46 protein-coding genes, 1 rRNA gene and 2 riboswitches (1 of these 49 running past the window's edge) are annotated in these 51582 nt (G+C 49.6%); of the genes, 43 read left to right on the top strand and 4 right to left on the bottom strand.

Annotated features, from left to right (window positions below):
- Window positions 1-10: 10 nt before the first annotated feature.
- From rrf to ligA, 21 genes are all read left to right on the top strand, one after another.
- A 5S ribosomal RNA gene (gene rrf, locus KNQ09_RS15690) occupies window positions 11-126 on the top strand.
- A gap of 99 nt (window positions 127-225) precedes the next feature.
- Complete coding sequence (locus tag KNQ09_RS15685; RefSeq protein ID WP_023467064.1) at window positions 226-423, top strand: NETI motif-containing protein; 198 nt, start codon at window positions 226-228, stop codon at window positions 421-423.
- A 209-nt stretch (window positions 424-632) separates the two neighbouring features.
- Window positions 633-734: riboswitch (purine riboswitch) on the top strand.
- Between the two features lie 89 nt (window positions 735-823).
- Entirely contained in the window at window positions 824-1315 is a 492-nt protein-coding gene (gene purE / locus KNQ09_RS15680) for a 5-(carboxyamino)imidazole ribonucleotide mutase (protein ID WP_050678980.1), read from the top strand.
- Window positions 1312-2415, top strand: coding sequence for a 5-(carboxyamino)imidazole ribonucleotide synthase (gene purK / locus KNQ09_RS15675; protein WP_214858960.1), 1104 nt, complete (start codon window positions 1312-1314; stop codon window positions 2413-2415). Before purE ends, purK begins: the two co-directional genes overlap by 4 nt.
- Entirely contained in the window at window positions 2412-3707 is a 1296-nt protein-coding gene (gene purB / locus KNQ09_RS15670; RefSeq protein WP_023467067.1) for an adenylosuccinate lyase, read from the top strand. The genes purK and purB overlap by 4 nt, the downstream gene beginning before the upstream one ends.
- Before the next feature lie 59 nt (window positions 3708-3766).
- The gene (gene purC / locus KNQ09_RS15665) at window positions 3767-4474 is read left to right on the top strand and encodes a phosphoribosylaminoimidazolesuccinocarboxamide synthase (RefSeq protein WP_214858959.1); all 708 of its coding nucleotides are present in this window, start codon (window positions 3767-3769) and stop codon (window positions 4472-4474) included.
- Complete coding sequence (purS, locus tag KNQ09_RS15660; protein WP_023467069.1) at window positions 4471-4719, top strand: phosphoribosylformylglycinamidine synthase subunit PurS; 249 nt, start codon at window positions 4471-4473, stop codon at window positions 4717-4719. The genes purC and purS overlap by 4 nt, the downstream gene beginning before the upstream one ends.
- Entirely contained in the window at window positions 4716-5399 is a 684-nt protein-coding gene (gene purQ / locus KNQ09_RS15655; protein WP_214858958.1) for a phosphoribosylformylglycinamidine synthase subunit PurQ, read from the top strand. The genes purS and purQ overlap by 4 nt, the downstream gene beginning before the upstream one ends.
- Entirely contained in the window at window positions 5380-7599 is a 2220-nt protein-coding gene (gene purL, locus KNQ09_RS15650) for a phosphoribosylformylglycinamidine synthase subunit PurL (RefSeq protein ID WP_214858957.1), read from the top strand. Before purQ ends, purL begins: the two co-directional genes overlap by 20 nt.
- Window positions 7575-8984 carry an amidophosphoribosyltransferase gene (purF, locus tag KNQ09_RS15645; RefSeq protein WP_035398966.1) on the top strand — a complete coding sequence of 470 codons (1410 nt, stop codon included), beginning with the start codon at window positions 7575-7577 and terminating at the stop codon, window positions 8982-8984. The genes purL and purF overlap by 25 nt, the downstream gene beginning before the upstream one ends.
- 16 nt (window positions 8985-9000) lie before the next feature.
- Window positions 9001-10035, top strand: a complete 1035-nt coding sequence (gene purM / locus KNQ09_RS15640; protein WP_058713878.1) for a phosphoribosylformylglycinamidine cyclo-ligase — start codon at window positions 9001-9003, stop codon at window positions 10033-10035.
- Window positions 10032-10607, top strand: coding sequence for a phosphoribosylglycinamide formyltransferase (gene purN, locus KNQ09_RS15635; protein ID WP_023467073.1), 576 nt, complete (start codon window positions 10032-10034; stop codon window positions 10605-10607). Before purM ends, purN begins: the two co-directional genes overlap by 4 nt.
- A complete protein-coding gene (purH, locus tag KNQ09_RS15630) occupies window positions 10604-12124 on the top strand; it encodes a bifunctional phosphoribosylaminoimidazolecarboxamide formyltransferase/IMP cyclohydrolase (RefSeq protein WP_029340747.1) in 1521 nt (506 codons plus the stop codon). The genes purN and purH overlap by 4 nt, the downstream gene beginning before the upstream one ends.
- A gap of 15 nt (window positions 12125-12139) precedes the next feature.
- A complete protein-coding gene (gene purD / locus KNQ09_RS15625; RefSeq protein WP_214858956.1) occupies window positions 12140-13402 on the top strand; it encodes a phosphoribosylamine--glycine ligase in 1263 nt (420 codons plus the stop codon).
- Between the two features lie 210 nt (window positions 13403-13612).
- Window positions 13613-15352: an adenine deaminase C-terminal domain-containing protein gene (locus KNQ09_RS15620; protein ID WP_214858955.1), complete on the top strand. Its 1740-nt coding sequence runs from the start codon at window positions 13613-13615 to the stop codon at window positions 15350-15352.
- Between the two features lie 68 nt (window positions 15353-15420).
- A complete protein-coding gene (locus KNQ09_RS15615; RefSeq protein WP_023467078.1) occupies window positions 15421-15735 on the top strand; it encodes a YerC/YecD family TrpR-related protein in 315 nt (104 codons plus the stop codon).
- 37 nt (window positions 15736-15772) lie between these two features.
- Window positions 15773-17152, top strand: coding sequence for a TrkH family potassium uptake protein (locus KNQ09_RS15610; protein WP_029340750.1), 1380 nt, complete (start codon window positions 15773-15775; stop codon window positions 17150-17152).
- Between the two features lie 12 nt (window positions 17153-17164).
- Window positions 17165-17389 carry a hypothetical protein gene (locus tag KNQ09_RS15605; RefSeq protein WP_064300874.1) on the top strand — a complete coding sequence of 75 codons (225 nt, stop codon included), beginning with the start codon at window positions 17165-17167 and terminating at the stop codon, window positions 17387-17389.
- Between the two features lie 62 nt (window positions 17390-17451).
- Window positions 17452-18147, top strand: a complete 696-nt coding sequence (gene pcrB / locus KNQ09_RS15600; RefSeq protein ID WP_023467081.1) for a heptaprenylglyceryl phosphate synthase — start codon at window positions 17452-17454, stop codon at window positions 18145-18147.
- 45 nt (window positions 18148-18192) lie between these two features.
- The gene (gene pcrA / locus KNQ09_RS15595) at window positions 18193-20418 is read left to right on the top strand and encodes a DNA helicase PcrA (protein ID WP_214858954.1); all 2226 of its coding nucleotides are present in this window, start codon (window positions 18193-18195) and stop codon (window positions 20416-20418) included.
- A gap of 14 nt (window positions 20419-20432) precedes the next feature.
- On the top strand, window positions 20433-22427 hold the full coding sequence (gene ligA, locus KNQ09_RS15590; RefSeq protein WP_214858953.1) for an NAD-dependent DNA ligase LigA: 1995 nt from the start codon (window positions 20433-20435) through the stop codon (window positions 22425-22427).
- 471 nt (window positions 22428-22898) lie between these two features.
- Here ligA and KNQ09_RS15585 read toward each other — a convergent pair whose 3' ends face one another.
- A complete protein-coding gene (locus KNQ09_RS15585) occupies window positions 22899-23480 on the bottom strand; it encodes a class D sortase (protein ID WP_050678992.1) in 582 nt (193 codons plus the stop codon).
- A 134-nt stretch (window positions 23481-23614) separates the two neighbouring features.
- On the opposite strand from KNQ09_RS15585, the gene KNQ09_RS15580 reads away from it, so the two are divergent.
- From KNQ09_RS15580 to KNQ09_RS15570, 3 genes are all read left to right on the top strand, one after another.
- Window positions 23615-24793 carry a CamS family sex pheromone protein gene (locus KNQ09_RS15580; protein WP_064300872.1) on the top strand — a complete coding sequence of 393 codons (1179 nt, stop codon included), beginning with the start codon at window positions 23615-23617 and terminating at the stop codon, window positions 24791-24793.
- 270 nt (window positions 24794-25063) lie between these two features.
- Window positions 25064-25918: a MurR/RpiR family transcriptional regulator gene (locus KNQ09_RS15575; protein WP_050678993.1), complete on the top strand. Its 855-nt coding sequence runs from the start codon at window positions 25064-25066 to the stop codon at window positions 25916-25918.
- Window positions 25919-25931: 13 nt separating this feature from the next.
- Window positions 25932-27107, top strand: coding sequence for a M20 metallopeptidase family protein (locus KNQ09_RS15570; RefSeq protein ID WP_214858952.1), 1176 nt, complete (start codon window positions 25932-25934; stop codon window positions 27105-27107).
- A 55-nt stretch (window positions 27108-27162) separates the two neighbouring features.
- On the opposite strand, the gene KNQ09_RS15565 is transcribed toward KNQ09_RS15570, so the two are convergent.
- Window positions 27163-27357, bottom strand: coding sequence for a YwbE family protein (locus tag KNQ09_RS15565; RefSeq protein ID WP_023467094.1), 195 nt, complete (start codon window positions 27355-27357; stop codon window positions 27163-27165).
- 195 nt (window positions 27358-27552) lie between these two features.
- Between KNQ09_RS15565 and KNQ09_RS15560 the strand changes: the two genes are divergently transcribed.
- The 3 genes from KNQ09_RS15560 (at window position 27553) to glsA (ending at window position 32053) form a co-directional block, all read left to right on the top strand.
- Complete coding sequence (locus KNQ09_RS15560) at window positions 27553-28410, top strand: DnaJ C-terminal domain-containing protein (RefSeq protein WP_050678995.1); 858 nt, start codon at window positions 27553-27555, stop codon at window positions 28408-28410.
- Window positions 28411-28416: 6 nt separating this feature from the next.
- A complete protein-coding gene (gene clpB, locus KNQ09_RS15555) occupies window positions 28417-30993 on the top strand; it encodes an ATP-dependent chaperone ClpB (protein ID WP_214858951.1) in 2577 nt (858 codons plus the stop codon).
- 127 nt (window positions 30994-31120) lie between these two features.
- A complete protein-coding gene (gene glsA / locus KNQ09_RS15550) occupies window positions 31121-32053 on the top strand; it encodes a glutaminase A (RefSeq protein ID WP_023467099.1) in 933 nt (310 codons plus the stop codon).
- Here glsA and KNQ09_RS15545 read toward each other — a convergent pair.
- Window positions 32044-32832, bottom strand: a complete 789-nt coding sequence (locus tag KNQ09_RS15545; RefSeq protein ID WP_023467100.1) for a CHAD domain-containing protein — start codon at window positions 32830-32832, stop codon at window positions 32044-32046. The genes glsA and KNQ09_RS15545 overlap by 10 nt on opposite strands.
- Before the next feature lie 92 nt (window positions 32833-32924).
- Between KNQ09_RS15545 and KNQ09_RS15540 the strand changes: the two genes are divergently transcribed.
- The 5 genes from KNQ09_RS15540 to KNQ09_RS15520 all read left to right on the top strand — a co-directional run bounded on the left by KNQ09_RS15540 (window position 32925) and on the right by KNQ09_RS15520 (window position 40346).
- Window positions 32925-34280, top strand: coding sequence for an MATE family efflux transporter (locus tag KNQ09_RS15540; protein WP_058265717.1), 1356 nt, complete (start codon window positions 32925-32927; stop codon window positions 34278-34280).
- A complete protein-coding gene (gene mprF, locus KNQ09_RS15535; RefSeq protein ID WP_133208502.1) occupies window positions 34277-36835 on the top strand; it encodes a bifunctional lysylphosphatidylglycerol flippase/synthetase MprF in 2559 nt (852 codons plus the stop codon). Before KNQ09_RS15540 ends, mprF begins: the two co-directional genes overlap by 4 nt.
- Window positions 36836-37018: 183 nt before the next feature.
- Window positions 37019-38176 carry an N-acetylglucosamine-6-phosphate deacetylase gene (gene nagA, locus KNQ09_RS15530; protein WP_064300867.1) on the top strand — a complete coding sequence of 386 codons (1158 nt, stop codon included), beginning with the start codon at window positions 37019-37021 and terminating at the stop codon, window positions 38174-38176.
- Window positions 38173-38934, top strand: a complete 762-nt coding sequence (nagB, locus tag KNQ09_RS15525; protein WP_050679000.1) for a glucosamine-6-phosphate deaminase — start codon at window positions 38173-38175, stop codon at window positions 38932-38934. The genes nagA and nagB overlap by 4 nt, the downstream gene beginning before the upstream one ends.
- A 299-nt stretch (window positions 38935-39233) precedes the next feature.
- Window positions 39234-40346, top strand: coding sequence for an LCP family protein (locus KNQ09_RS15520; RefSeq protein WP_231681811.1), 1113 nt, complete (start codon window positions 39234-39236; stop codon window positions 40344-40346).
- A gap of 56 nt (window positions 40347-40402) precedes the next feature.
- Here the strand turns inward: KNQ09_RS15520 and phnF are convergent, their stop codons facing one another.
- Window positions 40403-41137, bottom strand: coding sequence for a phosphonate metabolism transcriptional regulator PhnF (phnF, locus tag KNQ09_RS15515; RefSeq protein ID WP_029340766.1), 735 nt, complete (start codon window positions 41135-41137; stop codon window positions 40403-40405).
- 128 nt (window positions 41138-41265) lie between these two features.
- Here phnF and KNQ09_RS15510 point away from each other — a divergent pair, with 128 nt between their 5' ends.
- The 11 genes from KNQ09_RS15510 to alr all read left to right on the top strand — a co-directional run.
- Window positions 41266-42414, top strand: coding sequence for an alanyl-tRNA editing protein (locus KNQ09_RS15510; RefSeq protein WP_214858950.1), 1149 nt, complete (start codon window positions 41266-41268; stop codon window positions 42412-42414).
- On the top strand, window positions 42411-42839 hold the full coding sequence (locus tag KNQ09_RS15505; protein WP_023467111.1) for a GNAT family N-acetyltransferase: 429 nt from the start codon (window positions 42411-42413) through the stop codon (window positions 42837-42839). The genes KNQ09_RS15510 and KNQ09_RS15505 overlap by 4 nt, the downstream gene beginning before the upstream one ends.
- 118 nt (window positions 42840-42957) lie before the next feature.
- Entirely contained in the window at window positions 42958-44163 is a 1206-nt protein-coding gene (locus tag KNQ09_RS15500; protein ID WP_214858949.1) for an argininosuccinate synthase, read from the top strand.
- Window positions 44160-45530 (top strand): argininosuccinate lyase, encoded by a 1371-nt coding sequence (gene argH, locus KNQ09_RS15495; protein ID WP_047395002.1) that lies wholly within the window; start codon window positions 44160-44162, stop codon window positions 45528-45530. The genes KNQ09_RS15500 and argH overlap by 4 nt, the downstream gene beginning before the upstream one ends.
- Before the next feature lie 70 nt (window positions 45531-45600).
- Window positions 45601-45778: riboswitch (Lysine riboswitch) on the top strand.
- A 112-nt stretch (window positions 45779-45890) separates the two neighbouring features.
- The gene (locus KNQ09_RS15490) at window positions 45891-47090 is read left to right on the top strand and encodes an aspartate kinase (protein WP_047395005.1); all 1200 of its coding nucleotides are present in this window, start codon (window positions 45891-45893) and stop codon (window positions 47088-47090) included.
- 13 nt (window positions 47091-47103) lie between these two features.
- Window positions 47104-48096: an aspartate-semialdehyde dehydrogenase gene (locus tag KNQ09_RS15485; protein WP_055966597.1), complete on the top strand. Its 993-nt coding sequence runs from the start codon at window positions 47104-47106 to the stop codon at window positions 48094-48096.
- A gap of 17 nt (window positions 48097-48113) precedes the next feature.
- The gene (dapA, locus tag KNQ09_RS15480; protein ID WP_214858948.1) at window positions 48114-48995 is read left to right on the top strand and encodes a 4-hydroxy-tetrahydrodipicolinate synthase; all 882 of its coding nucleotides are present in this window, start codon (window positions 48114-48116) and stop codon (window positions 48993-48995) included.
- Window positions 48992-49738 carry a 4-hydroxy-tetrahydrodipicolinate reductase gene (dapB, locus tag KNQ09_RS15475; protein ID WP_023467121.1) on the top strand — a complete coding sequence of 249 codons (747 nt, stop codon included), beginning with the start codon at window positions 48992-48994 and terminating at the stop codon, window positions 49736-49738. Before dapA ends, dapB begins: the two co-directional genes overlap by 4 nt.
- Window positions 49725-50432, top strand: a complete 708-nt coding sequence (gene dapD / locus KNQ09_RS15470; protein WP_029340774.1) for a 2,3,4,5-tetrahydropyridine-2,6-dicarboxylate N-acetyltransferase — start codon at window positions 49725-49727, stop codon at window positions 50430-50432. Before dapB ends, dapD begins: the two co-directional genes overlap by 14 nt.
- Before the next feature lie 25 nt (window positions 50433-50457).
- The gene (locus tag KNQ09_RS15465; RefSeq protein WP_023467124.1) at window positions 50458-51390 is read left to right on the top strand and encodes a branched-chain amino acid transaminase; all 933 of its coding nucleotides are present in this window, start codon (window positions 50458-50460) and stop codon (window positions 51388-51390) included.
- Window positions 51387-51582, top strand: the start of a protein-coding gene (gene alr, locus KNQ09_RS15460; RefSeq protein ID WP_214858947.1) for an alanine racemase. The gene runs 863 nt beyond the window's last position; only the first 196 of its 1059 coding nucleotides appear in the window; its start codon is at window positions 51387-51389; its stop codon lies beyond the right edge, outside the window. Before KNQ09_RS15465 ends, alr begins: the two co-directional genes overlap by 4 nt.

Genomic DNA, 51582 nt, shown 5'->3' with positions numbered 1-51582 from the left:
AGCCCGATCGTCTGGTGACGATAGCCAAGTGGTCACACCCGTTCCCATGCCGAACACGGAAGTTAAGCACTTGAACGCCGAAAGTAGTTGGGGGCTTCCCCCTGTGAGGATAGGACGTTGCCAGGCAAACGGTGGTTCTGGAGCATACGCTCAAGGGCCGCCGCTTTTTTGTGTCTTTTTGTAGAAAGACATGTATCCATTTTAATGAAGGGACTGAACAGGGATATGGCGAAAAAAACGAAACTACGCGTAGCCGTCGAAGAGAACGAGACGATTGGTGCCTGTTTGGATCGTATCGATGCCATGGGATACCGCCCGACGGTCCGACGAGAAGAACCGATCTTTGGATTAGACGCTAATGGCGAACCGTATCCAATTCGTCAGCAAATCGTCTTCGATTGCAAAGTGAAAGAGAACGAATAACTGCCTAGAGCATCCTCCGAATCATGTGGAGGGTGCTTTTTTTAGTGCTTGATTCCATGTGATGCCTTTCAAGAAAATAAACTCCGAATGGACACTAGATGAAATCAGAAAAACTACTTTTAAAACCGAACGATAAATTTTCAGACAATTAAATTGTTCGCCTTTGGTTGACGCCTTGGGATGGACTTGTTAAGATGAAGTCGTGACAGGATGATTGAATATAAACACCTCGTATAATAGCAGGGATATGGCTTGCAAGTTTCTACCCAACGACCCTAAATCGTTGGACTATGGGGTATATGGATGTTCGTCGATATTTCTTTGGCGTACCTTTTTATACCCTAAGCCACCCTTTTAGCCGTGGTTTGGGCTTTTTTTATGCACAAAGGAGGAAACAGCGATGGGAAATGCAGAAGTCGGCGTCATCATGGGAAGTCAATCGGATTGGGAAACGATGAAACATACATGTGATGTGTTGGAGCAACTTGAGATTCCGTACGAAAAGAAAGTCGTTTCCGCACACCGGACACCGGATCTAATGTTTCGTTATGCTGAATCAGCACGTGAACGAGGACTGAAGGTCATCATTGCCGGTGCAGGCGGTGCTGCTCATCTACCGGGCATGGTCGCCGCTAAAACGACATTACCCGTCGTCGGTGTTCCTGTGAAAAGTAGAGCGCTCCAAGGAATTGATTCCTTGCTCTCGATCGTTCAAATGCCAGGTGGTGTACCGGTCGCAACGGTTGCCATCGGAGAAGCAGGCGCAAAAAACGCCGGATTGCTAGCTGCTCAAATTCTTTCGATTCAAGATGAACGACTTGCCCGCAAGCTCGATCATATGCGAGTCGAACTAGAAGGAGACGTCATTGCATCTGGAGGAAACTTGCTATGAAACGAATCGGGATATTAGGCGGCGGTCAACTTGGTCGAATGATGGCTTTGTCGGCGCGTGAGATGGGCTTTGAGATTTTGACACTCGATCCAACGGACAACGCACCATGTGCGCAAGTGGCGGATCAACATATTAAAGCTCCCTTTACGGATGTCGAGGCAGCGAGACAGCTCGCAGCTGAATCAGATGTCGTCACCTACGAATTCGAGAACATCTCGACGGAAGTCGCTGAAGCGATCGGGACGAAACTGATTCACGGAACGGATCTCCTCTTTCAAACGCAGCATCGGGTTCGGGAAAAAGAGATGATTGAACGCATTGGGCACTCTGTCGCTCCGTACCATCCGGTGACACATCCTTCTGACTTAGAGGAAGCAAAACAGCGACTCGGACTACCGTTCGTCTTGAAGACAGCACGATTCGGCTATGACGGAAAAGGACAGACCGTCATCCGGACGGAAGAACAGTTCCAAGCGGCAATCGAACGATTCGAACCGACTGAGTATGTCGCAGAACAATGGTTACCGTTTGATCAGGAAATTTCCGTCATCGTCACTCGAAGCGCAACAGAGACTCGTGTTTTCCCGGTCAGTGAGAACATTCATCAAGAGAACATTTTGCATCTATCGATCGTACCGGCACGCATTTCCGAGTCACTCGAACAAGAAGCAATTGCGCTCGCTGAATCGATCGCGGATGCCGTCGGGCTGATCGGTACACTAGCCATCGAGTTGTTCGTCGTTGGTTCTCGACTAATCGTCAATGAACTAGCACCCCGACCACACAATTCGGGTCACTATTCGATTGATGCTTGCGAAACATCCCAATTCGAGCAACATATCCGTGCCATCAGTGGTCTCCCACTCGGTGATACCCGTCTGACGACACCGGTCGTCATGGCGAACATCCTGGGTCAGCATGTCACAGCATTATACGAGGAACTACCGAGACTAAACGCTCGGACGAAAGTTCACTTATATGGAAAAGCAGAAGCCAAGACAGGACGCAAGATGGGCCATTTGAACATTCTTGCGGATACCGTCGACGATGCTTTGGCAGAAGTCGAACGCCTGTCGATATGGAAGGAGACAGTTCAATGATCGAACGGTATACACGTCCTGAGATGAAAGCAATCTGGACCGAACAAAATAAATTCGAGGCTTGGTTAAAAGTCGAGATTCTTGCATGTGAAGCATGGAGTGAACTAGGTGTCATTCCGAAAGAGGACGTCCAGTTGCTTTGGGACAATGCCTCCTTTGATGTCAACCGCATCCTTGAGATCGAACAAGAGACACGTCATGATGTCATCGCCTTTACGCGTGCCGTCTCTGAAACACTCGGAGAAGAACGCAAGTGGGTGCATTACGGACTCACGTCAACGGACGTCGTCGATACAGCACTCTCGTATTTGTTGAAGCAAGCAAACGACATTCTTGCTGCGGATCTTGATCGGTTCATCGAAATCTTAAAAGTCAAAGCGAACGAACATAAATATACGGTCATGATGGGACGCACACATGGCGTACATGCAGAACCGACGACGTTCGGTCTGAAACTAGCGCTTTGGTATGAAGAGATGAAGCGGAATAAAGTTCGTTTCGAAGCAGCGCGTGAGACGGTCGAATACGGCAAGATGTCGGGTGCCGTCGGAACATTCGCGAACATCGATCCGTTCATTGAAAAGTATGTCTGCGAAAAGTTAGGAACAAAACCAGCTCCGGTCTCCACGCAAACGTTACAACGCGATCGTCATGCACACTACATGTCGACACTGGCTTTGATCGCGACATCGATCGAAAAGATGGCAACGGAAATCCGAGGTCTGCAAAAAACGGAAACACGTGAAGTCGAAGAATTCTTCGCTAAAGGTCAAAAAGGATCATCGGCGATGCCGCACAAGCGAAATCCGATCGGTTCAGAGAACATGACAGGTCTTGCTCGAGTCATCCGTGGACACATGGTGACGGCATACGAGAACGTCTCACTCTGGCACGAACGTGACATCTCGCATTCTTCGGCAGAACGCATCATTCTTCCGGATGCGACAGGACTACTCAACTATATGTTGAACCGTTTCGGAAACATCGTGAAGAACTTGACGGTCTTCCCGGACAACATGAAGCGGAACATGGACCGGACGTTTGGTGTCATCTTCTCTGGACATGTCTTACTCGCTTTAATCGAAAAAGGCTGGTCGCGTGAAGCAGCGTATGATTTCGTTCAACCGCGTGCGATGCAGGCGTGGGAAGAACAAATCATGTTCCGTGACTTATTGTGGCAAGAACAGGACATTCAACAGCTTTTCACAGAAGAAGAGCTCGATGCGTGTTTCGATCCGACGTATCATACGAGTCGTGTCGATGAAATCTTTGAACGGTGTGGCTTGAACTAATCAACCTGAGACGGGGCACGTGCCCCGTCTACATCTTAGGATCATGGGGGACGAAAGCGATGCAACCACTTTATGAAGGAAAAGCAAAACGATTGTACACGACGCAGGAGCAGGATGTGCTCCGGATCGTCTATAAAGACGAGGCCACGGCATTCAACGGCGAGAAAAAAGAAGTCTTTGCTGGAAAAGGCGAATTGAACAACCGGTTGACGAGTCATTTCTTTGAAATCCTCGAACAAGCGGGCATTCCGACACATTTCATTGAACGTGTCTCGGAGCGCGAACAGCTCGTACGTCGTGTCACCATCATTCCACTCGAAGTCGTCGTCCGAAACGTCGTCGCGGGAAGCTTGAGTAAACGGCTCGGTATCGAAGAAGGTACGGTGCTCGAAACACCAATCGTTGAGTTCTACTATAAAGATGATACGTTAGGCGATCCACTCGTCACCTCATCACACATCAATTTACTGAAGATTGCGACTTCTGAAGAGTTGAAACAGTTGTCGGACAAGGCGCTTCGCGTAAACGAAGTATTGCAACCCTACTTCCGTCAAAACGGAATCAAGTTGATTGATTTTAAATTGGAGTACGGCAAGACGGCAGACGGAACGATTCTACTGGCAGATGAGATTTCACCTGATACATGCCGCCTGTGGGATCAGGCGACAGGAGAACATCTCGATAAAGATGTCTTCCGTCGCAATATCGGTTCACTGACAGAGACTTATCAAACATTATTCAATCGCCTAGGGGGAAACACACAATGAAAAAAGTCATCGTATCGATCGCATTACGGGAAAGCATTTTAGATCCACAAGGAGTTGCTGTAAAAGGCGGATTGCAACAGCTTGGTTTTACGGGTGTCGAGAGTGTTCGAATCGGAAAACAGATTGAACTGCTCGTTGAAACGGAAACGACAGAAGCGATGATTCATGAGATGTGTCAAAAATTACTCGTCAACACAGTGATGGAAGATTACCAGATTACGATCGAAGAGGTGACGCCAGCATGAAGTTCGCGGTCATCGTCTTTCCGGGATCGAACTGTGATTTAGATATGTACCATGCGGTCAAGGATGCTCTCGGAGAAGAAGCTGAATACGTCTTCCATACCGAAACATCACTTGAAGGCTATGACGGCGTCCTGTTACCGGGCGGATTCTCCTACGGAGATTACCTTCGTTGCGGCGCGATCACGCGCTTCTCACCGATCATGGAAGAAGTCAAACGTTTTGCGGCAGAAGGGAAAACGGTCCTCGGGGTATGTAACGGATTCCAGATCCTTGTCGAAGCCGGACTCTTACCAGGTGTCTTGCACCGCAACAACGGCTTGAAGTTCATGTGCCGGACGGTTGAACTGAAGGTTGAAAACACGAAGACACGTTTTACATCGGATTATCTGCCAGGCGAGACGATCTCGATTCCAATCGCGCACGGTGAAGGAAACTACTACTGTGACGATGCGACTTACGCGATGCTCCAAACGAACGGACAAATCGCCTTCACGTATGTCGATAATCCGAACGGCTCACGCGGTGATATCGCCGGGATTACGAACAAAGCCGGCAACGTTCTCGGGATGATGCCACACCCGGAACGAGCGGTCGAGTTATTGACTGGCGGAACAGATGGACTAAAACTCTTTACTTCACTCGTCAAACAGGGGGCACACCATGCTAAAACAACAGTCTGAACCAACACCAGAATTGATTCAAGAGCAACGCGTCTATACCACGATGGGCTTGAGTGATACAGAATACCAGATGGTCGTCGATTTACTCGGACGCCAACCGAACTATACGGAAACAGGATTGTTCTCAGTCATGTGGTCCGAGCATTGTTCATACAAGACATCTAAACCTGTCCTCCGTCAATTCCCGACGACTGGACCACGTGTCTTACAAGGACCAGGGGAAGGTGCAGGTGTCGTTGATATCGGCGATGAGCAGGCAGTCGTCTTTAAGATCGAAAGCCACAACCATCCATCCGCTGTTGAACCGTATCAAGGGGCTGCGACAGGCGTCGGCGGAATCATTCGTGACATCTTCTCGATGGGCGCACGACCGGTCGCACTCATGAACTCGCTCCGTTTCGGTCATCTCGGTACACCACGTGTCAATCAACTGTTCGAACAAGTCGTCGCCGGAATCGCGGGTTATGGCAACTGTGTCGGGATCCCAACGATCGGTGGCGAAATCGGATTTGATCGCTCGTATGAAGGCAATCCACTCGTCAACGCGATGTGTATCGGTTTAATCAACCATGCGGATATTCAAAAAGGTCAGGCAAAAGGTGTCGGGAACTCAGTCATGTACGTCGGTGCAGCTACTGGACGCGACGGAATTCATGGTGCGACGTTTGCCTCTGAGGATCTCGGAGAGGATACGGAAGCAAAACGTCCGGCTGTTCAAGTCGGTGATCCATTCATGGAGAAGTTATTGATTGAAGCTTGTCTTGAAATCGTCGGGCATCCGGCACTCGTCGGGATGCAGGACATGGGTGCTGCTGGACTGACATCGTCTTCAGCAGAGATGGCTTCAAAAGCCGGTATGGGCATCGAGATGCACCTCGATGACGTCCCGCAACGAGAGACAGGGATGACTGCCTACGAAATGATGCTCTCGGAATCACAAGAGCGGATGTTACTCGTCGTCAAGCGTGGTCGCGAAGCAGAGATCGAAGCAATCGTCAGCAAATGGGGACTCCATGCCGTTCACGTCGGAGAAGTCATTGAAGAGAAAGTCTTACGGTTGATTCATCATGGAGATATCGTGGCAGAAGTTCCGGTTGATGCGTTAGCGGAAGAAGCACCAGTCTACGAAAAACCATCCCGCGTTCCTGCGTATTATGAAGAATTCCAAGCGATGGAAGAGACGCTTCCAGTCGTTGAAGACGTCGTTGAGACATGGCGGGCGTTACTCCGTCAGCCGACGATCGCTTCAAAACGTTGGGTCTACGATCAGTACGATCATATGGTCCAGACATCGACCGTCGTCGCACCAGGATCAGATGCAGCCGTCATTCGTGTCCGCGGCACGAACAAAGCGCTCGCGATGACGACCGACTGTAACAGCCGCTTCGTTTACTTGGATCCATACGTCGGTGGACAGATTGCGGTTGCGGAAGCAGCACGTAATATCGTCGCGAGTGGGGCGACACCACTCGCCATCACGGATTGTCTGAACTTCGGAAATCCGGATAAACCAGAAGGCTTCTGGCAGTTGCAACAAGCAACAGCCGGTATGGCCGAAGCATGTCGTGTCCTTGAGACACCTGTCATCGGTGGAAACGTCTCACTCTACAACGAGTCAGCCGGTCAAGCGGTTCATCCGACACCGGTCGTCGGAATGGTTGGCTTACACGAGCAAACCGAATGGATCACGACGCAACACGTCAAACAAGCTGGTGACCAGATCTATCTATTAGGAGAAACAACAGCCGAGTTTGGTGGTAGTGAGCTTCAATATATGCAATTCGGTAAATCATTCGGTCGCGCACCACAGATTGATTTAGCCGTCGAACACGCACGCTTACAATTGTTACAGCAGGCAGTACAAGCAGGTGAAGTCAATGCGATGCATGATGTATCAGAAGGTGGTCTCGCAATCGCTCTCGCTGAGATGACGTTTGGGACGAACCTCGGGTTGACGGTTCAGTTTGACGGACCAACGTTACACCTGTTCAGCGAATCGCAATCACGCTTCATCGTCACTGTGCCACAAGCGCACGTCACAGCATTCGAACAACGGACTGGTGCTCAAGCGATCGGTGTCGTTACGAACGATGAGCTTCTCGTCATCGAAACGGCAGAGACACGGATCGAAGCAGACCGTTCGACCTTACAGGGAGACTGGGAAGGAGCAATCGCGTGTTATATGACATCAAAGGACTAAATGAGGAGTGTGGCGTCTTCGGGATTTTCGGACAACCGAATGCAGCGCAACTCGCCTATTACGGCTTGCATAGCTTGCAACATCGGGGACAGGAAGGGGCAGGCATCGTCACGAGTGACGGTGACGACCTCTTCCCGCACCGCGGGCAAGGACTCGTAACGGAAGTCTTTTCGGAAGAGACACTGACGAATCTGAAAGGACATCATGCAATCGGACATGTCCGGTATTCGACAGCAGGAGGAAACACGCTTGAGAACACTCAACCGCTGCATTTCAAATCGCGGACGGGAGATCTCGCCCTCGCACATAACGGAAACCTCGTCAACGCGGATTCACTGAAGCACCTGTTAGAAGCAGAAGGTGCCATTTTTCAGACGACGAGTGATACGGAAGTCGTCGCCCATCTCGTCAAACGCAGTAAGCTCGACACACTCGAAGACCGGATTGCTGACAGTCTCGCGCGTCTCGTCGGGGCATTCGCTTTTCTTTTCTTAACGGAAGACACGTTATTCGTGGCGGTCGATCCACACGGGTTGCGTCCACTGTCACTCGGGAAGACACCGGACGGCGGCATCGTATTCGCGTCAGAGACATGTGCCTTTGATATCGTCGGTGCGGAGTTCATTCGTGATATCGAGCCAGGGGAGCTCGTAACGATCACAGAACACGGCATGTCGTCTCGTCAATACATGGAACCACGTGAACGGGCGATGTGTTCGATGGAATACATCTACTTCTCACGTCCGGATTCAATCATTGATGGCGTCAACGTCCATACGGCTCGCAAAGCACTTGGGAAAAAGATGTATGAAGAAGCACCGGTCGAAGCAGACGTCGTTACCGGAGTGCCGGATTCAAGTATTTCGGCAGCGATCGGTTACGCGGAAGCGAGTGGAATTCCATATGAAATGGGATTGATCAAGAATCGGTATGTCGGACGGACGTTCATCCAGCCGTCACAGGAGTTACGGGAACGTGGGGTCAAAATGAAGTTGTCCGCGCTACGCGGCGTCGTACAAGGAAAGCGTGTCATCATGGTCGATGATTCAATCGTCCGGGGAACGACGAGTCGTCGCATCGTCGGTTTGTTACGTGAAGCGGGTGCGACGGAGGTGCACGTCCGTATCACGGCACCACCGATCACGAATCCATGTTATTACGGGATTGATACTTCGTCGAAGGAAGAACTGATCTCTGCTCGGTTGATGCCGGAAGAAATCCGTCAGGAAATCGGTGCGGATTCACTTGAATTCTTGACTGTACCGGGCATGGTCGATGCCATCGATCGCCCGTTCGATGGACCGTTAAAAGGACAATGTACCGCTTGCTTCACAGGAGAGTATCCGACACCGCTCGGTTCGCTCGAGTTAGAAGCTAAACTTTGATAGATGGGGGAAGAACATGAGCAAACATTACGAAGCAGCAGGTGTGAGTCTGACAGCAGGATATGAGTCAGTCACCCGAATGAAAAAACACGTCGCCCGTTCGATGCGCAAAGAAGTATTGACGGGACTCGGTAGCTTTGGTGCGATGTTCGACCTCAGCCAATTGCAGTTGAAAGAACCGGTCCTTGTCAGTGGGACAGACGGTGTCGGTACGAAGCTCAAGCTCGCCTTCGCACTGGAACAACACGATACGATTGGAATCGACTGTGTCGCGATGTGTGTGAACGATATCATCGTCCAAGGCGCGGAACCACTTTATTTCCTTGACTACATCGCGCTCGGTCAGGCAATTCCGGCGAAGATCGAACGGATCGTCGCAGGTGTCGCAGAAGGTTGCGTCCAGGCGGGATGTACGTTAATCGGCGGCGAGACAGCGGAAATGCCAGGGATGTATGCGGACGGCGAATATGATATCGCCGGGTTCGCCGTCGGTGCCGTCGAGAAACAAAAATTGATCACAGGTGATAAGGTCGCAGCAGGAGATGTCATTCTCGGTCTCGCTTCGTCCGGCGTCCATTCAAATGGGTTCTCACTTGTTCGTAAAATCGTCGCCGACAGTGGTCTCCGATACGAAGATGAAGTCATGATGCTCGGTCATACGCTCGGAAATGCGCTCCTCATGCCAACACGTATCTATGTCGAAGCGGTCAAAGCAGCCCTTGAGACGGAAAAGATCCAAGCGATGGTTCATATTACGGGTGGGGGATTCTACGAGAACGTACCACGCGTCTTGCCAGAAGGTCTCGGTGCATCGTTCGACCCGAAAAAGTGGCCGACGTTACCAGTCTTCGACTGGCTCGAGCAAGCGGGTGACCTTCCACGACATGACATGTATAATGTCTTCAACATGGGGATTGGTTTCATGTTGATCGTCAAACCAGAAGATGTCGCGGAAGTAACAGCACGCCTCGCTCGTGAAAATGAGACGGCGTACGTGATTGGTCACGTGACCGATCAAGAAGGTGTTCGAATTCAAGGAGTCGACGCATGAAGATTGCCTGTTTTGCATCAGGAAGCGGTAGTAATGTCGAAGCACTTTTTGAAGCAATCGAGGCAGGAACGTTACATGCCTCGATTGAACTGATCGTCTGCGATCAACCGGACGCAGCAGTCATTGAACGGGCGAAACGACGCGGATGTGACGTCTTCGTCTTTCGGGCGAAGGACTATCCGGATAAACCGAGTTTTGAGCGGGAAATCATTGCCCGTCTTGAAGCAAAAGGCGTTGAACGGATCATTCTCGCCGGCTATATGCGATTGATTGGGGAAGAGTTGCTCGGACGATACGCAGGGCGGATCGTCAACATCCACCCGTCGCTACTGCCGGCCTTCCCGGGAAAAGATGCGATCGGACAAGCATTTCGTGGCGGAGTTAAAATCACAGGTGTTACAATTCATATAGTCGATGAAGGCATGGACACAGGACCGATCATGGCCCAAGAAGCCGTCCGGATTACAGAAGAGATGACGCGTGAAACATTGCAACAAGCGATTCAGCGTGTCGAACATAGACTGTATCCGCAAGTCATCGAAGAGTGGATGAAAGAGGAGGCAAACGTATGAGAGCGTTAATTAGTGTGTCGGATAAAACAGGAATCGTCGAATTAGGACGAGCGTTCCATGAAGCAGGGATCGAGCTCGTCTCGACAGGCGGAACACATCAAGCATTAGAGGAAGCTGGGCTTCCGGTCATTGGTATCAGTGAAGTCACACAATTCCCAGAAATGCTCGATGGGCGTGTCAAGACGCTCCATCCAATGGTTCATGGTGGATTACTCGGTCGTCGTGATCTTGAATCCCATCGTGAGCAGATGGCTGCGCAACAGATTCAACCGATTGATTTCGTCGTCGTCAATCTGTATCCGTTCAAGCAGACGGTCTTACAAGAAGACGTCGCCTATGCCGATGCGATCGAGAACATCGATATCGGTGGACCAAGCATGTTGCGTTCAGCAGCGAAAAACCACGCAGCTGTCACGGTCGTCGTCGATCCAGCTGATTACGAAACGGTCGTTGCTGAGATTCGTGAAGGCGGTACGACGTTTGAGACACGTCAACGTCTTGCAGCGAAAGCCTTCCGGCATACAGCGGCGTACGACGCGTTGATAGCGGATTATTTCTTGACGCAAACAGGCGAGAAGTTCCCCGATCAGTTGACGATCACGCTTGAGAAAGTTCAGGATCTCCGTTACGGAGAAAATCCACACCAAGAAGCAGCCTTCTATAAAACACCGATTTACCGTGGGGCTTCCCTTGCTTCAGCGAAACAGTTACACGGTAAAGAGTTGTCGTATAACAACATTCAAGATGCGAACGCTGCACTTGAAATTCTCGACGAGTTCCGCGAAGCAGCAGCCGTCGTCGTCAAACACATGAACCCATGTGGTGTTGCCGTCGGTCCAACGATCGGAGAGGCATTCCGCCGCGCTCATGCAGCCGATCCAGTGTCGATCTTTGGTGGCATCGTCGCCTTGAACCGTGAAGTCGATTTAGAGACAGCAGAACAATTGAGCGGTATCTTCCTTGAGATCATCATCGCTCCATCCTTCACAGAAGAAGCATTCGCCTTGTTGTCAGCGAAAAAGAACATCCGTCTGCTTGAACTCGACGTCAAGCGTGTCCAAGCGATCCGTTATACGGCAGTCGCTGGCGGCATGCTCGTCCAAGACAGTGACGATGAGACGCTCGATGATGCAGCAGCACGTGTCGTGACAGACCGCAAACCGACAGCAGCGGAATGGGAGGACTTGAAACTCGCATGGCGCGCCGTCAAACACGTCAAGTCGAATGCCATCGTTCTCGCGAAGGACGAAGTGACGGTCGGTGTTGGTGCAGGACAGATGAACCGTGTTGGTTCAGCGAACATCGCGATTACGCAAGCCGGAGAAAAAGCAGTTGGCGCGTCCCTTGCTTCCGATGCTTTCTTCCCAATGGGTGATACGGTCGAAGCGGCAGCAGCAGCTGGCATTACAGCAATTATCCAACCAGGCGGCTCGATTCGCGACCAAGAGTCGATCGATGCGTGTAACAAACATGGCATTACGATGGTCTTTACAAACGTTCGACATTTCAAACACTAAGCGGAGGCGATTTGAATGAAGGTATTGGTGATTGGTAAAGGCGGGCGTGAACACGCGCTCGTCTGGAAGCTGGCACAGGATGAACGGATCGAGACCGTGTATGCTGCGCCTGGGAATGCCGGGATGACACAAGCCACATGTGTTCCGATCGCCGAAGATGCTATCGATGAACTCGTGGCGTTCGCACAAGACGAACAGATCGATTGGACGATTGTCGGACCAGAAGGACCACTCGTTCTCGGAGTCGTTAACGCCTTTCAGGCAGCGGGACTGCAAATCTTCGGACCAACACGGGAAGCGGCAGCGATCGAAGGAAGTAAGCAGTTCGCGAAAGAATTGATGGAGCGTGCCGGTATTCCGACCGCTGCTCACGCCGTCTTTACTTCAGCAGCAGATGCAGAGGCGTATGTTCGCAAAGCGGGTGCACCGATCGTCATCAAAGCCGATGGACTTGCTGCCGGAAAAGGAGTCACGGTCGCAGAAACCGTGGACCAGGCGCTTGTTGCAATCCACGATACGTTTGCCGGAGAATACGGTCAACAAAGCCGCGTCGTCATCGAAGAATGCCTGATCGGGGAAGAGTGTTCGTTGATGGCATTCGTGCACGAAGAGACGGTCATCCCGATGGTATTGTCGCAAGATCATAAACGGGCGTTTGACGGTGACTTAGGTCCGAACACAGGAGGCATGGGCGCGTATTCTCCGCTTCCTCAGTGGGACGAAGCAGCGTTGACGACAGAAGCTGTTGATCGCATCATTCAGCCGCTCGTCGATCAGATGGCAAGCGAAGGAATTCCGTTCACCGGCTTCCTCTATGCCGGTCTGATGCTGACGAAACAAGGACCATTCGTCATCGAGTTCAATGCCCGGTTCGGTGATCCGGAAACAGAGGTCATTCTTCCGCGCTTAGAGACGCCGTTGCTTGATGTCATCATGCCGCTGATGGACGGACAGATACCAGAAGTCGTTTGGACGGATCAAGCAGCTGTCGGTGTCGTCGTCGCAGCAGAAGGATATCCGGAAGCGCCAAAAACGGGACAAGCGATTCCACTTGATCAGATCGGGAACGGTCTTCTCGTCTTTCATGCCGGAACGGCAGAACGAGACGATCAACTTGTCTCAGCTGGTGGACGTGTCCTCGTATGTGTCAGCCGTGCCGAGACGATCGAGCAGGCTGTCGAACAGGTCTATGCGAACTTACCAGACGTGACGAATCAACCATTCTTTTACCGAACTGATATCGCTCAAAAAGCCTTTCGTGCCTCGCATGAATTATGATATCTGAACCAGACGTGCTCGAAGGAGCCGCGTCTGGTTTTTTGTTTCTTGGCGAAGTGCACGAAAAGATTTGTCTTCCATGGCGAATTTGTGTTATTTTGACCAAATGAATCCGGAACGGGGCAAAACTTCTTGAAACTTACTTAGCAACATTTTAGTATAAGAACTATAAGAAAGCGTTTTCAATAAAACAAAGGAGGTCGAGCTTTCGTGAAAAAAAATTGTGGAAGATCCCCTTGGACGAAATCTGAAGTACGAACACACCAAGCGGTCATCAGCGGAAAGCTTGCACCGACACTTGTCATACAGAATGCCACTTACCTGAATCATGGTGTCAAAGCATGGCGGACGGCGAACATCTGGATCAGTGGCGACCGGATCGTCTATGTCGGTCCAGAGATGCCGGAACAAGCCGATGCGTATCATGATGCGACAGGTCAATATATCGTACCTGGTTACATTGAACCCCATGCCCATCCGTTTCAACTTTACAATCCAGCGAGTCTTGCAAAATTCGCAGCAGAGCGGGGAACATCGACGCTCGTCAACGACAATATGTTGTTATTATTAGAGCCGACGGAGCAAGCGTTTGCTCAAGTTGAGGCGCTAGCAGACTTACCGACCTCGATGTACTGGTGGGCACGACTCGACGCACAAACCGAGCTTGATGCCGACAGTATCTCGATCGATAATCGCCGGATTCAAGCGTGGCTCAAGCATCCACAAGTCATCCAAGCAGGTGAGTTGACGGGATGGCCACGTCTCTCGCAAGGAGATGATGAACTGCTTCACTGGATGCAGGATGCGATTAAACTCGGAAAACCGATCGAAGGTCATTTTCCTGGTGCTTCAGCGAAGACGCTGACGAAGATGGCGCTTTATGGCGTGACGAGTGATCATGAAGCGATGACGGTTGAAGAAGCGATGACACGTCTTGAACTTGGCTACACGACGACGATTCGTTATTCATCGATTCGTCCAGATTTACCGGATATTTTTAAAGGTCTCGTCGAAGCAGGGTTGACGCAGTTTGATAAGGTACTCGTGACGACAGATGGTTCAACGCCGTCCTTTTATAAAGCAGGCATGATGGACGAGACGATTCGATTGATGATTGAGGCAGGCATCCCGGTCGAAGAAGCGTACCGGATCGCGTCGTACAATGCAGCGCGTCATTTTAATCTCGATCATCTACTCGGGAGTATCGCACCTGGACGAATCGCGCATCTCAATTTCCTTGAGGCAAAAGATGCACCGACACCTGTCGCCGTGCTTGCGCGCGGCACATGGGTCCGTCAAGCCGACATCCCCTGTTACCCGGCAGAAGCGCTTGATGCTGTCTATGCGCTCATGCCACGCTCGGAAGTCCAGGTTTCCTTAACGGAACAGGATTTTTCGTTTAGCATGCCGGTTGGTCTTGAGATGGTCAATTCCGTCATCATGAAGCTCTATCAAGTCGAACACGATACAAGTGTGCCTGTGCTACCGGCAGGATGTGATGAATCCTTCCTGATGTTACTCGACCGGGAAGGGAAGTGGCGACTGAATACCGTTCTGAAAAACTTTGCGACACAAGTCGGTGGTCTCGTCAGTTCGTACTCGATTAGCGGCGATATCTTGATGATTGGTAAATCGAAACGAGACATGCAAGTCGCGTTTGATCGCATGAAAGCGTTCGGCGGCGGAATCGTTCTCGTCGAGGACGGAGAAGTCATCGCTGAAGTTCCGTTGACCTTGATGGGGCAGACGTCCGACTTGCCACTCGAAGATTTGATCGTTCAGGAAACCGCTCTACGGGAAGCATTGTTCGAACGCGGTTATGCGTTTGAAGATCCTGTCTATACGTTGCTATTCCTAGCGTCAACTCACTTGCCATATGTGCGGATCACGCCGCAGGGAATATACGAAGTCCTTCGGAAAAAAGTCCTTTTCCCAGCGATTTTGCGATGATGCTTGAATTTTAAAACGTCGCGCTTTAAACTATTAAAGAGCAATTGAATGGGAAAGGGAGTCACAAGATGCAACTCGATAAATTGCGTGGAAAAGAATTGGATCAGTTATTTACAGCCATCATGAAGATGGATTCATTAGAAGATTGTTATACGTTGTTCGAAGACTTAGCGACCGTCAACGAAATCCAGGCGCTCGCCCAACGTCTTGAAGTCGCACGTCAATTACGTGAAGGCAATACGTATCACAAAATCGAAAAGGCGACCGGTGCTTCAACAGCAACGATTTCGCGTGTCAAACGTTGCTTGAACTACGGTTCGGGCGGTTATGATCTGGCGCTTGCCCGCCTAGGTCTTATCGAGCAAGAAGTAGCGGATAACTAATGTTATCCGCTACTTCTATGAAGGGGGGCGTGTCATATTGGATTTTGCGTTACAACATAAAATTCAGCATTTCATTCGAAGGCTGACGCCCATCCAGTCGCTCGTCATCATCTATTTCGTTGCAGTCATCATCGGAATCATCATGCTCGGTCTGCCGTGGTCGACCAAGGGAGACTACAACTGGGATTTCACGGACCTCGTCTTCATGGCGGTCAGTTGTGTCAGTGTCACTGGTTTGACGACGGTCTCGGTCTCAGAAACCTTCACGACGTTCGGCTACTTCATGATCATGATTTTAGTGCAAGTCAGCGGAATCGGTTTGATGTCGCTTCATATCGCGATGTGGGTCATTCTCGGAAAACGAATCGGCTTTCGGGAACGCCAACTCGTCGTCCGAGATCAGAACCAGACGACGATGCAAGGGGTCGTCAAATACATTCGCGAAGTCATCTTGATCATCGTCTCGATTGAATTGATCGGGGCATTGATTCTCGGGCTGTACTATACGAAATATTTTCCGACACTAGGTGAAGCGATGCTCCAAGGACTGTTCGGATCGGTCAGTGCGACGACGAATGCTGGTTTTGATATCACGGGTGAATCGTTACTACCGTTTCGTGGTGATTTGTTCGTCGTCTTCATGCAAATTTTGTTACTGACACTTGGTGCGATCGGCTTTCCGGTACTCGTCGAAGTCCGGCGCTACATCTCGTACCGGGCGACACGCCAAGCGACACGTCAACCGTATCATTTTTCACTGTTTACAAAATTGACGGCGTCAACGTTCTTCATTCTCGTCCTATTCGGAACGGTAGCATTGCTGCTATTTGAATGGAACCAATCCTTTAAAGGTTTACCGATCGATGAGAAGCTCGTCGACGCCTTGTTCCAATCCGTCACGACCCGAAACGGGGGATTGACGACGGTCGACATCACCTCCTTCTCACAAGCGTCGATTTTCGTCCTGTCGCTCTTGATGTTCATCGGGGCGTCACCGTCTTCCGTTGGTGGGGGGATTCGAACGACGACGTTCGCGGTCGCCGTCTTGAGTGTCATCGCCTTCATCCGAGGCGAATACGGCATCAAAATCTTTGGTCGTGAGATTGGTCAGTCGGACATCTGGAAAGCCTTCGTCGTCATCGTCGTCTCGACTGGTGTGACGATGGTCGGATTGATCGTCTTGTTGCTTGTCGAGGATGCCCCGTTCCTCGTGCTGTTTTTTGAAGCCTGTTCGGCGTTCGGAACGACCGGTCTATCGCTCGGCATCACGGATCAACTATCGGATATCGGAAAATGGACGTTGTCCGTGCTGATGTTCATCGGTCGAATCGGTGTCATCTCGTTCGTTCTTCTCTTGAAGGCGAACCAACCGAAACGTAACTATAACTATCCGAAGGAATCCGTCATCATCGGATAAGGAGGCTCTTTTATGAAACGTGCCTTTTGGATCAACTTCGCCTATATCTTTGCTGTTCCTGTCTTACCGTTTTTGGCGCTCGTCAACGGCCGAGCACTCTGTTCACCGGATTCACCGTTACTGGACGTCCCGATACTCGGCTTCTTTTTGGCAGAACCGTGGGCGTTCGTGCCGGTATATGCTGTCTTTGCGTTGTTACTGGCGTCACTCTTGACGAAACGACGGACACACGTCTGACCATCTCGCCCTGCGCGAGATGGTTTTTTGTTTTATACTGAATGTGGAATGAGAAAGAGAGGATGGGACGAACCGTGTTATTACCTTTTAATGAATGGCGACATGTCTTTAAACTAGATCCAGCAAAACCAATTGATGATGCTAGCCTGCAGGCGATTGCGACGTCCGGAACGGATGCGATTCTTGTCGGTGGAACAGATGACATCACACTCGATGCGACGCTTGATCTCTTGATGCGTTTGCGCCGGTATCCAGTCGCAGTGGCACTCGAGATTTCTGAACTCGAAGCCGCGACGATGGGATTTGATACGTATCTGACACCGACGGTCCTGAATGCCGGTACATTAGAGTACGTCGTCGAAAAACAAGTCGAGGCGTTAGAACAAGTCGGTCATATGCTGGCGCATGCTGATCTTGTCGGGGAAGGGTATATCGTCCTGAATCCTGATGCGAAGGTCGCGCGTGTGACACAAGCAAAACCGCTAACATTAGATGAGACCGTCGCTTATGCGCAGTTAGCGGATAGCGTCTTCCGTCTACCTGTCGTGTATCTCGAATACAGCGGCGTTTACGGAGAACCGGAACGAGTAGCAGCCGTTCGCGATGTCTTGAAACAGGCACGCCTGTTTTACGGTGGAGGAATCGACTCCGAGGAGCGAGCGCGTGAGATGCTGCAGTATGCGGATACGATCGTCGTCGGGAACGTCATTTATGAGGATTTAAAAGCAGCGCTTGCGACTGTCGCAGCGACACGATAAAATATAGGAACAAAAGTTCGGAATATAAGAAATGAGGCTATTGATATGTTTAATTTGAGTGAACAGCTCGTCAGTGGACTAAACCCTGAGCAAGCAAGAGCAGTCAAGCATACGGAAGGTCCACTGCTGATCATGGCAGGAGCCGGTTCCGGGAAGACACGCGTCCTGACACATCGGGTCGCTTATTTGATGGCGGCTAAACAAGTCGCACCGTGGAACATCCTCGCGATTACGTTCACGAACAAGGCGGCGCGGGAAATGCGAGACCGGATCGGTCGTTTGGTCGGTGGTGTCGCGAACGATATTTGGGTCTCGACCTTCCACTCGATGTGCGTCCGGATGTTACGTCGCGACATCGATCAGCTTGGATACGATCGCAACTTCACGATTCTTGATTCAAGTGATCAGCAGTCGGCGATCAAGCTCGTCTTAAAGGAACAAAACTTGGACCCGAAAAAATGGGATCCACGTTCGATGCTGACGATCATCTCGTCACAGAAAAATGAATTACGCAGTGCTGAATTCTACGCCTCGATCGTGACGAGCCCGTATGAAAAGACCGTTGCTGAAATCTATAAAGGATATGAAGCGGTCTTACGCCGGAACAACGCGCTCGACTTTGATGATTTGATCGGAAAAACGACGGAATTGTTCAAGAAGAGTCCGGATGTCCTTGCTTACTATCAGAAGAAGTTCCGCTACATTCATGTCGATGAGTATCAAGATACGAACAAAGCCCAGTATGATCTCGTCAACCTGTTAGCATCGGGACATCAGAATCTCTGTGTCGTTGGAGACTCGGATCAGTCGATCTATCGCTGGCGTGGTGCTGACATCGCGAACATCCTCTCGTTCGAAGAGGACTATCCGAATGCAGCTGTCATCTTACTCGAGCAAAACTACCGTTCTTCCAAACGAATCTTGGAAGCAGCCAACCATGTCATCCAAAACAACTCGACACGCAAAGATAAGAAACTTTGGACAGATAATGATGAAGGCGAGAAGCTCGTCGTTCATACGGCGGAGAATGAGCGGGAAGAAGCCTTTTATATCGTTCAAGAGATTCGGAACTCGCTTCGTTACGGGATGAAACTGAGCGATATCGCGATTCTGTACCGGACGAACGCACAATCGCGTGCGATCGAGGAAACGCTTCTGAAGTCGAACGTTCCGTACAAAATGATCGGCGGCACGAAGTTCTACGATCGTAAAGAGATCAAGGACGTGCTCGCTTATCTCCGATTGATTTCGAATCCAGATGAAGACCTGTCCTTCGCGCGGATCGTCAACGAACCAAAACGCGGGATTGGTGCAACGACGATTGATAAGCTGCGTGATTTCGCCGACTTACAAGGCGTGTCATTGATGCAAGCGATTCGCGATATCGAATTGTCGAGTATCGCACCGAAGACGGCAGCGAAGCTGACGGATTTCCGGACGATGATTCTCGGACTCAGCCAAATGCAAGAATTCATCAGCCTGTCGGAACTGGTCGAAGAAGTACTCGAGAAATCAGGCTATCGTCAAGTGCTGAAGGAAGATAAGACGCTTGAAGCACAAAGTCGTCTCGAGAACATCAACGAGTTCATCACCGTTGCACAAAACTTCGAGAAGGAGACGGCGAAAGCCGATCCAGAAGACCGGACGATCATCGCCTTCTTGACTGATTTGACACTCGTCGCCGATGTCGATTCACTCGACGAGACGGATCCAGAAGAACAAGTCACGTTGATGACGCTCCACTCGGCAAAAGGACTCGAGTTCCCGGTCGTCTTCTTGATTGGGATGGAGGAAGGGTTGTTCCCACATAGCCGCTCGCTTCAAGATAAAGACGAGATGGAAGAAGAACGTCGCCTCGCGTACGTCGGGATCACACGTGCTGAGAAACGCCTTTACTTGTCACACGCGCGGATGCGCTCCCTGTACGGACGAACGAATGCGAACCAAGAATCACGGTTCCTAGCAGAGCTGCCGGAAGTCGTCATCGAGCGGACCGGTAAAAAAGCGAAGCCACTCCCATGGGAAGACCGCCCTGTTCCGCAAGGCAAAGCCGTCATCGGTCGCTCGATCAGTAAACCGACAGCAATGAAGACGTCAGGTGCGGAAACGCTCGGTTGGTCGGTCGGAGATAAGGCAGAGCACGGGAAATGGGGACTTGGTACAGTCGTCCAGACTCGTGGTGACGGGGATAATCTTGAAATCGATATCGCATTCCCAGCAGTCGGAATCAAACGATTGCTCGCGAAATTCGCACCGATTAAAAAGGTATGACGGGAGGTCCACAGATGGACGCAAGCCAGCGTATAGATGAGATTCGTCAAACATTGAACAGATACAGCTACGAATACTACGTACTGGATCAACCAACGGTACCGGATGCGACGTACGATCAATTGCTTCGTGAACTGACGGAGTTAGAAACAGAGCATCCAGAACTGATCACATCGGATTCGCCGACGCAACGCGTCGGAGCAGCACCGCTCGAAGCGTTCGAGAAGGTGACGCATGATTTACCGATGCTGTCGCTCGGAAACGTCTTTGATGAGACGGAAATTCGCGAATGGGTCGCTCGGATTGAGCGGTCGCTCGGACGTTCGACGACGTATGTCGCCGAACTGAAATTCGATGGACTTGCCATCTCGCTGAAATACGAAGACGGGCGATTCGTCCGTGGGGCGACTCGTGGCGATGGAACAGTCGGCGAAAACATCACGCAGAATCTACGGACGATCAAAGCGTTACCGCTTCGTTTGCAGACAGAAGCGACGATCGAAGTCCGCGGTGAGGCTTACATGCCGAAACAATCGTTCGAACGCTTGAATAAAGACCGGGCTAGCCGAGAAGAGACATTGTTCGCGAATCCGCGTAACGCGGCCGCAGGTAGTCTGCGTCAGCTGGATTCGTCAATCACAGCGTCGCGTAATCTGTCGTTATTCGTGTATGGCGTCGGTGTCAATACGTTGACGGCCCGTTCACATAGCGAAGCGATGGCACAACTTGCCTCACTTGGGTTACCGACCAATCAACATATGCAGACGTGTGAGACGGTGGAAGAGATTCTTGCCTACATCGCGCACTGGACGGAAGCACGCGCGAGCCTGCCATATGAGATCGACGGAATCGTCTTGAAAGTCGATCGATACGATGATCAGGAGGAGCTCGGCTTCACAGCAAAAAGTCCCCGCTTCGCGACAGCCTATAAGTTTGCGGCGGAAGAAGTCATGACGACGGTAGAAGACGTTGATTTCAGTGTCGGTCGGACCGGGAAAGTCACACCTCGCGCCCGTTTTGCACCGGTCGTCGTCGCAGGATCGACGGTGACGTATGCGACACTACACAACGCTGACTTCATCGCTGAAAAAGATATCCGCCTTCAGGACTCGGTCATCATTAAAAAAGCGGGCGATGTCATCCCGGCAGTCGTACAAGTCGTCACGGCAGAGCGAACGGGGGAAGAGACACCGATCGTCTTCCCGACGCATTGTCCGGCCTGTCAGTCGGAACTTGTCCGTCTCGAAGGTGAAGTCGACATCCGCTGTGTCAGTCCGGAATGCCCGGCGCAATTGATGGAAGGCATCATTCACTTCGTTTCGCGTCAAGCGATGAACATCGATGGTCTCGGTGAAAAAGTCGTTCGTCAATTGTATGACCATGAAGCGATCCGGACGATTGCCGATTTATATCGACTCGATCGTGAGGAATTATTGACGTTTGACCGCATGGGTGAGACGTCCGTCGATAAATTGCTTGCGGCGATCGAAGCCTCGAAACAGAACTCGGTCGAGCGTCTCTTGTTTGGTCTCGGAATCCGACTCGTCGGTCAAAAAGCGGCGTATCTCTTAGCGGAACGTTTTGATTCGTTAGCAGGGATTGCGGCTGCAAGCTACGATGAGATTGTCGCAATCGATGGCATTGGGGGGAAAATCGCAGATTCAATCGTGAAGTACTTCGAGCATCCGGAAGCACAGGCATTGATTCGTGATTTGGAACAACTCGGTGTCAATCAACATTTCCTTGGTGAACGGGTCGATCAGACGAATGCACCGCTCGGCGGCAAAACGATCGTCTTGACGGGGACGCTCGAGAGCTTAAAACGGTCAGAGGCCGGTAAACGACTCGAAGCACTCGGAGCCGATGTGACAGGAAGTGTCAGTAAAAAGACGGACGTACTCGTCGCAGGGGAAAAGGCAGGCTCTAAACTGACGAAAGCGGAATCGCTTGGTATCGAAATTTGGGATGAAGCGCGTCTGTTAGAAGAATTAGCTAAACACGAAGCGTGAAGAGAATGAATGAGAACGATCAAATAAAAAGGAAGGCGGAATTCCGCCTTCCTTTGAAACTGAAGATAGTGTGCAATTTTTCTCTAACGAGAAGGATTGCGCTTTTTTTGTTCGTCTCGCATCGTTTTCCTGGGACAAGCATCGCGCCGCTTCGCTTCGCTGCAGGGTCGCTCTTGCTTGTTTTTCCCTAGGAAGCGATGTCGAGGGAACAAAACGCTTCTCTGATCTTTCTTCCGGGGATAAAAAAGAATGACGCGTCATACGCCACTCCTACAGGAAAAAGCGCGATTTTGCGCTGTCAGAGACAAACGAGACCCGTTTTCCTGCTCGAATGGAGCGGGAAAACCGGCTTGTGTCTCGCCTGAGGAAAGGGCGTGAAAAGACGTGTCATTTTTTGAGTCATCCTTCTTTTTGTCTATAATCTGAAAGGAAGGTGGAATTCCGCCTTCCTTCTATTCGTGTTCATCCTTGTCACGAAGCAATCGTCTCGCTCCGAATCAAAGTACCTTGTTTGATGAGACGATTCGTTGCCGTTTCGGGTGGATCACAGGTGATCAATGTGATGGTTGGGGAAGCGACGGATTGGTCGAGAACGGACAATGTCGTCGGTGTGACAAGACGACTGGATGTGATGCGGTACGTATACCGATGTGTTTTTGTCGTGACGACGACGGTATCGCCTTTTTTGACGTCAGGCAGACGATTGAAGTGAAGTCCTTCCGTGAAACTTCGGTGTCCGGCGAGCGCATAATTGCCTTTTCCAGGTGATCCGGTTTCTGGAATATGACCGATACTACGGTCCAACACTGCTGTCGTCGAACCCTCTAAGATGACTTGTTCAAAATCAATGCTTGGAATCGAGAGCAATCCGACACCAGATGTAGCAAGGGGTTGTTTTGTCTCTTTCGCATCGACGGTCTTCAAACTTTTGGTCCATTGTTCCTTTAAATTTGCTGCTTCCTGTTCACGCTGATAGTCACTGATGAAGGGCCAAGCAATAAGGGCGATGCCTGCCAGTAAAAAAAGCAGACCGATGAATTTACGACGTGTCATGAGAAAAAGTCCTTTCGGATACGCAAGAGCGCATCATCTTTTTTGAAAATCAGGGGAAAACTTGTCCTTCCCCGATGGAAAACGATTCTGTTATGATAAAGAGAACGATTTAAAAACATGGGGTGCAAATAGAGATGAACTATAAAACAGCAGTAGCGTTGACGTTATCGAGCACGTTATTTTTAGGTGCTTGTTCGTTCGACCTTTCGCCAAGTAGCGATACAAAAGAAGTCATTACTGAAAGTGAACAAGGTAAGGAAGTCCAAGCCGTTGTCAGTCCAGCCATTGATACGACGGATTCGTACTATCGGACGGTCTTGCCGTTTCGTCCAAGTGTTGCACGTGGAATGACACAAAAACGTGTCAGTTCACGTCTTGAGCTCGATGAAATCGAAACGGGTTTAATGCGTCATTCGACACAGTTTTTTGATCCGGAAAAATACTATTACCAAGAAGGTCAGTTACTCGAAGCCGACCAAATCGCGAAATGGTTGTTGCGAAAAGGAAAAGCAGGCGATGGCGTCAGCGATCCTGAAGGTCTGAACCCAGCCTACACGTCTGGTAAGTCGTATAAAGAAAAAAACCAAAAGTCACCTATGATTCTATCGCATATCTTAGAGCAAGACTACATGCTTGAAGAAGATAAGAAACTCGAACTCGGTGGGACGTCGATTGCGCTTGTCTTAAATAGTGAGTATGTGTTCCAAGATGAAAACTATGGACCGACCTATACCGTTAAACTTGATGAAAAGAAAGTCGTTGCTGAGGGAAAGCGGATGGCAAACGAGTTAGTCAAGAAAATGCGTAAGACACAAGGGATGAAGACGACACCGATTCACGTCGCCCTCTACCTCCAGGAAAAAGAAGGGTCTCCGGTTTCCGGTCACTATCTCTCGTCTGCCTTCATCGGTCGCGGGAATCAAATCAGTGCGAACGACTGGAAAAACTACAATGAACGCTATTACTACTACCCGTCAGCACGCGCAACGAATGACGTGCGGGATGATGCAGCGAAGTTCGATTTATTCAAAGACCGCCTAGAAGACTACTTCCCGAACTACACCGGTATGATGGGGGAAGGCTTCTATCAAGAAGATGAACTTAAAAAGCTTGAGATGAAGATTCCCGTTCAATTTTACGGAAAAGCAGAACTCGTCGCATTCGTTCAGTACGTGACGTACCTGCTTGAGAATCGTTGGGAGTATAATCGAAACATTCCAACGACGATCACTGTGACGAACTTGAACGGGGATACGGAAGCGATGCTATTCCTCGATCCGGATACAAAAAAACCGATCGTCAAGATTCGTTGATTCCTCCATTCACTTTATGAAGCGACATTCCTCCAATGGGCGGAATGTCGCTTTTTTGTACGACGGACGCTGGAAGAGAGAAGCATATGAATCAGAAAGGAAGGGTATGGAAGAAGAATGGTATTTTGTTTCACTTTCCCATTTTTTAGATTTACGAAAGCCAGTAGGAGAGAGCATAATGAAAGAAGAACAGTTCTACACACAGGAACGACGCGGTAAGTGATGAATCGTCAGTTCTTTTAAGAAGAAGAGGATAAAGGAGAGATGTAGATGAAAGGCGGTATCTATTCACAAATCGGTGCAGTTCGAGAGGAACTACCATCGTCCTCACGAAAAGTCGCAGACTATGTCTTGACGCATATGAACCAAATTGCGCGCATGACGATCCACCAACTTGCAGAGGAATCAGATACAAGTGCCGCTGCAGTCGTCCGCTTCTGTCGCGCGCTTGGATTAAAAGGATACCCGGAGTTGCGGATGCGCATTTCTGCCGATACAGCACGGACGGATTTAAAAGGGTATCACGATATCGAAAAGGATGAACGTCCCGTCGACTTGATTGAAAAAACGCTTAGTAACAGCATTCAAGCGTTACAGGATACTGCGAAGCAGTTGAATGATGAACGGATTGCAGATGCGATTGATGTGATTGATCAGGCACGTGCGATTTATTTTTATGGGATTGGGGCATCGCATGTCGTAGCCGAAGACGCTGCTCAAAAATGGACGCGTGTCGGGAAACTAGCGATTCAAGAAACGGACCAGCATCTACTTGCGACGATCTTAGCGAATGCACGTAAAGAAGATGTCTTCTTTGCGATTTCCTACAGCGGAGAAACGGAAGAGGTCGTCGAGTTGATCCGTTTGGCGAAAATCCAAGGACTAAAGGTCATCAGTCTGACACGTTTCGGGGACAATCGAATCAGTCAACTAGCGGATATCGCGCTTTGGACATCACGCGCACCAGAAGCGCCGCTTCGTAGTGCAGCGCTCAGTTCGCGTCTCGCCCAACTATTTGCGATCGATGTCTTGTTCTTATCGTATGCTGCGGGACATTATGAAGACACACTCGAACGCCTCCAATACACGCGGGAAAGCGTTAAGACACTGCATCAAAAGAAATAAGGGGGATACATATATGTCAGAACGAACTGCCGGACTAGACGCGTTGTATCCAGAAATGGTCGAGCGCCGTCGCTATTTACATCAGCACCCAGAGTTGTCGTTTCACGAAGTCGAGACCCCGCGTTATATCGCGCGACATTTAAAAGCGCTCGGAATCGAAGTCAAGACGGAAGTCGGCGGACGTGGTGTCGTCGGGTATATTCGTGGAGGAAAACCGGGAAAGACCGTCGCGTTACGCGCCGACTTTGATGCCTTACCGATTGCTGACGCTAAAGAGGTCGCGTATCGGTCGACGGTTCCGGGTGTGATGCATGCATGCGGTCACGATGGTCATACGGCGACGTTACTTGCTGTCGCAGAGACGCTCATGCAACAGCGAGAATCATTACCGGGGAACGTCGTTTTGATTCATCAACATGCGGAAGAAGTCGTTCCGGGCGGTGCACGCGATATGATTGCGGACGGTTGTCTCGAAGGAGTCGATGTCATCTTTGGAACGCATCTTTGGTCAACGATCGATTTAGGACACGTAGGTGTTCGGACTGGTCCGATCATGGCGGCGGCGGATAAGTTCGAACTGACCTTATATGGAAAAGGCGGACACGGTGCGAAACCACATGAGACGATTGATGCTGTCTTACTCGGGGCAACAATCGTTAAGGAATTACAATCGATCGTCAGTCGTCAACTCAATCCACTGGAGCCGGCAGTCGTGACCGTTGGAACATTACATGCTGGGAATACGTTTAATGTCATTGCAGATCAAGCGATGTTGACAGGAACGGTCCGGACGTTTGATGAAGCGACAGCGGACGAGATCATTGAGCGGATGGAGCGGACGATCAAAGGAATCTGTGAGGCAGTCGGAGCAACGTATCACTTTACATACGAAAAAGGCTATCCAGCTGTCGTCAATCATGCTTCACCCACCGCATTGATTGAATCTGTCGCACGAGAAGTTTTAGGAGACGAGCGTGTATTTGAGATTGAACCGACGATGGGTGGCGAGGACTTCGCTTATTACTTGCAACACGTACCTGGTGCGTTCTTCTTTACAGGAGCGGGAGATGCTTCGTATCCACCGCATCACCATCCACAGTTTGATTTTAAGGAGCCGGCGATGCTCGATGCAGCGCGTATTCTCGTCGAAGCGACATGGCGTTACTTAGAACAAGCGACTGAATCATGAAAAAATCGCTCGTCTTGACTCCGAAAAGGAATCAGGACGAGCGATTGCTGTCTTTTTATCCTAAAATTTCTTGAACACGACCGACTTGACCGTCTTCTAAGCGCACTTTAATCCCGTGCGGATGTTGCGGAGATTTCGTGAGAAGGTCTTTGACGATTCCTTCTGTTCGTTTACCTGTTCGTTGATCTTGCTTCAACACGATGCTGACTTTAAGACCGGGCGTGATATTTTTACGTGTTTTACCATCCATCTGTAGATCCTCCCATCGTTCATTTCCTGTTTGGCTATCAGTATAACATGGTTCAGTCGGTGAAACTTGTTTGTCGCAAGGACGTAAAGTGAAAAGAGAACAGAATGTCAGAAAAAAGTTTGACTATATTTGACCAATTAAGATACGACTTTTATAATTAAGGTAATGAAGTATAGGAAAGGGAAGTGAATTCGAATGGCAAAAGACTACTACCAAACACTCGGTGTCGCAAAGGATGCATCGAATCAAGATATTAAGCGCGCGTACCGCAAATTGGCGAAGCAGTATCACCCAGACGTCAATAAAGAGGCGAGTGCGGACCAGCGTTTCAAGGATATCCAAGAAGCCTTCGATGTGCTTGGAGATGAGGAAAAACGAGCGAAGTATGATCGATACGGCAGTAACTTCGATCAGATGGCAGGTGCTGGAGCTGGTGGCGCTGGAGATTACGAAGATCTGTTCCGACAGTTCGGAGGTGGTGGACGGACACGACCTGGACAATCGTTCGGATTTGAAGACATGTTCGGTTCGTTCTTTAGTCAGGAAGAAGTGTCGACCGATGAAGAGCTTGAATTGACGGTCCCACTCAGTCATCTCAGTACGAACGAAAAAGTCACGGTGCGTCTTGCGACGGGTTCGATCCAGCTGACGCTTCCGAAAGACGTCTATGACGGTAAAAAAGTTCGCTTACGTGGAAAAAGTTCGATGCGTAACCGACAAGGTGTCGCGGGAGATGTTTACGTGACGATTCACTTGAAGGATGACGATCAGTTCCGACGGGTCGACCAAGACGTCATTTCAACCGTCCGTGTTCATCCGACGACGCTTGTGCTCGGAGGCGAAGTCGTCGCAGATACGCTTGAAGGGAAACGAATCAAACTGAAAGTCAAACCGGGCACGAAACCAGGAGCACGACTCCGGATTCCAAATCGTGGTCTGAGTCAAGCGAATGGTCATCGTGGGGCGTTACTTGTCCAACTCGAAGTCAAGTTACCTGAGATGGACCGTGCCTTTTATGAAGAGTGGGAACGTCAACTTGCAGTGAAGGAGTGATCAAGGATGGATTTTGAACGTTTAACGGATCGGGCACACGAGGGAATCGTCTCTGCCCAAGCGATCGCGAAACAACGTCGTCATAGTGAAATCACAGAATGGCATTTGTTACTTGCCTTACTTGCTCAAGAAGAAGGGATTGCACGAGTCGTCTTTGAAAAGCTGAATCAACGGATTGAGACATTGAATGGAGCGATTGACGAGGCGATTGGTAAACTTCCTGCTTTGTCACAGGCGACGACGCCTCGGATCGGTAGCTCGTTGCTGAACGTGTTGACGGAAGCAGAGACGGAAGCGCGTCTCATGCAGGATGACTATGTCTCCGTCGAACACTTATTGCTAGCATTGATCAAACAATCAAGTCCAGCAGCTCAATATTTACGTCGTCAAGGCATTACGGAAGAGACACTCCGGGAAGCGATCGTCAGTATGCGAGGCAATCGGAAGGTCACGACGAAAAATCCCGAAGAGACGTTTGATGTGCTGAAAAAATATGGACGTGATCTCGTAGCGGATTTCCGGTCTGGGAAAACAGACCCGGTCATCGGCCGTGATGATGAGATTCGACGTGTCATCCGGATTTTGAGTCGGAAGACAAAAAACAATCCCGTCTTGATTGGAGAACCCGGCGTCGGGAAAACGGCAATCGTTGAAGGACTCGCGCAACGGATCGTCCGAGGAGATGTACCGGAGAGTCTGAAGAACAAGCAGTTGTTCAGTTTAGACATGAGTGCGCTCGTCGCTGGTGCGAAATACCGTGGTGAGTTCGAAGAGCGACTGCAAGCAGTCTTGAATGAAGTCAAGGAAGCCGAAGGACAGATTCTCTTGTTCATCGATGAGCTGCATACGATCGTCGGTGCCGGGAAGACGGACGGCGCAATGGATGCCGGAAACATGCTCAAGCCGATGCTTGCACGAGGAGAATTGCACTGTATCGGTGCGACGACGCTGGATGAGTACCGGAAGTATATCGAGAAAGATCCAGCGCTCGAACGTCGCTTCCAACAAGTACTCGTCGCAGAACCGGATGTCGAGGATACGATCTCCATTCTGCGTGGACTAAAAGAACGGTTCGAGATTCACCACGGTGTGCGGATTCATGATAATGCGCTCGTCGCGGCGGCGATGTTATCCGATCGGTATATTACGGATCGGTTTATGCCGGATAAGGCGATTGATCTCGTCGATGAAGCATGTGCAATGATTCGGACCGATATGGAGTCAATGCCAGCTGAACTCGATTCACTCGTTCGTCGAGTCATGCAGCTCGAAATCGAGGAAGCGGCATTAAAGAAAGAGACGGATGAAGCATCCCGGAAACGACTTACCGTCTTACAACAAGAACTCAGCTCTGTTCGAGAAGACGAGAGTGCGCTTCGGACACGATGGGAACGGGAAAAAGAGAGTTCGCAAAGTGTCCAACAGTTACGCGCGGATCTTGAGAAGGCAAAACTGGCATTACAAGAAGCGGAAGGGCGCTATGATTTGAACCGAGCATCGGAAATCAAGTACGGTCAAATTCCGGATCTTGAGGCACGTCTGAAAGTCGCGGAAGAGTCATCTGAACACGTCTCACACGAACTCGTTCGAGAAGCGGTGACGGAAGAAGAGATATCCGACATCGTTTCGAAATGGACCGGCATTCCAGTGACGCGGCTTGCGCAGGGCGAACGCGAAAAATTACTCTATCTTGAAGATACGCTTCATGAGCGTGTCTTCGGTCAAGACGAAGCGGTCCGTCTCGTCGCGGACGCTGTCATTCGAGCGCGAGCTGGCATCAAGGATCCGAACCGCCCGATTGGCTCGTTCTTGTTCCTTGGTCCGACAGGGGTCGGGAAGACAGAACTCGCAAAAGCCTTGGCAGCCGCGATGTTCGATAGTGAAGATCACATCGTCCGCATCGATATGTCGGAGTATATGGAAAAACACAATGTCTCCCGTCTCGTCGGTGCGCCTCCGGGATACGTCGGTTATGAAGAAGGCGGTCAATTGACGGAAGCCGTCCGACGGAGCCCGTATTCGGTTCTGTTGTTCGATGAGATCGAAAAAGCGCACGGCGACGTCTTCAATATCTTGCTTCAGTTGCTCGACGATGGTCGATTGACGGATGCGCAAGGACGGGTCGTCGACTTCAAGAACACGATCGTCATCATGACGTCAAACATCGGAGCACCCATCCTGCTTGAAGCCGCCAAAGATGGTGTCATCGATGCAGCGGAAGAGGAAGCCGTTCGCCAAGAACTGAAGCGCCACTTCCGACCGGAGTTCTTGAACCGGATCGATGATACGATTTTATTCCATCCACTCCACCGGACGGAAATCGAACGAATCATCGACAAAGCGGTCGAGAAAATGAGTTCACGTTTATCTGGACGAGGTATTACGATTGATGTTACGGATGCTGCGAAGAAGTTGATTTTCGAAGAAGCCTTCGAACCACAATACGGCGCACGTCCAATCAATCGCTATATGCAACGGACGATTGAGACGAAACTTGCCCGTGCCTTGATCAGTGGGGCGATACAAGATGGTGCCCGGATTGCGATTGACGTAGAAGACGGCGAACTAGTCGTCCACGGATAAAGCGGATGCTAGAAAAAGGAGTCGACTCGGCTGAAACGAGTCGACTCCTTTTAGCGTTTACGGAAGAACCATATCCGTATTCGTCAGATGCGTGATAAGCTAGAAAAAAAGAGAAAGAGGGAACGCCATGAATGTTACACAAGCACAACTCGAGGAGTTGATTGAAGAATGCCGTCCGTATACAGTGCTTGGACAAGTCGCCAGTTATATTCCAGAGCTTGCGAAGGTTGATCCAACACAACTCGGAATCGCCGTCTGTAATGCCGACGGGACGTTCGTCTCGGCAGGTGATGCGGATACGATGTTTACACTACAGAGTGTATCGAAGATCATCACGCTCGCATTCGTCCTCGAGACATTCGGAGAAGATTATGTTTTTTCAAAAGTCGGGATGGAACCGACGGGTGATGCATTCAATTCGATCGCGAAACTTGAAGAGACGATTCCAACAAAACCGCTCAATCCAATGATCAATGCAGGAGCACTAGCCGTGACGAGCATGTTACCGGGAACGGATGCTGCCGATAAATTACTCCAATTGCGTCAATTCATCGCAAAACTGTTGGATATTGAAGTAGAAATGGTAAAATATGACGCAGATGTTGCTGAATCGGAATTCGAAACGACAGATTTGAATCGGGCACTGCTCTACTTCATGCGCTATCACGGTGTGATTGAGGGAAATGTCGAAGAAATCATCGACGTCTATACGAAACAATGTGCGATTTTGACGAACTGTAAAGGACTTGCCATGATGGGAAAAATTTTGAGTACATCCGGAAAAACGCCATCAGGACGCCAAGTCATTTCACGTCGGAACGCACGAATCATTCGAGCAATCATGACGACGTGTGGCATGTACGATGCATCTGGAGAATTTTCCGTCCAAGTCGGGCTTCCAGGAAAAAGTGGTGTTTCCGGTGCAGTCGTTGCTTGCGGTCGAAGTGATTTCGATATGGCTGATCTCGGAATCGGTGTCTTTGGACCATCGCTTGATGCCAAAGGGAACTCCATTGCCGGAACAAAGATGTTGGAATTACTCGTTCAACGTCATCCATGAGCGATTTCAATCTGATCAAGCGCAGAACGTAGCTCGTCCTCTAAACGCTTAATCTGACGCAAACGCTCTTCTTGATAAGCAGATGGAACCTCGAAAGAGCGCCATCTTTCTAATCGCTGATACGTATCATTGATGTGTCCGAGTCGTGTCTGGGTTGTCTTTAGGCGATCGACAGCAGACTTCGGTTGATGCGTGTAGGGACGAAGGTACTCGACCGTATAACGGTATGCTTTTGTAGCAAGCCGTAATTCATGCATTCGTTCGACACGCTTCGTTCCATCCTTTCGTTGCACTTTTTCAAATTGTTCACGTTTTTTTTCATAGCGTTTCTCGGCGGCCTGAATCAGCTCTTTTTCTGACATCCGTTTGAGGCGCTTTGTCATCGGACCGGCTAAAAAGCGACGAACGGATCGATCCAGTTCATTGGAGATCAAGAGATGCATCGTCTCGATTAAAGTCGAACGTTTCCCTTGAAGTTGCAGAGCAACATGGTTCGCGAATAACTGATCGATTTCTGTTTTGTTTGAGGTTGCTTCCAGTTGTACGTCGAGGTCGCGGACTTCGCCGAAAGCATGCATCAGCCGCTTCCAAATCAAATAAACGGGTTCCTCCGTTAAATCGACCAATCGGGCGAAGGTGATTAGTTTCCGTAACCGAATCCGCGCTTGATGGACATCTTCCGGATTTTCAAACGTTTGAGCCTCTTTGGCATAATGATTGAAGGTCGACCATGTCTCAAGCAATTCGAAAGTCAGCTTTTCAGTATCTCGATGGTTCATGAGATGAATCCCTCCTCGGATTATTTTCGTAAGAGTTCAAGAGTGCTAGGTTTTAAAATTAAGGAGGACACCTCCTGAAATGTGGTGGAAACATGTTAGAAACAGTTACGTTCTCAGGAAAGATGAAGCAATTCATGAAAATTTTCTTTCCGATCCTCGTAACGCAAGTCGCGTTTTACTTAATTAGTTTTTTCGATACGGTCATGGCCGGTCGATATGGTTCTGCTGATTTAGCAGGCGTCGGGGTCGGAGCAAGTCTCTGGGCACCCGTCTACACAGGACTGACCGGTATTCTACTTGCCGTCGCACCGCTCGTTTCCCAAGCGATGGGAGCGAAACGCGAGCGGGAAGTCAAACGAATCGTCATGCAGGCGTTGTACGTTGCTGTCGTGATCATTGGTTTGACTGTCGTCATCGGACTTATCGCTGTCAATCCGATTCTCGAACGGATGGAGTTATCAGCAGAGGCGCGTGAAGTCGCGCGAAATTACCTCGTGATGTTAGCACTCGGAATCGTACCGATGTTCGTTTTCTTCGTGTTACGAACACTCGTCGATTCATTAGGCAAATCAAATATCACGATGGTCTTACTACTAATCTCTTTACCCATTAACGTCCTTTTCAATTATCTATTCATCTTCGGAAGCTTCGGTTTTCCGGAACTTGGTGGAGTGGGTGCGGGAGTTGCGACTGCCATCACGTACTGGATTCTTTGTCTAGCGATCATCGCTGTCGTCTTTAAAGGAGAGTTATTTCAACGCCTTGGGATTCTGCGGCGCTTTTACCGTCCAGACATGAAGCGAATCAAGGAATTGATTCTACTCGGTGCCCCGATTGGTCTTGCGATTTTTTCTGAAGTCAGTATTTTCTCGGCGGTCACGTTGCTGCTCGGAGCGTACGGCGATGTCATCATCGGTGCCTATCAAGCGGCCATTAACTTCGCTTCGTTTGTCTATATGATTCCATTATCTGCTGCGTCCGCTTTGACGATCACAGTCGGTTTTGAGGTCGGTGCCAAACGAATCAAGGACGCTGTCCAGTACGTCGTCATTGGATTGACGATGTGTGTTGCCGTCTCCTTGTTCTCTGGGATCTTATTGTACTTAAAGAATGAAGAACTTGCCGCTTTGTATAGTCGTGATCCTCAAGTCATCGAAGCAGCCGCACACTTCATGATTTTAGCGATTTTCTTTCAACTGTCGGATGCCGTTGCTGCACCGACGCAAGGTGCATTACGTGGATTCAAGGATGTCAATGTCACCTTCTTGTTGACGATTGCTGCCTACTGGGTCATTGGACTACCATTAGGTTTTTATCTCGAACGCTATACGACGCTCGGACCAGATGGTTACTGGTGGGGATTGATCATCGGTCTTGCGGTCGGAGCAACGCTACTACTTGTTCGTCTTATGCATTTAATCCGTAAATCAAGGAGGCTGGCAGCTTGAAATTCTCAAAACAACGCATCATGACGATTGCGAAGATCATCTTGCCGATCGTCTTGATTGGATTCATTTTTTATCAAGGACAAAACGAATTGCGGAGTTTGTCGCTACAGGAATCGATTCAAGCGATTCGTCAAGTCCCATCTTGGCAATTCATCCTGTTGATTCTCGCAGGTCTTGCGGCCGTCTCGACGATGTTCTTTTATGATTTCTTCTTATTACGTTCATTGGAGGCGAAAGCACCGATCGGACTGATTTTCCGAGCATCCTGGATTGCGAACTCCTTTAACGGCATCATCGGATTCGGCGGTCTCGCTGGGATGGCGATCCGCTCCGCTCTTTATCGACCATTCGTTGAAGGCGGTCGTTTGTTGAAGGCGATCGGCTGGATGGCACCGACGTTAATCAGTGGATTGTCCATCTTATCCGCCTTATCGCTTCTGCATGTTTTTCCAGCGTTCGAAGTGCTCGATTTAAAAAAATGGTTGTGGCCCGTCATCATTGGTGTCGCATTCTTCTTTCCACTTTATTTGCTGTTCTCGTTTCGACGAGGCAATAGCAGCATCCATCCGAAATCGATTGCGTTATATTCACTCGTCTCACTCGCAGAATGGTTCAGTGCTGGCGTTGTCGTCTATCTGATTTTGGCGGCGCTCGGAACGGATGTCAGTTTCTCAAAAGTCATCGGTGTTTTCATTATCGCTGCGACAGCCGGTTTGATCTCGATGGTACCGGGTGGGTTTGGTTCGTTTGACTTAGTGTTTTTGATCGGCATGCAGCGCGCGGGTGTCGAGGAAGGCATCGTCTTGACAGGATTATTGATCTATCGTCTTGTCTACTACTTGATTCCGTTCCTGATCGGTGTCATTTTCTCAGCTCGGGAGTTCAGCGGTCCGGTCGTCAAGATGATCGAAGACAAACCGATCGTTGGTCCATCGATGGAGGTCGGGGGCGTCATTTGGCGCTTACAACTGCGATTCCTCAGTAAAATTCGTCATTTCACACTCGCGTTGATCACACTCGTTGCCGGAATCACGATCTGGGGACTGGCGATTTTACCACCTGTCTCGACGCAGTATGAATATTTGGAATCGAAATTACCGCATGAAGCGCTGTTACTCGCGAATAGTTTCTTCTTGATGGGCGGCTTATTGTTCGTCCTCTTATCGACAGCACTGTATCGTCGAACAAAACGGTCGTTATATATGATGTACGGGGCATCTTTTTTCGCCTTGATTGGAATGGCACTTCGTGGTTTTAACTTGATTTCCTTCCTTGCCGTCATCATCGTCCTCGTCTTGCTACTGATGTCGCGAAAAGCATTTCACCGAGAACGAACGCTCATTACGACGACACGGTTCATCCGGGTTGCCTTCGCTGGTCTATTGTACATTGGAGGATTCGTCTTTTTTGGATACGCCTTCTATACACTCGGATCAGCAGACGGAACAAAAGTGTATCCGGCACATGAAATTTTCATGTTTGCAGCGAGTGCCTCTATCTTTGCGCTCGTTTATGTTCTCGTCTTCATCCGCTTATTCAATACATTCAATCAACCGGTTCTCGGTGAGCGATTCGATGCTGAAAAGATCGAGTTGGTGTTGCGTGAGCAGGGTGGGAATTATTTAAGCCATCTCGCGTTTCTAGGTGATAAACGTTTCTTCTTCTCCGAAACAGGACGTTCATTCATCCAGTTCAGTCAGACCGGCAATCGGATCATGGTCCTTGGCGACCCTAGTGGAGATCCGAAGGAACATTCACAAGTCATCGCGTCTTTCTTGCGTCGCGTCGAAGATCTTGGATATATTCCGAACATCTATCAAATTCAAGCGCAAAATATGTCTCTCTATCATGATTTTGGCTTCAACTTCTTCAAACTTGGTGAAGAAGCGATCGTTGATATTCCATCTTTCACTGTATCAGGAAAAAAACGAGCTGGACTTCGGTCGATTAAAAATCGCTTTGAACGAGAGGGCATGACGTTCGAAGTAGTCGAGCCACCTATTTCAGGAACTCTATTAGCAGAACTACAAGAGGTCTCCGACGAATGGTTAGGAGGGAAGTCCGAGAAAGGTTTCTCGCTCGGTTACTTCCACGAACCTTATTTAAACCGGGCACCGATCGGCATCATGCGTGAAGCGGAAGGACGATTGATCGGGTTCATGACATTCATGCCTGCTTACCAAGAAGGGGTCCTATCGATTGACTTGATGCGTTTTCGACCAGATGGACCGAATGGAATCATGGATGCGATGTTCATCCGACTATTCGAGTATGCGAAAGATGAAGGCTACCACACGTTCAACATGGGAATGGCTCCGCTTTCGTCTGTCGGAGAGGACGAGACGTCCTTCTGGCAAGAACGTGTGGCAGCGGATGTCTTCAATAATATTCGCTACATGTATAGTTTCACCGGTCTACGACGATACAAAGAAAAGTATGATCCAAAATGGGAAGGACGATATCTGGCTTACCGAAAGCGTCAATCGTTACCGATGGCAATCTTAAAAGCAACGCGTCTGATTTCTCGAAAGAAAGACCGGATTTTATTACCATGATCGACTGACGCATGAAGTCGGCAATCGACGGGTATACAAAGGGCGACCCTATATCTACGGATATGCGGGATCGTCCTTTTATAATTTCGTTTAAATGTACAAAGGTCTATACAACTAGAATTAATCGCGTTATACTAGATACGGAAGCAAGTCATGGAACGGATAGAGAAAGGAAGATGCCAGATGACAGTGATCATCAATGCTCGGATTTACACGGGGGAGCAGACGATTGAAGACGGCTTCATTCGTTTTGACCGAACAATCGAGGCGATGGGACCCATGTCGAAATTCGAGGAAATCGCAGGAGAAGAGACGATCGATGCGCAGCATCAATCACTCATTCCGGGAATGATCGATGTGCATATTCATGGGGGATATGATGTCGATGTCATGGATGGAGATGTCGAGAGGTTGCGTCATTTCAGCCGACAGATGTTACAAGAAGGTGTGACATCATTTTTAGCGACGACGATTACTCAGGACTGGGGAAATATCACACGCGCGCTTGAGACGGTCCGAGAAGTCGTAGCGCAAGACGATACGACGATCGTCGGCGTTCATCTTGAAGGACCATTCATCAATCCGGATTATGCGGGTGCACAGCCTCACGAACATATCGTCGAACCGGATGTCGAGCAGTTCTTGAAATGGCAAAAAGCAGCAGGGAACACGATCAAGCTCGTCACATACGCTCCGGAACGCCCGGGAGCACGGGCGTTCGAAGAAGCGGTGCGCTTGACGGGTGCGATTCCGTCAGCCGGACATACAGATGCGACGTATGCCCAAAACCAAGCCGGTCACGTCACGCATGGTACCCACCTCTACAATCAAATGCGGGCACTTCATCACCGGGAACCAGGCACGGTCGGATATTGCCTCCTGACACCAGACGTCTATGCGGAGATCATTCCGGATGGGATTCACAGTGCGCCAGAAATGGTCGACTTCGCCTACCGAATGAAAGGCGCAGATCGACTGATCGTCATCACGGATGCGATGCGTGCAAAAGGATTAGCTGATGGTGAATATGAGTTAGGTGGTCAGGCTGTATTCGTTCGAGACGGTGCGGCACGTCTTGAAAACGGTAGTTTAGCTGGAAGTGTCTTAACGATGGACGCTGCATTACGAAACATCATCGCCTATACAGGATGTTCGCTTGAAGAAGCAGTCCGCATGACATCGGTCAATGCGGCAAAAGAACTTCAATTGACTCAAAAGGGAAGCCTCTCGGTCGGCAAGGATGCGGACATTGTCCTGCTCGACGAAGCGCTACACATTCAAGAAACGATTCATCGTGGTACGCGACACCGGATCACGAACGGAAAGGAGTCTACCTCATGAAATGGATGATCGTAGAAAAAGGAGAAGAATTAGCACAGGTGGCCTATCAATTTTTGAAACAGGAAATTGAGCGTCACCCGGAAGGTTTGACGGTAGGACTGGCAACGGGAAGTTCACCGGTCGGCGTCTATGAAGAATGGCGGAAGGATTCGCTCGATTGTCGACATGTGACGACGGTTAATCTAGACGAATATGTCGGTCTCAGCCCAGAGCATCCACAAAGTTATCATACGTTCATGCAAGAGCATCTATTCAAAGATGTCGCGTTTAAGGAATCATTCGTTCCAATCGGGGACACAGAAGATCCCGTGCGCGAAAGTGAACGATATGAAGCGCTCGTCCGCAATCGAGGAATCGACATTCAATTACTTGGAATCGGAGCGAATGGACACATCGCCTTCAATGAACCAGGTACACCGTTCGATGCTAAGACACACGTAACGGAATTGACAGAGTCGACACGAGAAGCGAACCAACGATTCTTTGATCGATTAGAAGAAGTACCGACGAAGGCGATCACGATGGGAATCGGTACGATCATGGAAGCGAAGAAAATCCTTCTCGTTGCTTCTAGTGAACGAAAGGCAGAAGCGGTTCGCGACATGATGGAAGGTGTCGCAACAACGGATTGTCCAGCGACTGTACTCAAGCGTCATGCCGATGTCATGGTGATCTTGGACGAAGAAGCTGCATCTTTATTGTCAGATGACGCTAAACGTACAGGACGAGCGGCTTATCTGAATTTCATGAAAGTATGACGATGGAAGAGCGATGAATCAAAAGGGATAGAGACAATCATTGGATTGACTCTATTCCTTTTTTTGATTCTGTTGAGCCTAGTCTCAAGCGATTTTTTATTTTGATAGAAAGGCATCAACAGGACATATACCAAGATCATTCAATCTCATGATACAGTGCACTAAGGGTCCATGATTTTTTCAGTGCAACGATTCCATACAATTTCTTTAATCGAAACGTAAATTGACATTTCATTAAATGTACGGATAATGGAGATTAGCGAACTTTACGGAAAATTTACATGAAAATGAGGGTTTACATGATGGAAACGCGATCCGCACGAAAGAGACAGCCAAGTGCTGGCAAGATGTTCATGAAAGTCATCGCTGCACTCGTCCTGCTTGTCACAATCATCGGTTCTGGTTACGCTGGAGCTGTTTTTATTAAAACGCAAGAAACATTGGCAAAGACACAAATTAATATTCCAGGCTCGAAGGTGAGCTCTAAATATGATGATGTTCCGTCTGAATCGTTCTTGATTCTTGGGACGGATGAAACGAAAAAAAGTAAAGAACGAAATGAACCGGCGCGATCAGATGTCATGATCGTCGGAATCTTAAATAAAAAAACGGAACAATTAGTGTTGACGAGTATTCCGCGTGATTCACTCGTGAACATCGATTATTCGAAATACGATGTACCTTATGGTAAGACAGGTGTTGAGCAAGATAAAATCACCCATGCCCATTACTTCGGTTCGATGGATAAATCGAATTCCTATAATGGGATTAAATTAGCGCGTGAAACGACAGAAAACCTGCTCGGTATTCAAATCGATCACGTCGTTAAAGTTAACTTCCAAGGATTCGTTCAATTGATCGATGCATTGGACGGCGTAGACATCGATGTACGATATGCGTTCAAAGAGCAAGATTCAAAACGTAAAGCCGGTACTGTCACTGTTGATAAAGGGATGCAACATTTAACAGGAGAGCAAGCACTTGCTTACGTCCGGAACCGTCATGATGATCCGCTCGGTGATATCGGACGCGGTCAAAAACAGATGCAAGTCATTCAAGCGGTCGCCAAAGAAGCGGCAAGTTTCCGTTCCCTCAGTGCATACCGTGATATTTTGGATGCTGTCGGTGATAACGTCGAAACGAACTTAGGTCCGAACGATTATACACGCTTAGCAGATTTCACAGCAGCGTTACGTAATACGACGGAGTACCAACTCGCTGGAGAAGGCTACATCGGTATTAGCGGGAAATGGGAATATCATCTCGATCCGAATCAATTGGAGCAAGTGAAAAGTAATTTAGCAAAAGCGATGCAAGGTCAAGAAGTCGAACCGATCAAGGAAGAGACAGACCCGGCACAAAGTACGACAGAAGAACCAGTGACAGAGACGGAAGCCGTCCCTGCACAGTAAGACACACTAAAAATCCCCTTGTATCATCGTCACTGTACGACGATACAAGGGGATTTTTAGCGTTGGCGTTCCATTTCAACGGTGAAGGTATAGCGGTCGCCGCGGTAAGCGGAGATGACGTATTCAAACGGTTGCTCTGTTGTCAGGTACGTCAGTTGCTCGACAGATAAGACAGGCGAAGCGGTCGATAGACCAAGATGGCCCGCCTCTTCCTTCGTTGCAAGACGTGATTCGAACGTTTGACTCGCACGTCCAAGATTTAATCCGCTCGCTTCTGCAAATGCATAGAGCGATGCGGTCGCGACGTCTTGATCGAGTCCAGGTAAGAGCTGTTCCGGGATATAGACGGTCTCAAGGGCAAGCGCTTGCTCATCAGCAATTCGTAAACGTTTCAGTTCATACACGGATGCCCCTTCGCGAATCCGGAGCTTATTGGCGATCGTCATCGACGCGTCGATGATTTGATAGGAGAGAAGCGCACTCGTCGGTTCTAGTCCAAGATGTTCCATCTCTTCCGAGAAACTCGTCAATCCAGACAGTTGCATGACGATTTTTTTATTCGCGACGAATGTTCCTCGTCCTTTTTGACGAATCAAGTAACCGGCGTTGACCAAGTTTGAAATGGCTTGTCGGACCGTCATTCGGCTGATTTGGTGCGCTTCGGCAAATTCGCGCTCGGACGGGATCAGATCGCCAGGTTGAAGAACACCGCTTTCGATTTGTTGTTTTAAGGCAGCTTCGATTTGATAGTAGATGGGGAGTGGTGAATTTTTATTGATATGCTGAATCACGGCATTTCGTCCCTTCGCGATCGGTAGTCTTTCGTCTAGTGTACTAGGAAAAAGGCAAGCCGACAAACGATTCTGGATGAAATATGGCATAATACAGAGTGAAACTGACAGAGAAAGGTGGTCGAGGCATGCGCCCCGAACAAATAGAATCCGATGTCCGAACCTTTCAGACATCCATTCGCACGACAAAACAAGTAGATGGTTATTGGGTTGCTTTAGAGAAAAGTTACTTCTATCCGGAGAGCGGTGGACAGCCGGCGGATCGTGGAACATTGAACGACCAACCGGTCCTTGACGTTCAAATCGAAGACAGTGTCGTCTGGCACCAACTGGCGACGCCGCTCACAGGTGACGTCACCGGTATCGTAGATGACGCAGTCCGGATCGATCATGCGGCGCAGCATACGGCACAACATGTCATCTCTGCAATCCTACAAGATGAATCAAATATCAAGACACTCAGTTTTCGGACGGGAAGTGAGGTCTCGACGCTTGATATCGAGACACCTGAATGGACAACTATGCAACAAGAACAACTGGATCGACGATTACGCCAGGTGATTGAACAAGGATTACCGATCACGGCGACAGAGTATGACGAGGCGGAAGCGCTACGCTTACCATTACGAAAAACACCACAAGTTGAAGGACGAATTCGTGTCGTTCAAATCGGCACACTCGATTATAGTGCCTGTGGTGGGACGCATCTTGATTCAACGGCACAGCTCGAGTCGATTCTCTTTACCGGAGTCGAGCGGGTTCGTGGAAATATTCGTCTGTCCTATGTCGCAAAAGAACGGGCATACCAACTCGTTCAGGCAGAACGACGAGCCTTACGGGAAGCGGCGCAAGCCTTGTCGGTCAAACCAGTTCAAATGCTAGAAGCCGTCCAAGCGTTACAAGAAGAGCAGAAACGCTTAACGAAACAGGTCGAACACGCCCAGGAACAACTTGCAACGTTCACACTCGCTCACGCTTTAGAACAACAAGAAGGCATTCTTGTGTTTGAACATCTGGATGAAGAAATCAAAATATCCGAACAACTTGCTAAAGCGATTCAAGAAGCGGGACGCGTCGGCGTCGTCTGGAATGCGACGACGAACAAGTTACTGATGAGTAGTCCAGGTGAACCCCATCTCGGGAAGTTCGCTAAAGCACATGTCCAAACATTTAACGGGCGAGGCGGAGGAAGTGCGGTTCAGGCACAGGCACAATTTACGAATCGGGATGATGCGATGGCATATGTCGATCGATTACGGGAGGAATATCAGTCATGACAGTCATTCAAGTACGTACAGCAGAACAACATCAAGCCGTCCGGATGATCCGGGAGCGTGTCTTCGTCGAGGAGCAAGGCGTACCACGCCATCTTGAATACGATACACATGATGAAACAGCGATTCATCTGCTTGTCCTCGATGAGCAGAGTCGACCGGTCGCAACGGGTCGTACCCGTCCATATGACGACCAACGGATGAAGGTAGAGCGTGTCGCGACGCTAGCGACAGCGCGAGGAAAAGGATACGGTGGCGAGTTGATGCAGGCGATGGAACGAGTCGCACGTCGCGAAGGGAAGCAATTGCTAACACTCGGCGCACAAGTTCAAGCGATCCCGTTTTATCAAGGACTCGGGTATACGATCGTCTCCGATGAATTCGATGATGCGGGCATCCCGCACCGAACGATGGAGAAAAAAATGTAAGTCATTTTGAAAGAAATCCTGCAAAAAGGGTTTCTTTTTTTTGTTTTCTATGTATATATATAATTCATAATGAATTTTTATACAGACAGATGAATTTAAAACCAGGAGGGAATTATACATGTCGAAACAAAAATTGATCTTAGCGTACTCTGGGGGACTTGATACATCGGTAGCCATCAAATGGTTGAGCAAGGACTATGACGTCATTGCCTTATGCATGGATGTCGGAGAAGGAAAAGATTTATCCGTCATTAAAGAAAAAGCACTCCTCGTCGGTGCGATCGAATCGATCGTCCTCGATGTTAAAGAAGAATTCGCACAAGACTTCGTCTTGCCAGCACTTCAATATGGCGCTCATTACGAAAATGCCTATCCGTTGATTTCAGCGCTTTCGCGTCCGTTGATCGCAGAAAAGCTTGTCGAAGTCGCGCATCAACATGGTGCAACGGCGGTCGCTCACGGATGTACCGGAAAAGGGAACGACCAAGTCCGGTTCGAAGTTTCGGTCGCAGCACTTGATCCATCACTCGAAGTCATCGCACCGGTTCGGGAATGGAAATGGTCACGGGAAGAAGAGATCGCCTATGCGAAAGAAAACAACGTGCCGATCCCGATCAACCTCGATAGCCCATACTCAATCGACATGAATCTCTGGGGACGGAGTAACGAGTGTGGCGTCCTAGAAAACCCTTGGACAGAGCCACCACAAGACGCTTACGCGTTAACAGTAGCGCCAGAAGACGCTCCGGATCAGGCAGAAGAAGTCATCATTGGCTTTGAAGCAGGTGTTCCGGTCTCGATCAACGGAACGACATATCCACTGGCGAAACTGATCACGGAACTGAACATCATCGCTGGTGCACATGGGGTCGGACGGATCGACCACGTCGAGAACCGTCTCGTCGGTATCAAATCGCGGGAAGTCTATGAGTGCCCAGGAGCAACGGTTTTACTCAAAGCTCACGCTGCACTCGAGACGATTACATTGACGAAGGACGTCGCGCATTTCAAACCACTACTCAGCAAACAATACGCAGAAACGATCTATAACGGTCTCTTCCATGCACCATTGACGAAAGGCTTGAAAGCATTCCTGACGGCGACACAACAGGACGTCACAGGAGAAGTTCGCGTTAAACTGTTCAAAGGAAACGCAACCGTGACAGGTCGTCAGTCCGTTGTCTCACTCTACGATGAGAAACTTGCGACGTATACGAAAGAAGACGCGTTCGATCATGAAGCAGCAAAAGGCTTCATCAAATTACACGGACTTGCCGTTTCGACTCATGCGAGCGTACATCGTCAGGCGGGTGTCACGAAATGACCAAACTCTGGGGTGGACGTTTTACGGAAAGTGCTTCCGCTCAAGCGGAAGCCTTCGGAGCATCAATCACGTTCGATCAAAAATTAGCGAGCGTCGATTTAAAAGGCAGTCTCGCACACGCGCAGATGCTATTTGAACAAGGGATCCTCGCTCAAGACGAGTGGACACAAATCGAGCAAGGACTGAAGCAACTGGAAACGACGTTAGCGGATCATGTGTATACGCTAGCAGATGAAGACATTCACATGAATCTCGAGCGTCTATTGACGGAACAGATTGGTCCGGTTGCAGGAAAACTGCATACGGCACGGAGCCGAAATGACCAGGTCGCAACGGATTTACATCTATGGATGGAACAACATGTTGAAGCGTTGACGACGGCATTACGCGAGCTCCAATCGGTTATCACGGAACAAGCTGAGCAACATATCGAGACGGTCATGCCAGGTTATACGCATTTGCAACGGGCACAACCGATCTCGCTTGCGCATCACTTGCTCGCTTATTTCTGGATGTTCGAACGTGATGTCGAACGGTTGACGGATAATCAAAAGCGGATCCGGAAATCACCGCTCGGGGCAGGCGCGCTCGCGGGGACGACATTCCCAATCGATCGTTTCCGTTCTGCCGAGTTGCTCGGTTTTGAGTCAATCTATCCGAACAGTCTCGACGCTGTCTCCGACCGCGATTTCGTCATCGAATACCTCGGGATCGCCTCGACCGTCATGATGCATCTCTCGCGTTTTTGTGAAGAAATCATCATCTGGGCATCGCAAGAATTTGGCTTCATCGAGTTGTCTGATGCTTTCTCGACAGGATCGAGCATGATGCCACAGAAGAAAAATCCTGATTTCGCTGAATTGATTCGTGGGAAAACGGGGCGCGTCTATGGCAATCTGATGGGCTTCTTGACGACGATGAAGGCATTACCACTCGCTTACAACAAAGACATGCAAGAGGATAAGGAAGGGGTCTTCGATACAGCAGATACCGTTCTCCAATCCGTTCAAATCTTCACCGGAATGATTGAATCTGCGACGTTTAAGACCGAAGCGCTCAAGAAGGCGACAATGCAAGACTTCTCGAATGCAACGGAACTCGCCGACTACCTTGTAACGAAAGGCATACCGTTCCGGGAAGCGCATGAAATCGTCGGCAAAGCCGTCCTTTACTGTGTGCAGAACGGTTGTTTCCTGAAGGATTTGAACCTCGAGACGTATCAAACGTTCCATCCTGATATCACAGAAGACGTCTATCCGCTCCTCGATCCGGTTCAAGCAGTAGCACGCCGGACTAGCTACGGCGGGACAGGGTTTGCTGCCGTGTCGGAGCAACTCGAACTCGCGAAACAGCATCTTGCGAATTGACGAATTTTGAAAAAAAACAGTCAAATGACTGGATTTAACAAAAGATGTCTGCTATAACTGTAACTAACAACCGACAGATAGAGGCGCGGATGACATGAGTAGCATCATTCTTGAAGGCAAGCATGCCGAATGATGTGAAAGGGGAAGTCCGCCGAAGTGAATGAGAAGATGCTTCTTCTTGTTTGCTGGTACAACGGTTAAGATCCGTTGTACTGCCGAAACCGATGTTTCGGAGCGCTATCTTACGTAAAAGAACGAATGACTTTGTCTTCGTTTGTCCGATCGTGATAACGACGGGCCGTAGGAACGCTCCTACCGGCCCGTCGTTTTTTTCTGTATCGGGACAAAGGAGATAGGATTGTGACAACTGTACTTAAATTTGGTGGAAGCTCGGTTGCGACTGTCGAACAGATTCAGTCTATTGCGAATTATTTGAAGAGTCGCGCAGCCGAAGGTGAAAAACTCGTCGTCGTCGTTTCGGCGATGGGCAAGATGACAGATTCTTTGATCGCTCAGGCGCAAGCCATCACGGATCGCCCCGAGCGAAGAGAACTCGATCGACTGCTTGCCATCGGAGAAGAACAGACGATTTCATTACTCAGCATCGCCCTCAACTCGCTCGGTGTCAAAGCGTTATCGCAAACAGGCGCTCAAGCAGGAATCAGCACGATGGGCGTGCATACGAAAAGTAAGATCAAACAGATCGATGGAGATCTGTTACGACAAAAACTCGAAACGTACGATGTCGTCATTGTCGCCGGATTCCAAGGTGTCAACGAACTCGGTGATGTCACGACGCTTGGACGGGGTGGGTCGGATACAACGGCAGTTGCCCTTGCGGCAGTCCTTGATAAACGGTGCGAAATCTATACCGATGTCGACGGTGTCTATACAGCTGATCCGCGAATCCATGCCGCCGCTCAACCGATTCCACATATCTCGTATGATGAGATGATGGAAATGAGCGCCCTCGGGTCGAAGGTCATGGAAATGCGAAGTGTCGAACTAGGAAAAAAATACGGCGTACACATCTTCGTCGGGAAAACACTTGAATCGAAAAGGGGAACATGGATCATGGAAGCGACGGAAACAATGGAACAAAAAGCGGTGACGAGTGTCAGTGTGACGAAGAACGTCTTGACGGTATCAATCAAACACGTACCGCAAACGAATGCAGCAGTAGCCGATATCTTCGAACTGTTATCCAATCGCCACGTCAACATCGACATGATCAGTCAAACGACGTTCGACAGTGACATTTTCTTATCGTTCTCATGTCCACTCGATGAGGAAGAGTTCCTCGATGAAGCATTGAAAGACATCATGGATCGCTTCACGACAGTCAAGGTCGATCGCCATAATCAACACGCGAAATTATCTGTCGTCGGAATCGGGATGCGGGATGCAACAGGTGTCGCTTCGAAATTGTTCGCAATTTTCCGAGCAGAGAACATTCCGTTCTATCAAGTTACGACTTCAGAAATCAGCATCTCATACACGATTGCACAAGCAGATATTGAACGGACGGTTGCAGCGATTGCAAACGCGTTCGAGTTATAAGGAGGAAAACAGGATGTATCATGTAGCAGTCATTGGAGCAACCGGCGCCGTCGGTCAAAAAATGTTACAAGTACTAGCCGAACTGGACTTCCCGGTCAGCCGCCTGTCCGCTTACGCTTCTGCTCGTTCAGCAGGGAACACGGTACAGTTCAAGGAAGAAGCCATTACGATCCAAGCACTGACACCAAGTATCACGGAAGACGAGATTGACGTCGCGTTGTTCGCGGCGGGCGGAACGATCAGTGAACAATATGCCCCGTTACTAGCTGAAAACGGAACACTCGTCGTTGATAATTCAAGTGCTTTCCGGATGCAGGAGACGATTCCGCTTGTCGTGCCAGAAGTCAATCCACAAGCGATTCAAGCGACGGACCGCTTGATCGCAAATCCGAACTGTTCGACGATTCAATCCGTCGTCGCCTTAGCACCGCTCCAGTCACTGGGATTCGAGCGTGTCAACTATACGACGTATCAGGCCGTATCCGGTTCTGGTCAAAAAGGAATCGAGGATCTGGCACGTGGAGCACGCGGAGAAGAGCCCGTCAATTATCCGCATCCGATTCACGATAATATCTTGCCACATATCGATGTGTTCCTTGAGAACGGCTATACGAAAGAAGAGCAGAAGATGATTGACGAAACACGGAAAATCTTCAATCTTCCAGCACTACCAGTCAGTGCGACATGTGTGCGTGTTCCAGTCACGAATTCTCACTCGGTTGCGATCAACGTCACGTTTACGCAGCCGACGACGGTTGCAGCGATCCGTGAAGCACTTGAAGGCGCACCGGGCGTCGTCCTCATCGATGATGTCGCGAATACGCGTTATCCGATGCCACTCGATGCAAGTGGTACGGACGATGTCTATGTCGGACGAATTCGACAAGATGATAGTCTCGCGAACACGTTCCATCTCTGGTGTGTAGCCGACAACATTCGAAAAGGTGCCGCCTCGAATGCCGTACAAGTCGCACGCCAAGCAATCGAACAGTCGATTCATTCATAAAAAAGGAGGAGTTCTTCATGTTCAAAGGAGCAGGTACAGCGCTCGTCACACCATTTAATGAAGCAGGCGAGTTGGATCTACACGTATTCGAACGCCTGATCGAGCAACAACTCGCAGCGGGGATTCAGGCACTTGTCGTCGGAGGGACGACAGGAGAAGGTTCGACACTGACAAACACGGAATTCGAACAACTATTGACGACTGCCGTTCAAGTCACGGCAGGACGAGTACCCGTCATTGCCGGAACGGGTTCGAACAACACGGCAGTAACAATCGAGAAGACGTTACTCGCAGAACGCATCGGTGCGGACGCAGCGATGCTCGTCACACCGTACTACAATAAAACATCGCAAGCGGGTCTCGTCGCACATTTCACGGCGGTCGCTGATGCAACCGAATTACCAATCATGCTGTACAACGTTCCGTCGCGGACAGGCGTTGCGATCGCAGTCGAAACAGCAGTGACGTTAGCACGTCATCCACGCATCCAAGCGTTTAAGGAGGCGAGTGGAGACGTCAGCTTCATGGGTGAACTGATGGCGGCGATTCCGGAAGATTTCGCGGTCTTCTGTGGAAATGATGATCAAATCCTGCCGTACATGGCATGGGGGGCACAAGGCGTCATCTCAGTTCTTTCGAACCCGTACCCAGCAGAGACACAAGCACTTGCTGAGGCGTTACTCGCACAAGATCTCGTCACGGCACGCCGGATTCAGGCAGACTTGTTACCGGTCATCGGTGCCTTGTTCAGTGATGTCAATCCGATTCCAGTCAAAGCATCTCTTGAAGAACTCGGCTTTGCTGTCGGTGCGCCGCGCTTGCCGCTCGTCCGTCAATCGGAAGCGGGGCACGCCCACTTACTCGAAACGATGCGGGCTTACAAAGGGGTGGTTCGATGAAACTCGCGTTACACGGTTATGGGGCGACAGGACAATACGTCGTCGAACTCGCACCACAAAGTGTCGTAGCGATCGTTGACCGGACGAAGTCATCCGATACGATCGCTTCATATGCCGAGCTAACGGAGATGTCAGAAACGGTCGATGCGATCATCGACTTCTCGCATCCGAGTTTGCTACCGGATCTGCTCGCATATGGGCTGGCGACAAAAACACCACTCGTCATCGCGACGACTGGTTTTTCGGAGGCGGAACTGGCATCGATCAAGGACGCCGCAAAAGAAATTCCGATCTTCCAGTCGTACAACATGTCGTACGGCATCGCGATGGTGCAGCAACTGCTGAAGACACTCGTACCACTAGCAGGAGCGTATGACATCGAATTGCTCGAGAAACATCACAACCAAAAAGTCGATGCGCCAAGCGGAACAGCGGAGTTGTTATTGCAAACGATTCAGACGGCACGTGACGTCACACCGGTATATGACCGGTCACAGACGCGGCAAAAGCGAGAGACGAACGAGATCGGGATGCACGCGATGCGCGGTGGAACGATCTTCGGAGAACACGAAGTCTTATTCGCAGGTGTCGACGAATTGATTGAAATCAAACATACAGCGCTATCAAAAAAAGTATTTGCTTCTGGTGCGATCAAAGCAGCTGAGGCACTCATTCAAAAAACAGCGGGACTCTATACATTAGAGACGCTCTACACACAGGAGGATTCACATGTTACTCACTGATGCTTACGAAATTGCTAAATTCATTAAAGATGCTAAAAAACAAACACCGGTAAAACTTTACGTCAACGGCGATTTGGCGGGCTTGACGATCGAAGGCGCTACAGCATTCGGATCAGATGAATCAAAGATTTTCTTCGCGGATGCAGGACTTGCGGCTACTTTCTTAGAAAAGTATTCAGATCGCATCACGGATGTTCACGTGGAGTATGACCGTCGCAACAGTGCGGTACCAATGCTTGATACACGTCACTTGAATGCGCGCATCGAACCAGGTTCATGGATTCGTGATCATGTCGTCATCGGTGACAACGCAGTCGTCATGATGGGTGCCATCATCAATATCGGTGCATCAATCGGAGATGGTACAATGATTGATATGAACGCTGTCGTCGGTGCACGTGGGACGATCGGGAAAAACGTTCATGTCGGCGCAGGTGCCGTGGTCGCGGGTGTCCTCGAACCACCTTCAAAAACACCTGTCATCATTGAAGACGGTGTCTTGATCGGTGCGAATGCAGTCATCCTTGAAGGCGTGAAAGTCGGTAAAGATGCCGTCGTCGCTGCTGGTAGTGTCGTCACAGAAGACGTACCTGCTGGAAGCGTCGTTGCTGGAACACCTGCACGTGTCATCAAACAGAAAGATGCGAAAACAGAAGAGAAGACGCAATTGGTGGATGATTTACGTTCACTCTGATTGACGTCGAAGAGGAGGAAAACACATGGCAGTGGATACACAGTATGGAGAAGCAATTTGGTTAGATGGAGTCTTTCATGATCCGAAAGATGCGAACACAAGCGTCATGTCACATGCGATTCACTATGGTAGTGGATTCTTTGAAGGAATTCGTGCTTACGCGACACCGGACGGACCGGCGATTTTCCAATTGAAGGAACATATCGAACGTCTCTTCCGCAGTTGTGCGTATTATCACGTCACGATTCCGTATACGGTTGATGAACTCGTCCAAGCGACGATTGATCTAGTTGCGAAAAACGGATTTGAATCGTGTTATATCCGTCCATTCGTGTTCCTCGGTACGCCATGGCAAGCATTGATGGCGAAAGATACGACGGTTCATGTCGGCATCTCTTGCTGGGAGCTTGGGGAATACTTCGATAAAGGTGCTGGCATCCGTGCCAAAGTCGCATCATACCGCCGCGTCTCATCAACGATGATGCCGATGCAAGCGAAAGCGGCTGCGAACTATATGAACTCACAACTCTTAAAAGGTGAAGCGATCCGTGATGGATTTGATGAAGCAATCGCGCTCGACATGAACGGAAACGTTAGTGAAGCGAGTGTTGCGAATCTTTTCCTTCTTAAAAACGGAACGATTCATACACCGTCACTTGATTGTTCAGTACTCGACGGTATCACACGCCAAGTCATCATCCGTTTGGCGCAAGATCAAGGCTATCCTGTCGTCGAACGTCACATCGGACGCGATGAGTTATATGTCGCAGATGAGATCTTCTTAACAGGAACAGCTGCTGAAATCACGAGTGTCGGTGAAATCGATCATATCTCCATCAACGGCGGAACACGGAACGTCGCAGATGAGTTGCTCGATCTTTACCGTCAAGCCGTCACAGGTCAATTGCCGCAATATGCGGATTGGTTGACGTATGTGACACCAGCTGTCGCAGAATGACGACGCGTACACTCGTCACGATCGATCGGAAGGCGGTGCGACAGAACGTCGCATCGGTCTTCGCTCGGTCACGTAAACGTATTTTTGCCGTGGTCAAGAACAATGCGTACAACTTAGGCATGCTAGAGATGGTCGAAACGCTGATGGCGTCTGATGTGCATCACTTTGCTGTCGCCGAGTTGTATGAAGCCA

Origin of the sequence: Exiguobacterium sp. s191 (genome assembly GCF_018618955.1) — a bacterium.
GTDB lineage: Bacteria > Bacillota > Bacilli > Exiguobacteriales > Exiguobacteriaceae > Exiguobacterium_A > Exiguobacterium_A abrahamii.
Note: the sequence above shows the minus strand (reverse complement) of the source record. Positions and strands in the feature narration are given on the sequence as shown.

What these genes read in the sequence shown, in the direction of transcription:
- KNQ09_RS15685 (WP_023467064.1), top strand. Translation starts at nt 226, where the DNA reads ATGGCGAAAAAAACGAAACTACGCGTAGCCGTCGAAGAGAACGAGACG.
- purE (WP_050678980.1), top strand. Translation starts at nt 824, where the DNA reads ATGGGAAATGCAGAAGTCGGCGTCATCATGGGAAGTCAATCGGATTGG.
- purK (WP_214858960.1), top strand. Translation starts at nt 1,312, where the DNA reads ATGAAACGAATCGGGATATTAGGCGGCGGTCAACTTGGTCGAATGATG.
- purB (WP_023467067.1), top strand. Translation starts at nt 2,412, where the DNA reads ATGATCGAACGGTATACACGTCCTGAGATGAAAGCAATCTGGACCGAA.
- purC (WP_214858959.1), top strand. Translation starts at nt 3,767, where the DNA reads ATGCAACCACTTTATGAAGGAAAAGCAAAACGATTGTACACGACGCAG.
- purS (WP_023467069.1), top strand. Translation starts at nt 4,471, where the DNA reads ATGAAAAAAGTCATCGTATCGATCGCATTACGGGAAAGCATTTTAGAT.
- purQ (WP_214858958.1), top strand. Translation starts at nt 4,716, where the DNA reads ATGAAGTTCGCGGTCATCGTCTTTCCGGGATCGAACTGTGATTTAGAT.
- purL (WP_214858957.1), top strand. Translation starts at nt 5,380, where the DNA reads ATGCTAAAACAACAGTCTGAACCAACACCAGAATTGATTCAAGAGCAA.
- purM (WP_058713878.1), top strand. Translation starts at nt 9,001, where the DNA reads ATGAGCAAACATTACGAAGCAGCAGGTGTGAGTCTGACAGCAGGATAT.
- purN (WP_023467073.1), top strand. Translation starts at nt 10,032, where the DNA reads ATGAAGATTGCCTGTTTTGCATCAGGAAGCGGTAGTAATGTCGAAGCA.
- purH (WP_029340747.1), top strand. Translation starts at nt 10,604, where the DNA reads ATGAGAGCGTTAATTAGTGTGTCGGATAAAACAGGAATCGTCGAATTA.
- purD (WP_214858956.1), top strand. Translation starts at nt 12,140, where the DNA reads ATGAAGGTATTGGTGATTGGTAAAGGCGGGCGTGAACACGCGCTCGTC.
- KNQ09_RS15615 (WP_023467078.1), top strand. Translation starts at nt 15,421, where the DNA reads ATGCAACTCGATAAATTGCGTGGAAAAGAATTGGATCAGTTATTTACA.
- KNQ09_RS15605 (WP_064300874.1), top strand. Translation starts at nt 17,165, where the DNA reads ATGAAACGTGCCTTTTGGATCAACTTCGCCTATATCTTTGCTGTTCCT.
- pcrB (WP_023467081.1), top strand. Translation starts at nt 17,452, where the DNA reads ATGGGACGAACCGTGTTATTACCTTTTAATGAATGGCGACATGTCTTT.
- pcrA (WP_214858954.1), top strand. Translation starts at nt 18,193, where the DNA reads ATGTTTAATTTGAGTGAACAGCTCGTCAGTGGACTAAACCCTGAGCAA.
- ligA (WP_214858953.1), top strand. Translation starts at nt 20,433, where the DNA reads ATGGACGCAAGCCAGCGTATAGATGAGATTCGTCAAACATTGAACAGA.
- KNQ09_RS15585 (WP_050678992.1), bottom strand. Translation starts at nt 23,480, where the DNA reads ATGACACGTCGTAAATTCATCGGTCTGCTTTTTTTACTGGCAGGCATC.
- KNQ09_RS15580 (WP_064300872.1), top strand. Translation starts at nt 23,615, where the DNA reads ATGAACTATAAAACAGCAGTAGCGTTGACGTTATCGAGCACGTTATTT.
- KNQ09_RS15575 (WP_050678993.1), top strand. Translation starts at nt 25,064, where the DNA reads ATGAAAGGCGGTATCTATTCACAAATCGGTGCAGTTCGAGAGGAACTA.
- KNQ09_RS15570 (WP_214858952.1), top strand. Translation starts at nt 25,932, where the DNA reads ATGTCAGAACGAACTGCCGGACTAGACGCGTTGTATCCAGAAATGGTC.
- KNQ09_RS15565 (WP_023467094.1), bottom strand. Translation starts at nt 27,357, where the DNA reads ATGGATGGTAAAACACGTAAAAATATCACGCCCGGTCTTAAAGTCAGC.
- KNQ09_RS15560 (WP_050678995.1), top strand. Translation starts at nt 27,553, where the DNA reads ATGGCAAAAGACTACTACCAAACACTCGGTGTCGCAAAGGATGCATCG.
- clpB (WP_214858951.1), top strand. Translation starts at nt 28,417, where the DNA reads ATGGATTTTGAACGTTTAACGGATCGGGCACACGAGGGAATCGTCTCT.
- glsA (WP_023467099.1), top strand. Translation starts at nt 31,121, where the DNA reads ATGAATGTTACACAAGCACAACTCGAGGAGTTGATTGAAGAATGCCGT.
- KNQ09_RS15545 (WP_023467100.1), bottom strand. Translation starts at nt 32,832, where the DNA reads ATGAACCATCGAGATACTGAAAAGCTGACTTTCGAATTGCTTGAGACA.
- KNQ09_RS15540 (WP_058265717.1), top strand. Translation starts at nt 32,925, where the DNA reads ATGTTAGAAACAGTTACGTTCTCAGGAAAGATGAAGCAATTCATGAAA.
- nagA (WP_064300867.1), top strand. Translation starts at nt 37,019, where the DNA reads ATGACAGTGATCATCAATGCTCGGATTTACACGGGGGAGCAGACGATT.
- nagB (WP_050679000.1), top strand. Translation starts at nt 38,173, where the DNA reads ATGAAATGGATGATCGTAGAAAAAGGAGAAGAATTAGCACAGGTGGCC.
- KNQ09_RS15520 (WP_231681811.1), top strand. Translation starts at nt 39,234, where the DNA reads ATGATGGAAACGCGATCCGCACGAAAGAGACAGCCAAGTGCTGGCAAG.
- KNQ09_RS15510 (WP_214858950.1), top strand. Translation starts at nt 41,266, where the DNA reads ATGCGCCCCGAACAAATAGAATCCGATGTCCGAACCTTTCAGACATCC.
- KNQ09_RS15505 (WP_023467111.1), top strand. Translation starts at nt 42,411, where the DNA reads ATGACAGTCATTCAAGTACGTACAGCAGAACAACATCAAGCCGTCCGG.
- KNQ09_RS15500 (WP_214858949.1), top strand. Translation starts at nt 42,958, where the DNA reads ATGTCGAAACAAAAATTGATCTTAGCGTACTCTGGGGGACTTGATACA.
- argH (WP_047395002.1), top strand. Translation starts at nt 44,160, where the DNA reads ATGACCAAACTCTGGGGTGGACGTTTTACGGAAAGTGCTTCCGCTCAA.
- KNQ09_RS15485 (WP_055966597.1), top strand. Translation starts at nt 47,104, where the DNA reads ATGTATCATGTAGCAGTCATTGGAGCAACCGGCGCCGTCGGTCAAAAA.
- dapA (WP_214858948.1), top strand. Translation starts at nt 48,114, where the DNA reads ATGTTCAAAGGAGCAGGTACAGCGCTCGTCACACCATTTAATGAAGCA.
- dapB (WP_023467121.1), top strand. Translation starts at nt 48,992, where the DNA reads ATGAAACTCGCGTTACACGGTTATGGGGCGACAGGACAATACGTCGTC.
- dapD (WP_029340774.1), top strand. Translation starts at nt 49,725, where the DNA reads ATGTTACTCACTGATGCTTACGAAATTGCTAAATTCATTAAAGATGCT.
- KNQ09_RS15465 (WP_023467124.1), top strand. Translation starts at nt 50,458, where the DNA reads ATGGCAGTGGATACACAGTATGGAGAAGCAATTTGGTTAGATGGAGTC.